Source organism: Achromobacter denitrificans NBRC 15125 (assembly GCF_001571365.1).
In the GTDB taxonomy this organism is placed as follows: domain Bacteria; phylum Pseudomonadota; class Gammaproteobacteria; order Burkholderiales; family Burkholderiaceae_B; genus Achromobacter; species Achromobacter denitrificans.
Genome location: NZ_BCTQ01000039.1, coordinates 1 through 55378 on the forward strand (window position 1 = coordinate 1; position 55378 = coordinate 55378).

The 55378-nt window shown below is 69.4% G+C and carries 56 protein-coding genes (1 of these 56 cut by a window edge); 31 read left to right on the forward strand and 25 right to left on the reverse strand.

Annotated features, from left to right (window positions below; genetic code table 11):
- Nucleotides 1-1388 (reverse strand): allophanate hydrolase (gene atzF, locus ADE01S_RS25060; RefSeq protein WP_062684459.1); only part of this gene is annotated, 1388 nt, incomplete at its 3' end.
- Nucleotides 1389-1748: 360 nt separating this feature from the next.
- Here atzF and urtA point away from each other — a divergent pair.
- The 10 genes from urtA to ADE01S_RS25110 all read left to right on the forward strand — a co-directional run bounded on the left by urtA (nucleotide 1749) and on the right by ADE01S_RS25110 (nucleotide 12866).
- Complete coding sequence (urtA, locus tag ADE01S_RS25065; protein WP_062684460.1) at nucleotides 1749-3002, forward strand: urea ABC transporter substrate-binding protein; 1254 nt, start codon at nucleotides 1749-1751, stop codon at nucleotides 3000-3002.
- Between the two features lie 12 nt (nucleotides 3003-3014).
- Nucleotides 3015-4646: an urea ABC transporter permease subunit UrtB gene (urtB, locus tag ADE01S_RS25070; RefSeq protein WP_062684461.1), complete on the forward strand. Its 1632-nt coding sequence runs from the start codon at nucleotides 3015-3017 to the stop codon at nucleotides 4644-4646.
- Entirely contained in the window at nucleotides 4643-5770 is a 1128-nt protein-coding gene (urtC, locus tag ADE01S_RS25075) for an urea ABC transporter permease subunit UrtC (protein ID WP_062684462.1), read from the forward strand. Before urtB ends, urtC begins: the two co-directional genes overlap by 4 nt.
- On the forward strand, nucleotides 5767-6606 hold the full coding sequence (urtD, locus tag ADE01S_RS25080; RefSeq protein ID WP_062684463.1) for an urea ABC transporter ATP-binding protein UrtD: 840 nt from the start codon (nucleotides 5767-5769) through the stop codon (nucleotides 6604-6606). Before urtC ends, urtD begins: the two co-directional genes overlap by 4 nt.
- Before the next feature lies 1 nt (nucleotide 6607).
- On the forward strand, nucleotides 6608-7306 hold the full coding sequence (gene urtE / locus ADE01S_RS25085) for an urea ABC transporter ATP-binding subunit UrtE (RefSeq protein ID WP_062684464.1): 699 nt from the start codon (nucleotides 6608-6610) through the stop codon (nucleotides 7304-7306).
- 36 nt (nucleotides 7307-7342) lie between these two features.
- Nucleotides 7343-7756 (forward strand): DUF2946 family protein, encoded by a 414-nt coding sequence (locus tag ADE01S_RS25090; RefSeq protein ID WP_062684465.1) that lies wholly within the window; start codon nucleotides 7343-7345, stop codon nucleotides 7754-7756.
- A 161-nt stretch (nucleotides 7757-7917) separates the two neighbouring features.
- Complete coding sequence (locus ADE01S_RS25095; RefSeq protein ID WP_062684466.1) at nucleotides 7918-10119, forward strand: TonB-dependent receptor; 2202 nt, start codon at nucleotides 7918-7920, stop codon at nucleotides 10117-10119.
- A gap of 23 nt (nucleotides 10120-10142) precedes the next feature.
- Nucleotides 10143-11675, forward strand: a complete 1533-nt coding sequence (locus ADE01S_RS25100) for a PepSY domain-containing protein (RefSeq protein ID WP_062684467.1) — start codon at nucleotides 10143-10145, stop codon at nucleotides 11673-11675.
- 65 nt (nucleotides 11676-11740) lie between these two features.
- The gene (arsC, locus tag ADE01S_RS25105) at nucleotides 11741-12169 is read left to right on the forward strand and encodes an arsenate reductase (glutaredoxin) (protein ID WP_062684468.1); all 429 of its coding nucleotides are present in this window, start codon (nucleotides 11741-11743) and stop codon (nucleotides 12167-12169) included.
- Between the two features lie 91 nt (nucleotides 12170-12260).
- Entirely contained in the window at nucleotides 12261-12866 is a 606-nt protein-coding gene (locus ADE01S_RS25110; RefSeq protein WP_062684469.1) for a phosphatase PAP2 family protein, read from the forward strand.
- 3 nt (nucleotides 12867-12869) lie between these two features.
- Here ADE01S_RS25110 and ADE01S_RS25115 read toward each other — a convergent pair whose 3' ends face one another.
- The 3 genes from ADE01S_RS25115 to ogt form a co-directional block, all read right to left on the reverse strand.
- Nucleotides 12870-13850 (reverse strand): Bug family tripartite tricarboxylate transporter substrate binding protein, encoded by a 981-nt coding sequence (locus tag ADE01S_RS25115; protein WP_062684470.1) that lies wholly within the window; start codon nucleotides 13848-13850, stop codon nucleotides 12870-12872.
- A gap of 89 nt (nucleotides 13851-13939) precedes the next feature.
- Nucleotides 13940-15025: a tartrate dehydrogenase gene (locus ADE01S_RS25120; RefSeq protein WP_062684471.1), complete on the reverse strand. Its 1086-nt coding sequence runs from the start codon at nucleotides 15023-15025 to the stop codon at nucleotides 13940-13942.
- A gap of 83 nt (nucleotides 15026-15108) precedes the next feature.
- Nucleotides 15109-15657, reverse strand: a complete 549-nt coding sequence (gene ogt, locus ADE01S_RS25125; protein ID WP_082775894.1) for a methylated-DNA--[protein]-cysteine S-methyltransferase — start codon at nucleotides 15655-15657, stop codon at nucleotides 15109-15111.
- 142 nt (nucleotides 15658-15799) lie between these two features.
- Between ogt and ADE01S_RS25130 the strand changes: the two genes are divergently transcribed.
- Entirely contained in the window at nucleotides 15800-17245 is a 1446-nt protein-coding gene (locus ADE01S_RS25130) for an AlkA N-terminal domain-containing protein (protein ID WP_062684472.1), read from the forward strand.
- 13 nt (nucleotides 17246-17258) lie between these two features.
- Here ADE01S_RS25130 and ADE01S_RS25135 read toward each other — a convergent pair whose 3' ends face one another.
- The 9 genes from ADE01S_RS25135 to ADE01S_RS25175 form a co-directional block, all read right to left on the reverse strand.
- Complete coding sequence (locus ADE01S_RS25135) at nucleotides 17259-18164, reverse strand: LysR family transcriptional regulator (protein WP_075873460.1); 906 nt, start codon at nucleotides 18162-18164, stop codon at nucleotides 17259-17261.
- Nucleotides 18165-18563: 399 nt separating this feature from the next.
- Nucleotides 18564-19046, reverse strand: coding sequence for a YajQ family cyclic di-GMP-binding protein (locus tag ADE01S_RS25140; protein WP_062684473.1), 483 nt, complete (start codon nucleotides 19044-19046; stop codon nucleotides 18564-18566).
- Between the two features lie 69 nt (nucleotides 19047-19115).
- Complete coding sequence (locus ADE01S_RS25145) at nucleotides 19116-19904, reverse strand: heme ABC transporter ATP-binding protein (RefSeq protein ID WP_062684474.1); 789 nt, start codon at nucleotides 19902-19904, stop codon at nucleotides 19116-19118.
- Nucleotides 19901-20887, reverse strand: coding sequence for a FecCD family ABC transporter permease (locus ADE01S_RS25150; RefSeq protein WP_370511524.1), 987 nt, complete (start codon nucleotides 20885-20887; stop codon nucleotides 19901-19903). The genes ADE01S_RS25145 and ADE01S_RS25150 overlap by 4 nt, the downstream gene beginning before the upstream one ends.
- A gap of 4 nt (nucleotides 20888-20891) precedes the next feature.
- Nucleotides 20892-21725, reverse strand: a complete 834-nt coding sequence (locus ADE01S_RS25155; protein ID WP_062684476.1) for a heme/hemin ABC transporter substrate-binding protein — start codon at nucleotides 21723-21725, stop codon at nucleotides 20892-20894.
- 10 nt (nucleotides 21726-21735) lie between these two features.
- Complete coding sequence (locus ADE01S_RS25160; protein WP_062684477.1) at nucleotides 21736-22782, reverse strand: hemin-degrading factor; 1047 nt, start codon at nucleotides 22780-22782, stop codon at nucleotides 21736-21738.
- A gap of 63 nt (nucleotides 22783-22845) precedes the next feature.
- The gene (locus ADE01S_RS25165) at nucleotides 22846-25464 is read right to left on the reverse strand and encodes a TonB-dependent receptor (protein WP_062684478.1); all 2619 of its coding nucleotides are present in this window, start codon (nucleotides 25462-25464) and stop codon (nucleotides 22846-22848) included.
- Nucleotides 25465-25584: 120 nt separating this feature from the next.
- Nucleotides 25585-26598 carry a FecR domain-containing protein gene (locus tag ADE01S_RS25170; protein WP_062684479.1) on the reverse strand — a complete coding sequence of 338 codons (1014 nt, stop codon included), beginning with the start codon at nucleotides 26596-26598 and terminating at the stop codon, nucleotides 25585-25587.
- A complete protein-coding gene (locus ADE01S_RS25175) occupies nucleotides 26577-27086 on the reverse strand; it encodes a sigma-70 family RNA polymerase sigma factor (RefSeq protein ID WP_062684480.1) in 510 nt (169 codons plus the stop codon). Before ADE01S_RS25175 ends, ADE01S_RS25170 begins: the two co-directional genes overlap by 22 nt.
- Before the next feature lie 154 nt (nucleotides 27087-27240).
- Between ADE01S_RS25175 and ADE01S_RS25180 the strand changes: the two genes are divergently transcribed.
- The 4 genes from ADE01S_RS25180 (at nucleotide 27241) to ADE01S_RS25195 (ending at nucleotide 30038) form a co-directional block, all read left to right on the forward strand.
- Entirely contained in the window at nucleotides 27241-27708 is a 468-nt protein-coding gene (locus ADE01S_RS25180; RefSeq protein ID WP_062684481.1) for a CopD family protein, read from the forward strand.
- Between the two features lie 142 nt (nucleotides 27709-27850).
- Nucleotides 27851-28711 carry a hypothetical protein gene (locus ADE01S_RS25185; RefSeq protein ID WP_062684482.1) on the forward strand — a complete coding sequence of 287 codons (861 nt, stop codon included), beginning with the start codon at nucleotides 27851-27853 and terminating at the stop codon, nucleotides 28709-28711.
- A gap of 153 nt (nucleotides 28712-28864) precedes the next feature.
- Complete coding sequence (locus ADE01S_RS25190) at nucleotides 28865-29557, forward strand: helix-turn-helix transcriptional regulator (RefSeq protein ID WP_062684512.1); 693 nt, start codon at nucleotides 28865-28867, stop codon at nucleotides 29555-29557.
- A gap of 67 nt (nucleotides 29558-29624) precedes the next feature.
- Nucleotides 29625-30038 (forward strand): VOC family protein, encoded by a 414-nt coding sequence (locus ADE01S_RS25195; RefSeq protein ID WP_062684483.1) that lies wholly within the window; start codon nucleotides 29625-29627, stop codon nucleotides 30036-30038.
- 77 nt (nucleotides 30039-30115) lie between these two features.
- Here the strand turns inward: ADE01S_RS25195 and kynU are convergent, their stop codons facing one another.
- Nucleotides 30116-31366, reverse strand: a complete 1251-nt coding sequence (gene kynU / locus ADE01S_RS25200) for a kynureninase (protein WP_062684484.1) — start codon at nucleotides 31364-31366, stop codon at nucleotides 30116-30118.
- 136 nt (nucleotides 31367-31502) lie between these two features.
- Between kynU and ADE01S_RS25205 the strand changes: the two genes are divergently transcribed.
- Nucleotides 31503-31976: an Lrp/AsnC family transcriptional regulator gene (locus ADE01S_RS25205; protein ID WP_062684485.1), complete on the forward strand. Its 474-nt coding sequence runs from the start codon at nucleotides 31503-31505 to the stop codon at nucleotides 31974-31976.
- A 6-nt stretch (nucleotides 31977-31982) separates the two neighbouring features.
- Here the strand turns inward: ADE01S_RS25205 and trhA are convergent, their stop codons facing one another.
- Both trhA and ADE01S_RS25215 read right to left on the reverse strand, forming a co-directional pair.
- Nucleotides 31983-32612 carry a PAQR family membrane homeostasis protein TrhA gene (trhA, locus tag ADE01S_RS25210; protein ID WP_062684486.1) on the reverse strand — a complete coding sequence of 210 codons (630 nt, stop codon included), beginning with the start codon at nucleotides 32610-32612 and terminating at the stop codon, nucleotides 31983-31985.
- A gap of 109 nt (nucleotides 32613-32721) precedes the next feature.
- Nucleotides 32722-33810, reverse strand: coding sequence for a P1 family peptidase (locus ADE01S_RS25215; protein WP_172600281.1), 1089 nt, complete (start codon nucleotides 33808-33810; stop codon nucleotides 32722-32724).
- 194 nt (nucleotides 33811-34004) lie between these two features.
- Here ADE01S_RS25215 and ADE01S_RS25220 point away from each other — a divergent pair, with 194 nt between their 5' ends.
- The 3 genes from ADE01S_RS25220 (at nucleotide 34005) to ADE01S_RS25230 (ending at nucleotide 36304) form a co-directional block, all read left to right on the forward strand.
- Entirely contained in the window at nucleotides 34005-34787 is a 783-nt protein-coding gene (locus ADE01S_RS25220; protein ID WP_062684488.1) for an amino acid ABC transporter substrate-binding protein, read from the forward strand.
- 84 nt (nucleotides 34788-34871) lie between these two features.
- Nucleotides 34872-35552: an amino acid ABC transporter permease gene (locus ADE01S_RS25225; RefSeq protein ID WP_062684513.1), complete on the forward strand. Its 681-nt coding sequence runs from the start codon at nucleotides 34872-34874 to the stop codon at nucleotides 35550-35552.
- Nucleotides 35549-36304 carry an amino acid ABC transporter ATP-binding protein gene (locus ADE01S_RS25230; protein ID WP_062684489.1) on the forward strand — a complete coding sequence of 252 codons (756 nt, stop codon included), beginning with the start codon at nucleotides 35549-35551 and terminating at the stop codon, nucleotides 36302-36304. Before ADE01S_RS25225 ends, ADE01S_RS25230 begins: the two co-directional genes overlap by 4 nt.
- 26 nt (nucleotides 36305-36330) lie before the next feature.
- On the opposite strand, the gene ADE01S_RS25235 is transcribed toward ADE01S_RS25230, so the two are convergent.
- From ADE01S_RS25235 to ADE01S_RS25265, 7 genes are all read right to left on the reverse strand, one after another.
- Entirely contained in the window at nucleotides 36331-36864 is a 534-nt protein-coding gene (locus ADE01S_RS25235; protein WP_062684490.1) for a hypothetical protein, read from the reverse strand.
- Between the two features lie 96 nt (nucleotides 36865-36960).
- Complete coding sequence (locus tag ADE01S_RS25240) at nucleotides 36961-39120, reverse strand: TonB-dependent receptor (protein ID WP_062684491.1); 2160 nt, start codon at nucleotides 39118-39120, stop codon at nucleotides 36961-36963.
- A 50-nt stretch (nucleotides 39121-39170) separates the two neighbouring features.
- Nucleotides 39171-39821: a hypothetical protein gene (locus ADE01S_RS25245; protein ID WP_062684492.1), complete on the reverse strand. Its 651-nt coding sequence runs from the start codon at nucleotides 39819-39821 to the stop codon at nucleotides 39171-39173.
- The gene (locus ADE01S_RS25250) at nucleotides 39818-40414 is read right to left on the reverse strand and encodes a hypothetical protein (RefSeq protein WP_062684493.1); all 597 of its coding nucleotides are present in this window, start codon (nucleotides 40412-40414) and stop codon (nucleotides 39818-39820) included. The genes ADE01S_RS25245 and ADE01S_RS25250 overlap by 4 nt, the downstream gene beginning before the upstream one ends.
- Before the next feature lie 12 nt (nucleotides 40415-40426).
- Nucleotides 40427-41164 (reverse strand): ABC transporter ATP-binding protein, encoded by a 738-nt coding sequence (locus ADE01S_RS25255; RefSeq protein WP_062684494.1) that lies wholly within the window; start codon nucleotides 41162-41164, stop codon nucleotides 40427-40429.
- Nucleotides 41157-42236: a FecCD family ABC transporter permease gene (locus ADE01S_RS25260; protein ID WP_165695657.1), complete on the reverse strand. Its 1080-nt coding sequence runs from the start codon at nucleotides 42234-42236 to the stop codon at nucleotides 41157-41159. The genes ADE01S_RS25255 and ADE01S_RS25260 overlap by 8 nt, the downstream gene beginning before the upstream one ends.
- On the reverse strand, nucleotides 42220-43290 hold the full coding sequence (locus tag ADE01S_RS25265) for an ABC transporter substrate-binding protein (RefSeq protein WP_062684495.1): 1071 nt from the start codon (nucleotides 43288-43290) through the stop codon (nucleotides 42220-42222). The genes ADE01S_RS25260 and ADE01S_RS25265 overlap by 17 nt, the downstream gene beginning before the upstream one ends.
- 112 nt (nucleotides 43291-43402) lie before the next feature.
- On the opposite strand from ADE01S_RS25265, the gene ADE01S_RS25270 reads away from it, so the two are divergent.
- Entirely contained in the window at nucleotides 43403-44098 is a 696-nt protein-coding gene (locus ADE01S_RS25270) for a Crp/Fnr family transcriptional regulator (RefSeq protein ID WP_062684496.1), read from the forward strand.
- A gap of 28 nt (nucleotides 44099-44126) precedes the next feature.
- On the opposite strand, the gene ADE01S_RS25275 is transcribed toward ADE01S_RS25270, so the two are convergent.
- Nucleotides 44127-44807, reverse strand: a complete 681-nt coding sequence (locus ADE01S_RS25275; RefSeq protein WP_062684497.1) for a M23 family metallopeptidase — start codon at nucleotides 44805-44807, stop codon at nucleotides 44127-44129.
- 213 nt (nucleotides 44808-45020) lie between these two features.
- On the opposite strand from ADE01S_RS25275, the gene ADE01S_RS25280 reads away from it, so the two are divergent.
- The 11 genes from ADE01S_RS25280 to ADE01S_RS25330 all read left to right on the forward strand — a co-directional run bounded on the left by ADE01S_RS25280 (nucleotide 45021) and on the right by ADE01S_RS25330 (nucleotide 54270).
- Nucleotides 45021-45455 (forward strand): DUF2946 family protein, encoded by a 435-nt coding sequence (locus ADE01S_RS25280; protein WP_062684498.1) that lies wholly within the window; start codon nucleotides 45021-45023, stop codon nucleotides 45453-45455.
- A 61-nt stretch (nucleotides 45456-45516) separates the two neighbouring features.
- Nucleotides 45517-46137 carry an SCO family protein gene (locus ADE01S_RS25285; RefSeq protein ID WP_062684499.1) on the forward strand — a complete coding sequence of 207 codons (621 nt, stop codon included), beginning with the start codon at nucleotides 45517-45519 and terminating at the stop codon, nucleotides 46135-46137.
- A gap of 25 nt (nucleotides 46138-46162) precedes the next feature.
- Complete coding sequence (locus tag ADE01S_RS25290; protein WP_062684500.1) at nucleotides 46163-46654, forward strand: copper chaperone PCu(A)C; 492 nt, start codon at nucleotides 46163-46165, stop codon at nucleotides 46652-46654.
- A 251-nt stretch (nucleotides 46655-46905) separates the two neighbouring features.
- Nucleotides 46906-47262, forward strand: coding sequence for a DUF4148 domain-containing protein (locus ADE01S_RS25295; protein WP_062684501.1), 357 nt, complete (start codon nucleotides 46906-46908; stop codon nucleotides 47260-47262).
- Nucleotides 47263-47507: 245 nt separating this feature from the next.
- Entirely contained in the window at nucleotides 47508-48722 is a 1215-nt protein-coding gene (locus ADE01S_RS25300; protein ID WP_062684502.1) for a HAMP domain-containing histidine kinase, read from the forward strand.
- Between the two features lie 5 nt (nucleotides 48723-48727).
- Complete coding sequence (locus tag ADE01S_RS25305; RefSeq protein WP_006221322.1) at nucleotides 48728-49279, forward strand: response regulator transcription factor; 552 nt, start codon at nucleotides 48728-48730, stop codon at nucleotides 49277-49279.
- Between the two features lie 258 nt (nucleotides 49280-49537).
- A complete protein-coding gene (cyoA, locus tag ADE01S_RS25310) occupies nucleotides 49538-50446 on the forward strand; it encodes a ubiquinol oxidase subunit II (RefSeq protein WP_062684503.1) in 909 nt (302 codons plus the stop codon).
- A gap of 2 nt (nucleotides 50447-50448) precedes the next feature.
- Nucleotides 50449-52425, forward strand: a complete 1977-nt coding sequence (cyoB, locus tag ADE01S_RS25315; RefSeq protein WP_062684504.1) for a cytochrome o ubiquinol oxidase subunit I — start codon at nucleotides 50449-50451, stop codon at nucleotides 52423-52425.
- 3 nt (nucleotides 52426-52428) lie between these two features.
- Entirely contained in the window at nucleotides 52429-53043 is a 615-nt protein-coding gene (cyoC, locus tag ADE01S_RS25320; protein ID WP_042794897.1) for a cytochrome o ubiquinol oxidase subunit III, read from the forward strand.
- Nucleotides 53043-53393: a cytochrome o ubiquinol oxidase subunit IV gene (gene cyoD, locus ADE01S_RS25325; RefSeq protein ID WP_042794898.1), complete on the forward strand. Its 351-nt coding sequence runs from the start codon at nucleotides 53043-53045 to the stop codon at nucleotides 53391-53393. Before cyoC ends, cyoD begins: the two co-directional genes overlap by 1 nt.
- Nucleotides 53394-53622: 229 nt before the next feature.
- Nucleotides 53623-54270 carry a nitrogen fixation protein NifQ gene (locus ADE01S_RS25330; protein WP_062684505.1) on the forward strand — a complete coding sequence of 216 codons (648 nt, stop codon included), beginning with the start codon at nucleotides 53623-53625 and terminating at the stop codon, nucleotides 54268-54270.
- Here ADE01S_RS25330 and ADE01S_RS25335 read toward each other — a convergent pair.
- A protein-coding gene (locus ADE01S_RS25335; RefSeq protein WP_062684506.1) for a TonB-dependent receptor family protein crosses the window boundary here: on the reverse strand, nucleotides 54264-55378 show its 3' portion. 979 nt of this gene lie beyond the right edge of the window; only the last 1115 of its 2094 coding nucleotides appear in the window; the start codon falls outside the window, past its right edge — the gene reads right to left on this strand; the stop codon is at nucleotides 54264-54266. The two genes, ADE01S_RS25330 and ADE01S_RS25335, sit on opposite strands and share 7 nt — an antisense overlap.

Consider the following 55378-nt stretch of genomic DNA (forward strand, 5'->3'; position numbering starts at 1 on the left):
GTCGCGCCCAGCGGCAGGCCTCGGCTCGCCTGCCACTGGCGGCCGAAGCGCGCCAGCGCGGCGTCCTGCCAGGCCGGGCCGATCAGGGTGATGCCGGCGGGCAGGCCGTCGGCGCGCATGCCTGCCGGCACGGCCAGCGCCGACAGGTCGGCAAGGTTGGCGAAGTTGGTATAGACGCCCAGCCGCGAATTCAAGGCAACCGGATCCGCCTGGAGTTCGGCGATGGTGTAGATCGACGGCGAGGTCGGCACGACCAGCGCGTCGTAGCCCTCCAGCGCCCGATGGATGCGCCGCGACAGCTCGGCGCGCCGGTACTCCGCCTTGAATGCGTCGAGCGCGCTGTAGCGGCCGGCCTGCTCGACGATGCCGCGCACCACCAGATGGATCGCGTCGGGCTTCTCGCGCAGCAAGCCTTCCACCGCGGCGTAGCGCTCGGCCACCCACGGCCCCTGATAGAGCAAGGCGGCCAGTTCGGCGAAAGGCGCGAAGTCCAGCGATTCCACGCTGGCGCCGTCTTCCCGCAAGGCGCGCACCGCGTCGTCGAAGGCGGCCGCCGCCTGCGCGTCGCCGAAGAATTCCAGTTGCGCCGGGATGGCCAGCCTGGGAGCCGCGGGCCACGGCCGCGCGACGTCGGCCGGCTGCTCGCGCGAATAGGGATCGGCGTCGTCATAGCCGCCGGCGATCCGCGCCACCAGCGCCGCGTCGTCCACCGTCAGCGCGAATACCGACACGCAATCCAGCGTGCGGCACGCCGGCACCACGCCGGCGGTGCTGAGCCAGCCGCGGGTGGGCTTCAGGCCCACGATATTGTTGAAGCCCGCCGGCACGCGGCCCGAGCCCGCGGTGTCCGTGCCCAGCGAGAACGCCGCCAGGCCGCGCGCCACCACCGAGGCCGAGCCGGAGCTGGAGCCGCCGCTGACGTACTCCGGCCGGAACGCGTTGGGCACCGCGCCATGCGGAGAACGCGTGCCGACCAGGCCGGTCGCGAACTGATCCAGGTTGGTCTTGCCTACCAGGATGGCGCCCGCCGCGCGCAGGCGGCGCACGACGGTGGCGTCCTCGCCGGGCAGATAGGCGAATTCGGGGCAGGCGGCCGTGGTGGGCCAGCCGGCTGCGTCGATGTTGTCCTTGACCGCGAAGGGCACGCCATACAGCGGCAGGCGCGCCAGGTCGCCCCGCGCCGCGTCCCGCAGCCCTTGCAGATCGTCGAGCTGGCGCGCGAGCATGGCCTCGTCCACGCGGCTGATCCAGGCATTGTCGGCCGCGCCGCCCGGCGCGGCCCACGCGGCCAACAGCGCTTCGGGCCTGGCCCCCTCGTCGCGGTAGGCAGCTTGCCATCGCGCGATCGTCCACCCCTCGGGGCCCTTCTGCGTTGCTAAGGCATTCATGCGGGAATCCTTTCTTGTATACAAGTACGGATTCCCAAGCAATCGGCGTGCCATGTCGGCCCCGCGCCCGCCTCTCCCTCTCAAGCCCTCGCTTCGCGCCGCGCGCCTGTCGCGCGCCGGCAGCCTGCCCGCACCGCGAGCGGGCAGCCCTTGCACCCATCTTGTGCGCGCGGCACCAGCTTGAACCCGCTCGCCGCGCGCGCGCCGCCGCGTTGCCGGCGCGCGATTTCCTCCCCCTTATTGGAAGGTCGCGATGCCGATCGCGGTTGGCACGGGTTTTGCTTTGGAGTTCTGCGTTGTCGGGTGTTGTTCAGATCGTTCCTGCCGGCGCGTCCGGCGCATTCCCATCCAGGAGTCATCATGAAACGCAGACTAGCCCTCAAGCAATTGACCGCCGTGAGCCTGTTGGCCATGACGGGGTGGATGCCCCAGGTGCACGCCGCCGGCGACACCATCAAGGTCGGCATCCTGCATTCGCTGTCGGGCACCATGGCCATCTCGGAGACCTCGCTCAAGGACGTCGCGCTGATGGCCATCGACGAGATCAACGCCAACGGCGGCGTGCTGGGCAGGAAGCTCGAACCCGTGGTGGTGGACCCCGCCTCCAACTGGCCGCTGTTCGCCGAGAAATCGCGCCAGTTGCTGGCCCAGGACAAGGTGGCCGTGGTCTTCGGCTGCTGGACCTCGGTATCGCGCAAGTCCGTCCTGCCCGTGTTCAAGGAGTTGAACGGCCTGCTCTTCTACCCCGTGCAGTACGAAGGCGAAGAACTGGAGAAGAACGTGTTCTACACGGGCGCGGCGCCCAACCAGCAGGCCATTCCCGCCGTGGAATACCTGATGAGCGAAGACGGCGGCGGCGCGAAGCGCTTCGTGCTGCTGGGCACCGATTACGTCTATCCGCGCACCACCAACAAGATCCTGCGCGCCTTCCTGCATTCCAAGGGCGTGAAGGACAGCGACATCGACGAGGTCTACACGCCGTTCGGCCACGCCGACTACCAGACCATCGTGGCCAACATCAAGAAGTTCGCCACGGGCGGCAAGACCGCCGTCATCTCCACCATCAACGGCGACTCCAACGTGCCCTTCTACAAGGAGCTGGGCAATGCCGGCCTGAAGGCGACCGACGTGCCCGTGGTGGCCTTCTCGGTGGGCGAAGAGGAGCTGCGCGGCGTGGACACCAAACCGCTGGTGGGCCACCTGGCCGCGTGGAACTACTTCGAATCGATCAAGAACCCGGTGAACGAGGACTTCATCAAGAAGTGGAAGGCCTATGCCCGCGCCAAGAACCTGCCCAACGCGGGCACGGTCGTGACGAACGATCCGATGGAGGCCACCTACATCGGCATCCACATGTGGAAGCAAGCGGTGGAACAGGCCAAGAGCACCGACGTGGACAAGGTGATCGCCAGCATGGGCGGGCAGAAGTTCAACGCGCCCGACGGCTACACCATCGAAATGGACAAGACCAACCACCACCTGCACAAGCCGGTCTACATCGGCGAGATCCGGGCGGACGGCCAGTTCAACGTGGTGTGGAAGAGCAAGGGGCCGATCCGCGCCCAGCCCTGGAGTCCGTACATCCCGGGCAACGAAAGCAAGCAAGGCCTGTAGGCGGGAGCAGCCATGCGCATCGCGGCAATCGCACACTCCCTGCGTCGTATCCTTCTCGCGTGGCTGCTGTCCATGCCGCTGCTGGCCGCCCAGGCGCCGGCGGCCGGCGTGGATCCGGCGCTGCTTGCGCCGCTGGCCGGCGACGATACGGACGCCAAGCTGCGGGCGATTGCCGCGCTGGGCCAACTGCCCGATCCCGGCGCGGCGGCGGTGCTGCAGGCGCTGGGCGACGACCGGCTCTACGCGGCGGCCGACGGCCGCGTGCTGATCGGCGAAGGCGGCGCGCGCGCCACCGATCCCGCGACCGGCGCCGCCGCCGAGCTGCCCGCGGGCGCGGGCACCATCGGCATCAACAACCGCCTGCGCCGCGCCATCGAGGCCGCGCTGGCCGGTTCGCGCCTGTTCTCCGAGCGCCCCAACGAACGCCTGGACGCGGCCCGGCGGCTGCAGCAGACGGGCGACCCCGCCCGCCTGCCGATGCTGGAAAAAGCGCTGGCGGCCGAAAAGAACGAGGCCGTGCGCGACGCGTTGCTCATCGCGCAGGCCAACCTGGAATTGAAAAGCGCCGACCCCGCCAAGCGGCGCCACGCGGTCGAACTGCTGGGCGGCACCCGCAACGCCGCCTTCCGCCCCACCCTGGCCGCGTTGACGCAGGAGCGCGATGGCGTCCACGCCGAACCGGACGCCGCCGTGCGCGAGGCGGCGGCGCACGCGCTCACGCAGATCGACCGCCACCTGGCGACGATCGAATGGGCCGGCAATCTGTTCTACGGCATCAGCCTGGGCAGCGTCCTGCTGCTCGCGGCCCTGGGCCTGGCCATCACCTTCGGCCTGATGGGCGTCATCAACATGGCGCACGGCGAACTGCTGATGATCGGCGCCTACGTGACCTACGTGACGCAGTCGCTGTTCCGCGCCTGGCTGCCGGGCTGGACGGACTGGTACGTGCTGGCCGCGCTGCCGCTGGCCTTCGTGGTGACGGCGCTGGTGGGCATGGCGCTGGAGCGCACCGTCATCCGCTGGCTCTACGGCCGGCCGCTGGAAACGCTGCTGGCCACCTGGGGCATCAGCCTGATCCTGATGCAGGGCGTGCGCACGCTGTTCGGCGCGCAGAACGTGGAGGTAGGCAATCCCAGCTGGATGTCGGGCGGCATCGCCGTGCTCGACGGCCTGGTGCTGACCTACAACCGCCTCGTGATCATCGGCTTCGCGCTCTTCGTCGTGTTCCTCGTGTGGGTGCTGCTGAACCACACGCGCCTGGGCCTGTTCGTGCGCGCCATCACGCAGAACCGCCGCATGGCCGACTGCGTGGGCGTGCCTACCGGCCGCGTGGACATGCTGGCCTTCGGGCTGGGCTCCGGCATCGCGGGGCTGGCGGGCGTGGCGCTGTCCCAGCTGGGCAACGTGGGGCCCGATCTCGGGCGCGCCTACATCGTCGATTCGTTCATGGTGGTCGTGCTGGGCGGCGTGGGCCAGCTGGCCGGCACCGTCATCGCCGCGCTGGGCCTGGGCGGCGTCAACAAATTCCTGGAACCCTACGCCGGAGCCGTCATGGCCAAGATCACCATCCTGGCGCTCATCGTGCTGTTCGTCCAAAAGCGGCCGCAAGGCCTGTTCGCCCCGCGGGGCCGGAGCGCCGAATGAGACAGACCGCGCCGATCGATCTGACCCTGCTGGCCCGCCGCCCGCTGTTCCGGGGCCGCGTATGGGCGGCGCTGGGCGCCGCGGTGGCGGTGCTGGCCCTGCTGCCGCTGCTCAACCTGGCATTCCCGCCCGGCCACGCGTTGCACGTCTCCGCCTATGCGGTGGCCCTGCTGGGGAAATTCATGTGCTACGCGATGGCCGCGCTGGCGCTGGATCTCGTCTGGGGCTATGCCGGCATTCTTTCGCTGGGCCACGGCCTGTTCTTCGCGCTGGGCGGCTATGCCCATGGCATGTACCTGATGCGAGCCATCGGCCGCGACGGCGTCTACCAGAGCGACCTGCCCGACTTCATGGTGTTCCTGGACTGGAAGTCCTACCCCTGGTACTGGTCCTTCACGGAACACTTCTGGTACGCCATGCTGCTGGTCGTGCTGGTGCCGGGCGCGCTGGCCTTCGTGTTCGGCTACTTCGCCTTCCGTTCGCGCATCAAGGGCGTCTATTTCTCGATCATCACGCAGGCCCTGACCTTCGCCGCGATGCTGCTGTTCTTCCGTAACGACACCGGCTTCGGCGGCAACAACGGCTTCACCGATTTCAAGCGCATCCTGGGCTTCGACATCACCGCGCCCGGCACCCGCGCCGCCCTGTACTGGATCACGCTGGCGGCGCTGGCGGGCGCGCTGGTGCTGGCCCGCGCGGTCACGCAGAGCAAGCTGGGCCGGGTCCTGACCGCCGTGCGCGACGCCGAGAGCCGGCTGCGCTTCATCGGCTACGACCCGCTGGGCTTCAAGCTCTTCGTCTGGACGCTGTCGGCCGTGCTGTGCGGCATCGCCGGCGCGCTCTACGTGCCGCAGGTGGGCATCATCAACCCCAGCGAGATGTCCACGGAGACGTCGATCGAAATGGTGATCTGGGTCGCCACGGGCGGGCGCGGCACCTTGATCGGCCCCATCATCGGCGCGGGCACCGTCAACGGGCTCAAGACCTGGTTCACCAGCGTGCTGCCCGAATTCTGGCTGTACGCGCTGGGCCTCATCTTCGTGCTGGTGACGCTGTTCCTGCCCACCGGCATCGTCGGCCTGGCCCGCCGCCTCGCCGCGCGATTCCAGGAGGGCAAGGCATGACCAGCACGCACACCGAATCCGCCATGCTGGACGGCGGCCCCAGCGGCGACGCCGCCTATGGCCGGGTCAGCCCCGGCGGGCTGGACACCAGCCACGGCGCGATCCTCTATCTCGAAGGCATCACGGTCAGCTTCGACGGCTTCAAGGCCCTGAACGACCTGACGCTGGACATCGGCGTGGGCGAGCTGCGCTGCATCATCGGCCCCAACGGCGCGGGCAAGACCACCATGATGGACGTGATCACGGGCAAGACGCGGCCGAGCGCCGGCACCGCCTACTTCGGGCAAAGCATAGACCTCGCCACGCTGAACGAAGCGCAGATCGCGCATGCCGGCATCGGCAGGAAGTTCCAGCGCCCCACCGTGTTCGAGCAGCACACCGTGTTCGAGAACCTGGAGCTGGCGATGAAGACCGACAAGCGCGTGCGGCCCACGCTGTTCTCGCGCCTGAGCGGCGAGCAGGCCGACCGGATCGGCGAAACGCTGGACCTGATCCGGCTGCGGCCGGAGGCGGCGCTGCCCGCGGGGCTGCTGTCGCACGGCCAGAAGCAATGGCTGGAGATCGGCATGCTGCTGATGCAGGAACCGCGGCTGCTGCTGCTGGACGAGCCGGTGGCCGGCATGACCGACGCCGAGACCGAGCGCACCGGCGAACTGCTGAACGAACTGCGCGGCCGCCATTCGCTGATGGTGGTGGAGCACGACATGGACTTCGTCAACCAGATCGCCGGAGACGGCAAGGTCACGGTGCTGCACGAGGGCTCGGTGCTGGCCGAGGGGCCCATGAGCAAGGTCCAGGCCGATCCGCGCGTCATCGAAGTCTATCTGGGGCGCTGAGATGCTGGACGTGCACGCGATCGACCAATACTACGGCGGCAGCCATACCCTGCGCGGCGTATCGCTGTCGCTGCGCCAGGGCGAATGCCTCGCGCTGCTGGGCCGCAACGGCGTGGGCAAGACCACGCTGCTCAAGTGTCTGATGGGCGTGCTGCCCGTTGCCCGCGGCCGGATCGCCCTGGGCGGCGAAGACATCACGCGGCTGGCCCCCCATCAGCGGGCCGCCCGCGGCATGGCCTACGTGCCGCAGGGCCGCGACATCTTCGCCCGCCTGACCGTGCAGGAGAACATCCTGATGGGCATGGCGTCCAAGCCCGCGGCCCGGGCGCGACGCATCAAGGAAGACGTGTTCGAACTGTTCCCCGTGCTCGCGGACATGCTGTCGCGCCGCGGCGGCGACCTGTCCGGGGGCCAACAGCAGCAGCTGGCGATCGCGCGGGCGCTGGTGGCCGAGCCCCGGCTCATCATCCTGGACGAGCCCACCGAGGGCATCCAGCCGTCCATCATCAAGGACATCGCCCGCGTCATCCACATGCTGCGGCAGCGCGGCGACATCGCCATCCTGCTCTGCGAACAGTATTTCGATTTCGCCCGGGAACTGGCGGACCAGTTCGTGGTGCTGTCGCGGGGCGAGGTGGTGGCCCGCGGCGGCCGCGCCGACATCGACGGGGAGGACGTGCGCCGCCACCTGTCGGTATAGACGGACGGGGGATCTGCTCCGATATAATCGGGCGCCATGTGCTCCGCTGCCTTCCTGACCCGCCCCGCCCTGTGGATCGCGCTCGTCGCGATTCTGTGGGCGTCGTTGGCGCCGTCGCTGGCCCATGCGCTGAGCCTGGCTCCGGCCGGCCACAATGCCCACCGCATCAGCGTGGACTTCTGCACCAGCGAAGGCGCGGGGCAGGCCTCCCTGACCCTGGAGGTGCCGGGCAGCGGCAATGAGGGCGCCCAGGCGGACGATCACGGCGACAGCCACCACTGCCCGCTCTGCCGCAACCCCAACGCCGACGTGGGCATCCTGCCCGCGTCCATTCCCGTCGTGCCCTCCCCCGTCGGGCGCGCCATCACGTATCCGCCGCTGTTCTTCCTGGCGGCGCATCCCCTTCATGCCTGGAGCGCGGCCCAGCCGCGCGCGCCGCCCGCGGCCTGATCCGGCGCCTCTGCGCGTCCGTCCGCCTTTCCGCCGCAGCTTGCGTCCGCGCCCCCGTGCGCGGCCGCCGGCGTGCCGTCATTCAGGTCCGGATGGCCCATCGCCCCCGCCCGCCCTCGGGAGGGGAGCCGGGCGTCCGGGCCGGACCACCGGTTCCAGACATGAAAAAAACCACCCCCTATCCCCTGCTGCTGGCCGCGCTCGCCACCGGCGCCGCCCAGGCGCAGCCCCTGGCCCCCGCCGTGCAGACCCTGGCGCCCACCACCGTGCACGGCGCCGCCCACGAAGACCCCGCCCCCAACGGCCCCATCAACCTGGACACGCGCGACAGCACCGGCAGCCGCCTGGGCCTGACCCTGCGCGAAACGCCCGCCAGCGTCACCGTGATCTCGCGCGAACAGATCGAGGCGCGCGGCTCGCTCAACACGCAGGAGATCGCCCGCGGCATTCCGGGCGTGGACAATGCCTCGCCGCCGGGCAACGCCGGCGCGGTCAGCTACCGCGGCTTCTCCGGCGGCCAGGTGTCGCAGCTCTTCAACGGCATTTCCGTGCAATACGACTCCATCGCCGCGCGGCCGGTGGACAGCTGGATCTACGACCGGGTCGAAGCGATAGGCGGACCCTCCACCTTCCTGTTCGGCGCGGGCGCGGTCGGCGGCGCCATCAACTACGTCACCAAGCTGCCCGAGCGCGACACCTTCTACGACGGCCAACTGCGGCTGGGCTCGTTCGACAGCCGCCAGCTGTCGGTAGGCCTGAACCAGCAACTGGCGGGCGAGCCGGGCGGCCGCGGCCACTATCTGCGCCTGGACGCCAATACCGGATCCAGCCACGGCTGGGTCGACGGCAACCATTCCCGCGCCAGCCAGATCGCCGCCTCGCTGCTGTCCGACCTGGGCGCCGACGTGACCCAGACTTTCGCCTTCGAATACCAGCGCGAACAGGTGGACCGCCCCTACTGGGGCACGCCGTTGAAAACGGACGCCAACGGCGTCGTGCAAGGCACGGGCCGCATCCTGGACGGCACCCGGTTCAAGAACTACAACGTCAACGACGGCCTGTACGAGCAGTCCGTGCTGTGGGCCCGTTCCCTGACGGAATGGCGCGCCGGCCCCCAGCTGACGTTCAAGAACACGCTGTACTACTACCGCGCCGAACGCGACTACCGCAACCTCGAAAGCTACCGCCTGAACGCCGGCAACAGCCTGGTGCTGCGTTCCGGCGCCCTGCTGCAGCGCCATGAGCAAAGCCTGATCGGCAATCGGGTGGAAGGCCTCTACCGGTCCACCCTGGCCGGCCTGCCCAGCGACTGGTCCTTCGGCGTCGACATCAGCCAGAACAAGATCACGCGCTATCCCACCAGCCTGCCCGCCCAGGTGGACGCGGTGGACCCCTACGACTTCTCGCCCGGCGACTTCTACGATATCCCCGGCATGAAGCGCGGCCACGTCGCCGACCGCGACAACCGCATCCGCACGCTGGCGCTGACGATGGAAAACCGCAGCACCATCCTGCCCGGCGTGGCCATCGTGTCGGCGCTGCGCAAGGATTTCATCGACCTGGACCTGACCAACCGCCGCGCCGTCACCGCGGCCTCGCCCGCCAGCGCGCAACGCAGCTACTCGCCGTTGACCGGGCGACTGGGCGTGAACTGGGAACTGAGCCCCGAGGCCTCGCTGTACGCCCAATACGCCACCGCGGCGGATCCTCCCTCGGGCATCCTGGCCACCGCCTCCTTCGCCGACGTGCTGAACAACGACAAGCTCACCACCGGCAGGCAGGCCGAGGTGGGTGGCAAGTTCAATTTCTGGGATGGCCGCGGCTCGGCCACGGTGGCGGTCTACGAGATCAAGCGCAAGAACATGGCCACCTCGGACCCGGACAATCCCGGCGTCAGCGTGCCCGTGGGCGCGCAGTCGGCGCGCGGCATCGAGCTGGCCGGCGGGCTGCAGCTGACGTCGCAGCTCTCCCTGCAGGGCAACGTCGCCTTCGTCGACCCTCAGTACGACGACTTCTCGCAATCGGTGGGCGGCGTGGCGGTCTCGCGCAACGGCAACGTGCCCACCAACACCCCGCGCCGGCTCGCCAACCTGTGGCTGGACTACGCGTTCCTGCCCGACTGGACCGCCAGCATGGCGGCGCGCTACGTGGGCCGCATGTACGCGGACGCCGCCAACACCGTCTGGACGCCGTCCTACACCGTGTTCGACGCGGCCCTGTCACATCGGATCAACCGCAATCTCAGCCTGACGGCGCGCGTGCGCAACCTGACCGACAAGGTCTACGCCGCGAACGCCACGCCGACCATGTATTACCTGGGCGCCCCGCGCTCGGTCGAGCTCACCTTGCAGGCCCGCTTCTGATCGGTTCGCCAGGACAGACCGCCATGAACACGACCCTTGCTTCCTCGTCCCGGCGTTCCGCCGGACCGCCGCTGGCGGCGCGCGCCAAGCGGTGGCTGTACCTGATCCACCGCTGGGCGGGCATCGTGCTGTGCCTGTTCTTCGCCATGTGGTTCATCTCCGGCGTGGTGATGATGTACGTGGGCTATCCCAAGCTCACGCCCCAGGAACGGCTGGCGCACCTGCCGCCGCTGGACCCGGCGGCCATCGCGGTGACGCCGGCGCAGGCGCTGGCCGCGGCGGGCGCGAAAGACGCCGCCGGACTGAGCCTGGTCGCCGCCCGCGGCGGCGCGCCGGTCTATCTGGTGCCCGGCGAGGCGCGGCGGGCGCCCCGGGTGGTGGACGCCGCGAGCGGCGCCCTCCTGCCCGCCGCCGATGCCGCGACCGCGCTGGCGACCGCCCAAGCCTGGTCCGGCGGACAGTATGGCGCGCGCTATCAGGGCGAGGTGGACGAGGACGTCTTCACCCATTCGCGCGCGCTCGGCCCCGACCGGCCGCTGCACCGCGTGGACCTGGACGACCCCGCGGGCACGCGGCTCTACATCTCGTCCGCCACGGGCATGGTGGTGTTGGACGCCACGCGCCTGGAGCGCGGCTGGAACTACGCGGGCGCCTGGATCCACTGGCTGTATCCGTTTCGCGGCAATGCGCTGGATGGCTGGTGGCACGACATCGTGGTGTGGCTGTCGGTGGCCGGCGTGGTGCTGGCGCTGACGGGCACCGTGATCGGGATCCTGCGCTGGCGCTTCTCGCGTCCCTACGCCAGCGGCAGCCGCTCGCCCTATCGCGAGAACATGATGCGCTGGCATCATCTCAGCGGCCTGCTGTTCGCCGCCATCACCATCACCTGGATCTTCAGCGGGCTGATGTCGATGAACCCGTGGAAGCTGTTCAGCAGCGGCGCGCCGCCGCTGGCCCAGGCGGCCTATGCCGGCGCGCCGGGCAAGGCGCCGCTGGCCGCGCCCGGGGAGCTGATCGCGGCCCTGCCCGGCGCGCCCCGCGAACTGCGCTGGGCGCGCGCGGACGGCCAGGACGTGGTGCTGGCGCGCGCCGCCGCGGGCGCCCCCCGGGTGCTGTCGGCCCACGACGCGCGGCCCCATGCCTACGACCCGGCGGCGCTGCGCGAAGCCGCGGCGCGGCTGGTGCCCGGCGCCCGGCTCGCCAGCGCCGAGACGCTGGACCGCTACGACTTTTATTACTACGCCCGCGACGAACACGCGATGCTCGGGCACGTCGAAAAGCCGCTGCCGGCGTGGCGGCTGGTCTACGACGATCCGCAAGCCACCTGGGTCTACCTGGACCCGGCGACGGGGCAGATCCTGGCGCGGCAGGATCGCGGCACGCGCGCCAGCCGCTGGCTGTTCGCCTTCCTGCACAGCTGGGACTGGACCGGCCTGCTGGCCCGCCGCCCGCTCTGGGACGCCCTGCTGATCTTCCTGAGCCTGGGCGGCGCGGCGCTCAGCCTCACCGGCGTGGTCGTAGGCTGGCGGCGCCTGGGGAAAAAGCTGCGCGCCTGAAGCCCGCGCGCGGATGCACTATGCTCATTGCCTTGCCAGTCGATTCACCGGAAAGAGGAGCCCCCATGTCCGACGTAACCATCTATCACAACCCCAAATGCGGCACCTCCCGCAATACCCTGGCGATGATCCGCAACGCGGGCATCGAACCCGACGTGGTGCTGTACCTGGAAACGCCGCCGTCGCGCGCCACGCTGAAGGCCCTGTTCAAGCAGGCCGGCATCAGCGTGCGCGACGCCTTGCGCGAGAAGGGCACGCCCTATCAGGAACTGGGCCTGGGCGACGCCACGCTCTCCGACGACGCGCTGCTCGACGCCATCGAACAGCATCCCATCCTGCTGAACCGCCCCTTCGTCTCGACGCCGCTGGGCGCGCGCCTGTGCCGCCCCTCGGAACTGGTTCTGGACATCCTGCCGTCCCGGCAGCAAGGCGCCTTCAGCAAGGAAGACGGCGAAGCCGTGATCGACGCGCAGGGCAAACGCATCCAGAAGTAAAAGCACGGGATTCGGCGCATTTTGTAAGCGGACTGACGGGAATCCTCATTACCATCGCGGCTATTCGTTTGTTACGTTGCGATGACGCGTCATGAATTTCCTGGAAAGCCTCAACCAGTCCCTGTTTCTCCTGATCAACGCCGATCCCGCCACCCCCGCGTGGCGCATCCATGCCGCCATGCTGGTGGCCAACAAGCTGATCCTGCTGGTCCCGGGCGCGCTGGCCGCCGCCTGGCTGTGGGGCGGCGAGGCGCGGCGGAGCCTGGCGCTGAAGGTGCTGGCCAGCATCGGCCTGGGGCTGTTCGCCAGCTATCTGTGCGGCGCGCTGTGGCCGAGCCCCCGTCCCTTCGCCATCGGACTGGGGCATGCGTTCTTTCCGCATGCCGCGACCTCGTCGTTCCCCAGCAACCACACCATCATCATCGCCACCCTGGGCTTCGCCCTGATCTTCGACCGGCGCCTGGCCGGCCTGGGCTGGGCCGCGCTGGCGCTGGCCGTGCTGGTCGGCGCCTCGCGCGTCTACCTGGGCGTGCACTACCCGCTGGACATCGCGGGCGGCCTGGCGCTGGCGCCGCTGGCCGCCGGCGCCGCCATCCCGCTGTGGAACCGCGCGGGCGCGCCGCTCACCGCGGCCGCCCAGGGCCTGTACCGGAAGGTCCTCGCCCTGCCCATCGCGCGCGGCTGGATCCGCGCCTAGGGTTCAATTGATGGCGACGTTGGCGTCCTTGACCAGCTTGGCGTAGTTCGCGGTATCCGCGCCGATCCGGGCCTGCATTTCGGCCGGGCTGTCGCCGATCGGCACCGCGCCGATCTCCGCCATCCGGCGCGAGAAATCCGGCGAACGGATGATCTTCACCATCTCGGCGTTCAGCCGCTGCACCACGTCCTTGGGCACGGCGGCCGGCGCCAGCACGCCGAACCAGGTGCCCATGTCGAACGGCTTCAGGCCCGCCTCTTCCATCGTGGGCACGTCAGGCAGCGCCGCCGAGCGTTTGTTGGTGGTCACGGCCAGCGCGCGCAGCTTGCCGCTCTGGATGTGCGCGAGCACCGGCGTGACCGTATCGAACGACATGTCGATCTGGCCGCCCAGCAGGTCGGTGGTCAAGGGGCCGCTGCCCTTGTAGGGGACGTGCAGCAGCTTCACGTGGCCTTCCTTCTCGAACTGCGCGCCGATCAGGTGCTGACCCGTGCCCATGCCGTTCGACCCGTAGGTGAGCTTGCCGGGCGAGGCGCGCGCCATCGTCAGCAGGCCTTGCACGTCCTTGGCGTCGAGCTTGGGATTCACCACCAGCACGTTGGGCACCAGCGCCACCGTCGTGACGGGCGCGAAGTCCTTCTGGAAGTCGTAGTGCAGGCTCTTGTAGACGCTGGTGGCGATCGTATGATGGACCGCCCCCATCAGCAGGGTATAGCCGTCGGGCGCCGCCTTGGCGACGTAGTCCGCCCCCAGCGTGGAACCGGCGCCGGGCTTGTTTTCCACCACCACCGGCTGGCCCAGGCTCTTGGCCAGTTCCTGCCCCAGCGCGCGGGCCAGCACGTCGGTGGTGCCGCCCGCCGGGAACGGCACGACCAGGTTGATCGGACGGGCGGGATAGGATTGCGCCGCGGCCCCGCCCGCGAAGGACAGGCCCAACAGGCAGGCGAACGCGAGGGCGCGCGCGGAAACGGCTTTCTGATGCATGGTTGTCTCCTGATACGAATGGACTTCGCTTCTTGTTTTCGCCGCCGGGCGGCGCGGGAGAGGGTCTGCGCCCTCGTCCCGCGATGCCGCTAGGCGGCCTTGGCCTGCGCCAGCGCGGCCAGCTTCTCGCACACCGCCGCCGTGACCTGCTCGGTGGTGGCGCTGCCGCCCAGGTCGCCGGTATGCAGCGAGGGATCGGCGGTCACGCTTTCGATGGCCTGCATGAGCCGGGCGGCGGCCTGCGTTTCACCCAGGTGCTCCAGCAACATCACCACCGACCAGAACGTCCCCACCGGGTTCGCCAGCCCCTTGCCCATGATGTCGAAGGCGGAGCCGTGGATCGGTTCGAACATGGACGGATAGCGGCGCTCGGGATCGATGTTGCCGGTGGGCGCGATGCCCAGGCTGCCCGCCAGCGCCGCGGCCAGGTCGCTCAGGATGTCGGCATGCAGATTGGTGGCGACGATGGTGTCGAGCGACGCCGGGCGATTGACCATGCGCGCCGTCGCCGCGTCCACGAGTTCCTTGTCCCAGGTCACGTCGGGGAATTCCCGGCTGACCTGCAGCGCGATTTCATCCCACATCACCATGGCGTGGCGCTGGGCGTTGGACTTGGTGATCACCGTCAGCAGCTTGCGCGGACGCGACTGCGCCAGCTTGAACGCGAAACGCAGGATCCGCTCGACGCCGGCGCGCGTCATGATGGACACGTCCGTCGCGGCCTCGATGGGATGGCCCTGGTGCACCCGGCCGCCCACGCCCGAATACTCGCCCTCGGAGTTCTCGCGCACGATGACCCAGTTCAGCTGCTCGGGCGCGCAGCGCTTGAGCGGCGCGTCGATGCCGGGCAGGATGCGCGTGGGGCGCACGTTGGCGTACTGGTCGAAGCCCTGGCAGATCTTCAGCCTCAGGCCCCAGAGCGTGATGTGGTCGGCGATGTGCGGATCGCCGGCGGAACCGAACAGGATGGCGTCCTTGTCGCGCAGCGCGTCCAGCCCGTCGGCCGGCATCATCGCGCCATGCTTGCGGTAGTAGTCGCCGCCCCAGTCGAAATCCTCGAACTCGAACCGCAGGCCGCCCTGCCGGGCCAGTTCCTGCATGATCCGGCGACCGGCCGGGATCACTTCCTTGCCGATGCCGTCGCCGGGGATGGTTGCGATGCGATAGGTCTTCATGTGCAGACGATTCCTTGCTGGTGGGTCTGCAGGCACTGTACCGATCGCCGGCGCGCGCGGCGGCGCTGGAACTCAAAACATCTTTAACCTGGAGTTGAAGGTGGGCCCCCGGCCGGGGCATGGCGGGCCTCGTGCTCCAGCAGCCAGCGCTTGCGGTGCAGCCCGCCGCCGTAGCCCGTCAGGGAGGCGTTGGCGCCGATCACCCGGTGGCAGGGAATCACGATGCCCGCCGGATTGGCGCCATTGGCCAGGCCCACGGCGCGCACGGCGGACGGCCGCTCGATCCGGTGGGCCAGCGTTCCGTAGGTGACGGTCTGCCCGCCCGCGATGCCGCGCAGCGCCTGCCAGACCTGGCGCTGGAATTCGGTGCCGCCGAGCGCCACGGGAAAACCGTCGATGGCGGCGAGCTCGCCGTCGAAATAGGCCTCCAGCGCCCGGCGCGCCCGCGAGGGCTGACCGGCCGTGTCCAGCCGCACGGCGTTCTTGCCGTACTGGCGGCGCAGCAGGGTGTGCATCCGCGCTTCGTAGTCTTCCCAGTCGACCGCGCGCAGCCGCTGCTGAGCGTCGGTCAGGACGAGCATCTGGCCCAGCGGCGTGGCCACGCGTTCCAGGGCAAGGATGAGGGCCGGCATGATCCGCCTCCTGATGAGTTCGACCGCGCCATTATGAAGCCGCCGCAGCGGCGGCACTGGCGGTTTCCGGACACGAGTGACAAACACAACCCTGTCCGAAAACCGCTAGATCGCGGGCCGGCCGCGGCGTTAGCATCCTCCCATGGACCTGAACCACGACGCCTGCTACAGCGCCATCCAAGTGCGCGACGCCCGCTACGACGGGCGCTTCTTCACCGCCGTCAAGACCACCGGCATCTATTGCCGGCCGGTCTGCCCGGCGCGCACGCCGCTGTCGCGCAACGTGACGTTCTACGCCACCGCCGCGGCCGCGCAGGAGGCCGGTTATCACCCCTGCCTGCGCTGCCGGCCCGAGACCGCGCCCGAACTGGGGCCGGGGCACGAACTGCCCGCCGGCGTGGCGCGGGCGCTGCAGCTGATCGAGCTGGGCGCGCTGGACGAGGAAGGCGTGGACGCGCTGGCCCGGCGCCTGGGCGTGGGCGAGCGCCAGCTGCGGCGGCAGTTCCGCCAGCACCTGGGCGCCTCGCCGGTCGCCGTCGCCCAGACCCGGCGCGTGCTGCTCGCCAAGCAACTCATCCACGAAACCCGCCTGCCGATGGCCGAAGTCGCCTTCGCGTCGGGCTTCGGCAGCATCCGCCGCTTCAACGAGATCTTCCACCACTTGTTCGGCCGCGCGCCGGGCGAGCTGCGCCGCTCCGAAAAACCCGAGCTGCCGGCCGGCAGCGACGGCGAGATCAAGCTCCTGCTGCGCTACCGGCCGCCCTACGACTGGGAGTCCATGCTGGCGTTCCTGCGGCTGCGGGCCATCCCCGGCGTGGAACGGGTAACCGACGACACCTATGCGCGCGCCATCTCGCTCGACGGCCACCAGGGCACGGTGACGCTGCGGCCCGGCACGGGCAACGCGCTGCAGGCCATCGTGCGCTTTCCCCGGTTGCAGGCGCTGCCCGCCATCATCGCCCGACTGCGGCGCGTTTTCGACCTGGCCAGCGATCCCGTCGCCATCGCCGCGCAGTTCTCGCGGGATCCGGTCATGACGGCATTGATCCAGGCCCGGCCCGGGCTGCGCGTGCCGGGCGCCTGGGACGGATTCGAGTTGGCCTTGCGGGCCGTGCTGGGCCAGCAGATCACGGTGGCCGCGGCCGTCCGCCTCGCCGGCAAGCTGGTGGCGGCGCACGGCGCGCCCCTGGCCCGCCCCGACGGCGAGTTGACCCATGTGTTTCCCGAGCCCGAGGTCGTCGCGGCCGCCGAACTGGCGTCGCTGGGCATGCCGCGCAGCCGGGCGGCCACGCTGTCCGCCGTGGCCGCCGCGGCGGTCGCCGACAAGCACCTGTTCGATGCCGGCGGCGACCTGGCCGAATCCGTGCTGCGCCTGCGCGCCATCCGGGGCGTGGGGGAATGGACGGCGCAATACATCGCCCTGCGCCAGCTGCGCGAGCCGGACGCCTTTCCCAGCGCCGACATCGGCCTGATCCGCGCGATGGAGCGCCTGGAATCCCGCGCCTACACCCCCGCGCAGCTGCTGGCCCGCGCCGAGGCGTGGCGTCCGTGGCGCGCCTACGCGGCACAGCACCTCTGGACCGCGTGAGCCGGCTTGCGGCTCACCATTGGCTTTCGTCGCCCTTCTGGAAATACGCCACCAGGAAATCCACGAACACCCGCACCTTGGTGGACAGGTGGTGCCGCTCGGGGAATACCGCGTAGATGTCCGCCTGCGGCAAGGCGTAGTCCTCCAGCACGCGGACCAGGCGTCCGCTGCGCAGGTAGCGGGCCAGGTCCCATTCGGCGCGCTGCAGGATGCCCAGGCCGGCCAGCCCCCAGGTCAGCGTAACCTCGCCATCGTTGCTGCTCAGGCCGCCGCGCACCTTCACGGTTTCGCTGCGGCGCCCCCTGGTGAAGCGCCACAGGCCGTACGCGGCCTCGTTCTGGCGCAACACGATGCACTGGTGCCGCGCGAGGTCCTGGGGCGTGGCCGGCACGCCATGGCTCTTGAGATAGCCGGGCGAGGCGCAGACCAGCCGGCGGTTGGGCGCGATCTTGCGGGCGATGAGGCGCGTATCGGGCAGGTCGCCGAAACGCACCGCCACGTCGAACGCGTCCTGCACGAAATCGGCCGGGCTGTCGGTCAGCTGCAACTGCAGCGAGACCTCGGGATATTTCTGCGCGAATTCGGCGATCGCCGGCGCGATGTAGCTGCGGCCGAAGCCCAGCGGCGCGTTGACCTTCAGCAGGCCGCGCGGCTGGGCCTGGCGGCTGGCGATCAGTTCGTCCAGGTCTTCGATTTCGCCCAGGATGCGGCGGGCGTTTTCCAGGTACATCTCGCCCTCGGCCGTCAGGCTCAGGCGCCGCGTGCTGCGGTTCACCAGGCGCACGCCGAGCCGCGCCTCGATCTGCGCCAGGCGCTTGCTGACCGCCGCGGGCGTGACGCCCAACTCGCGCGCCGCGGCGGACATGCCGCCGGCGCGCGCCAGTTCGACGATCAGTTGAAGCTCGCTCGAATGACCCAATGTGTACCCCCACGCTGCGCAAGCTTCGCTTGCTTGCTGCCCCCCGAGGGGGCTGCCTCGCCTTGGGGCGGCCCGGCGGCGAGGCGGCTGTTCTTGCACGGGGTTTTAAGCCCCCACGCTGCGCAGGCTACGCCTGCTTGCTGCCCCCCGAGGGGGCTGCCTCGCCTTGGGGCGGCCCGGCGGCGAGGCGGCTGTTCTTGCGCGGATTTTAAGCCCCACGCTACGCAGGCTGCGCCCGCTTGCTGCCCCCCGAGGGGGCTGCCTCGCCTTGGGGCGGCCCGGCGGTGGTTATTGCCCCCACGCTGCGCAGGCTACGCCCGCTTGCTGCCCCCCGAAGGGGGCTGCCTCGCCTTGGGGCGGCCCGGCGGCGAGGCGGCTGTTCTTGCTCGGGTTTAGTCGCTAGTCGCGGAAATTCTCGAACTGGAGGGGCAGGTCGACGTCGGTCTTCTTCAGCAGCGCGATGGCCGTTTGCAGGTCGTCGCGCTTCTTGCCGCTGATGCGCAGCTTGTCGCCGTTGATCTGCGATTCCACCTTGAGCTTGGCGTTCTTGATGGCGGCGATGAGCTTCTTGGCCACGGGCTGCTCGATGCCCTGCTTGATGGTGACCTTCTGGCGCGCGCCGCCCAGGTTTTCCAAGGGATCGGCGACGTCCAGGCAGCGCACGTCGATGCCGCGGGCCGAGAGCCGGCCGCGCAGGATGTCCAGCATCTGCTTGAGCTGGAAGGCGCTGGAGGCAACCTGCGTCACGACGTAGCCTTCCAGTTCGAACTTGGCGTCGGCACCCTTGAAATCGAAACGGGTGGACAGTTCGCGGTTGGCCTGGTCGACGGCGTTGGTGAGTTCGTGTTTGTCGACTTCGGAGACGACGTCAAAAGTAGGCATGACACGGAGTCCTGTGCAAAGATGGGTGAAAGAAGCGTTTTCCCCATTTTACCGGCGCCGCGCCGCGCGTCACGCCATGACCACCAACAGGCGTCCGGCCTGCAGCGGATGCGCGATGATCTGCGCGTCGATCCCGTAGGCCAGGTACAGGTTGCCGGGCGTCAGCACCTCGGCAGGCGTGCCCGCCGCGATCGCCCGCCCCCCGCACAGCAGCAGCAGGCGGTCGCACCAGCGCGCGGCCAGGTTCATGTCGTGCAGGATCACCAGTACGCCGGTATCTCCCCCGTGCGCCAGTTCCGCAGCCACCCGCAGCAGGTCGCCCTGGTGCTTCGGATCCAGGCTGGCCGTGGGCTCGTCCAGCAGCAGGTAGCGCGGCTCGCCGGGGACGCGCGCCGCATTGCACTGCACCAGCACGCGGGCGAACTGCACGCGCTGCTGTTCGCCTCCGGACAATTCGGGATAGCGCCGGGCGCGCAGATGCGTCACGTCGGCCCGGCCCAGCGCCTCGTCCACCAGCGCGTCCACGGCGGCCGGAGACAGTTCCGGGAACGGATAGGCGCCCATCGCCACCACTTCGCGCACGTCCAGGTCGAAAGTCAGCCCGGGTTTCTGCGGCAGCACGGCTCGCCGGCGGGCCTGCTCGCGGTGCGGCAGCCGCGCCAGGTCGCCGTCGTCCAGCCGCAGGCGCCCCGCGTCGGGGGCCAGTTCGGCCGACAGCGCGCCCAGCAGCGTGGACTTGCCCGCGCCATTGGCGCCCAGCAGGCCCACGACCTCGCCGGGCCGCAGCGCCAGCGACACCTGGTCCAGGATGCGGTTGCCGCCGCGCGCCAGCGTCAAATTCTCGGCCGCCAGCATCATCCGTGCCTCCGGCCGCGCGCCAGCAACCATAAAAAGAACGGTCCGCCCACCAGGCTGGTGACCAGCCCGATCGGCAGTTCCGCGGGCACCACGGCAACGCGGGAGAGCCAGTCGGCCAGCGCCAGGGCGAGCGCCCCGCCCAGCACGCAGGCGGGGAGCAGCCAGCGATGGTTGGCGCCGAGCGTCATGCGCACCAGGTGCGGCACCACCAGGCCCACGAACGCGATGCCGCCGGTGGCGGCCACCAGCGGGCCGACGATCAGGGCGCAGGCCAGCACCAGCCGGGCGCGCACCCGCTTGAGCGCGTAGCCCAGGTGCTGGGCTTCACGCTCGCCCAGCAGCAAGGCGTTCATCACGCGCCACTGGCCCATGAGCCACAGCGACATCAGCAGCACCCACGGCCCCAGGAAGGCCAGCAGCGTCCAGTTCGCGCCCGCCAGGCTGCCCATGCTCCAGAACGTCAGGTCGCGCAGCTGGGCATCGTTGGCGACGAAGGTGAACAGCCCGATCATGGCGCCGGCCACGGCGTTGATCGCGATGCCCGCCAGCAGCAGGCCCGCCACGCCGGGCACGCGGCGGCCCAGCGCATAGGCACAGAAAGTCGCGAGCAGGCTGCCCGCGAACGCCGCGGGCGCCAGGATCCAGAAGCCGCCCGAGGTCAGGACGATGGCGCCGACCGCGCCCAGCGCGCCGCCGGCCGAAATGCCGATCAGGCCCGGCTCGGCCAGCGGATTGCGGAACAGGGCCTGCATCGACGCGCCGGAGATGGCCAGCGCGGCGCCGGCGACCAGCGCGAACAGCACGCGCGGCAGGCGGATATCGACCAGCACGTTGCGCCACAGTTCGCTGCCGGGGGCCGGGGTGCCCCACAACAGGGACGGCAGCTCGCGCAGCGGGATCCGGACCGCGCCGCTGCTGCTGGCGGCCAGCGTCACCACGACCAGCGCCAGGCCCAGCAGCAGCAGGGCCAGCGGCGGCTTCACGCGGCTAGCGCGCCATCGCACCGGCGGCCTCCCGCTTGAGCTCGGTCAGCGCCAGCGGCAACCGCGGCCCCATGCCCAGCAGCAGCAGGTCGTCCATGACGATCACGCGCTGGCGGGCGGCGGCGGGCGTGGACGCGAGCCCCGGCGTGGCCAGCAGCCTGGCCGCCCCGCCGGTGGCTTCGAGCGAGGTCTTCGTGACCACGATCAGGTCCGGCGCCAGCGCGCTGACCGCCTCGGCGGAGACCGGCTTGTAGCCCTGCTGGTCCTTCAGCACGTTCACCAGGCCCGCCATCGCCATCACTTCGTTGGCCGCGGTGCCGCTGCCGGCGCCCAGCAACGCGCCGGTGCGGTTGATCAGCAGGATGGCGCGCGCATGGGTCACCGGGGTCGCTTCGACCGCCTTGAGCTCGCGCGCGATACGCTCCACCATGCGTTCGCCTTCCGGGGCCACCTCCAGCGCCTCGGCGACGTTGCGGATGCGCGCCTTGAGCGAATCGACCGAAGGCGAATCCGGCACCGTCACCACCCGCACGCCGACCTCGCCCAGGCGCTTGAGCGCCTCCGGCGGGCCGGCCTGTTCGGATGCCAGCACCAGGTCGGGCTTGAGCGCCAGCACGCCCTCCACGGGCACCGCGCGGTAGTACCCGACGCGCGGCAGCCTGGTCGCCGCCTCGGGGTAGAGGCTGGAGAGGTCGTCGCCGACCAGGCGTTCGCCCTGCCCCAGCTGGTAGACGATTTCGGTCACGCTGCCGCCCAGCGTCACCACCCGTTCGGGCGGCGCCGCGTGCGCGGCGACGACCGCCATCCATCCGATCGCCACTGCCAACCATGTCTTCATCGCGTCGTCCTCAGGCGGCCAGCGGCACGCTGCACAGGCTGGCCATCAGTTCGCGCCATTGCGTGAGCTCGGGCTTGCCCGGCTTGCGTTCGCCGAAGAACTGCGCGATCAGGTCGCCGGTGGCGGAGTACAGCTCCAGCGAGGTGACCCAGCCGTCGGACGTGGGCTTGTTCACCACCCAGGCCGAGGCGATGGCGGTGGTGTCCAGATGCAGGTTGAACTTGGGATCCAGCACGTTGTACCAGGGCCCGGTGCGGCGCAGTTGCCGCACCGGGCCGGTATGGATCTGGATCATGCCGCGGTTGCCCACGAAGCACATGATGGACAGGCCGGATTGCGCCGCCGACTCCAGCATGCGCTCGACGGCTTCCGCGGGCACGGGCTGGGCCAGGTCCTCGCCGGCGGCGGCCAGCGCGGCCAGGCGCGACACCTTGAACTTGCGCAGCAGCGGGAAGAACTCGTGCGTGTCCTGCATGGCCAGCCAGGCCTCGCGCCACTGCGCGCTATCCTCGACGCGGTCGGCGTCGGCGGCCGGGGCATAGGGCGCGGTCTCGGGCCAGGCGGCCTCGCCCGCGAACTTCGCGACCAGCGCGTCGTAGGCGGCCGCGTCGGTCGCGTCGGTGCGGTAGACCTTGTGCACGGCCACGCCCGCGCCGTCGAAGAACTGCAGGCTGTGGCGGCCGTCCTGCTCGACCGCCCAGGCCGACTTCCATGCGGTGAAGAACACGCGCAGGTCGATGTCCGGTCCCAGCACCAGGCCCACCGGACCCTCGGCCTGGATGTCTTCATACACGCCGTGGCGCTCGTGCACACACCAGTCGTTGCGCGTCAGCGCCATGACCTCGCCCAGCGTGCCCAGCTCGCGGAAGATCTCCTGGGGCTTGCCGTGCAGGGCGGTGGCCTTCAGGCCGCCGCAGCCCGCGGCCACCCATTCCGCTTCGGACACGCCCAGGGCCTGGGCGAGATTGCGGGCGCGCAGCCCCGGCTGCGAGGCCGCCAGGGCCTCGTTGCGATCGCGCAGCGCTTGCGCGCGGGACGTGAAATCGGTGTTGCTCATAGTGGGCCCTCCGGCCGTTGTAACGGGTTGCGAAAGCCGCCGCCGGCCGGCGGCGGCTCGGGTTCAATACTGGTATGTCAATGAGACGCGGACGCTGCGCCCCGGTTCCGTGTACCAATCGACCGGACGCGGAAGCGCGGTCGCGCCGGCGGTCGGCACATTGATGGCCTCCCAGTACTTCTTGTCGAACAGGTTGAAAACGCCTGCCTGCACCTGCAGCCCCTTCACGGCCGCCGGACGCCAATAGCCCATCAGGTCCACCACGCCGTAGCCGGGCGCCTGGAAATCGGGATTGCGCGCCTCGGGCGTGGCGTCGGGGTACTCGACCTTGTTGCGTTGCAACGCGGTGGTCAGCAGCGCATCCACGCCCCACGCGTCGCGGCTGTAGCCCAGCCCCAGCACCGCCTTCAGCGGCGCCACGGAATTCAGGTACTGGCCGGTGCCTTCGTCCTTGCCCACGGCCCACGCCAGCGAGCCCCAGGTGCGCCAGCCCGGCGAGAACTTCCAGTGCGCGCTGGCCTCCGCGCCGTAGATGCGCACCTTGGCGCGGTTCACGTTGCCGGTCACGCCCAAAGGATACTGGCCCGCCCAGCCCGGCTGCCACTGCGGCGAACTCGGATTCAGCGGCACGTCGCCATCGATGAAATTCTGGTAACGGTTGTCGAAGAACGATAGCGCGCCGCCGAGCGCGTCGGATCCCAGCTTGGCGCCCAGTTCCCAGCCCTTGCTGGTCTCGGGCTTGAGATAGGGATTGCCCACGCGCAGGTAGGTGCCCGGCCCGCCGTAGTTGGTGTAGAGCTGCGTCGGGCTCGGGGCCTTGAAGCCGTAGGCGTACTGCGCGTAGAAACTCAGTTCGTCGCGCGCCTTCCACGTCGCCAGCAGCTTGGGCGAGAAGCGGCTGCCGCCATTGGACGGCGGCAGCGCGCCCGCATTCGGGTTGCTGTCGTAACTGGCGGTGGACTGCGGCTTCTGTTCGTAATGATCGTAGCGCAGGGCCGGCATGACCGTGTAGCGGCCGTCGGCGAAGCTGAATTCGTCCTGCACCCACAAGGCCCATTGGTTGCCCTTGGATTGCGGCACATCGGCCTGGTTGGTGTGCAGCATGTCGCAGGCGCGCGGGCCGAACGGCGCGGGCAGGCCCGGGCGGATCGTGGGGCAGTTGTCGTAGCCGCTGGAGTTCTGCTCGGTCTTGTTGCCGTACCACTCGCCGCCGACCGTCCACAGCTGCGACACGCTCGCGCCGGCCAGGCGCTTGGTGAATTCGGTGTTCATGCCGAACAGCGACTGCTGGATGGAGTTGCTGCGGCCGTAGGGACCGCTGGGGAAGCCGTAGCGGAAGGGATCGCCGGGGATGATGCGCGCGCGGGAATCCACGCTGCGCACGCCGCTCTGCGAGCTGTCCAGCCGCAGGCGCTGCCAATAGACCACGGCCGTGGCGGTATCGATGAGGCCGCCCTCGCCGGGCGCCTTGTAGGAATAGTCGAACGACACGCGCTCGCGTTCGGTTTCCTTGCGCGTGCCGTTCTCGCCGTAGAGGTAGCTGGTGCCGGCGCCCTGCTCGAACATGCTGTCGATGTCGGCGTTGCGCTTGAAGTACTCGCCGGTCAGGCCGAAGCGGTGTCCGCCTTCGACGCGCTGCTGCAGCTTCAGCAGGAAGCTGCGCTGGTCGTAATCCTCGGGGCTGGGCTCGCTGCGCGTGGGGCCGTAGCCGCCCACGTCGCCGCGGTTGTCCAGCGCGTGGCCGTTGCGCACCCCGGCCTGCACCAGCCAGAACGTATTGCCGTGGATCTGGCCCGCCAGCGCCGCGTTGGCGCCCCAGCTGCTGTCGGCCGAGTCGTAGTCCGTCTTGGCCAGCGCGCCGAAGGTTTTGTCGCCGCCGAGCAGGTCGGACGGCTCCAGCGTGTACAGGTCGGCAATGCCGGAAATCGCGCCGGAGCCGCCGCCGCTGGCGTCCGCCCCGCGCACGATGTCCAGCCGCGACAGGCTGTTGAAATCGACCGCTTCCAGCCCACCCTTCACGCCGCGCGCGCCGTCGTCCAGCCACGGCAGGCGGATGCCGTCCACGCGCGTCAGCACGCGGTCCTGGTCCAGGCCGCGGATGTTGATGCTGTTGTTCTGCCGGTTGAAGCTCACGCCGGGTTCGGCGCGCTTGCCCAGGTCGCTCCAGTTGCGGATCTGCAGATCGTCCAGGCGCTTGCGGTCGGTGCTGGTCTCCCAGGCCGGCGCGCTCGGCGCGCCCTCGCCTTCCACCTTGACCGGCGCCAGCTGCGTCACGCCGGCCGGCGCCTGCGCCTCCAGCACGAAGACCCGGGCGCTGCGCTCCCGCACGCCCAGGCCGCTGCCGGCCAGCAAGCGCGAGAATCCCTCATCCACGGAATAGACTCCATCGAGCCCGCCGGTGCGGCGCTGCCCCACCAAAGCCGCGTCGAACAGCACGGTCACGCCGGCGCTGTCGGCGAAGCGCGGCAGCGCTTCGGCCAGAGGCCCGGCCGCAATGCGGTAGCTGCGCGCCTGCGCCTGTTCCGAAGCCTGCGCCCAGGCGCCCGACGCCGGCAGCATCGCGCCGGCGAACGCGCTCAGGGCCAGCGCCGCATGCATGGCGGCGGCGAGTCGGGTCAGCCGGCATCGCGCGCCTCGGGCTGGTCGGGAGCCGCACGCGCGGCCGGCGGGAAGGTAAGCCATGGTCGTCCTTTCGATCCAAAAGGTGTCGGCATTCGTTTGCCTATACAGACCATGACCCTCGTGACCTCCAGATCGGACAGCTGTCCGCAAAATAATTTTCAATATCGCCGTCAGGCGGCCTCAGGCATCCACGGGCGCGCGCGGCCCGATCGTCACCCAGTACGGCGTGCGGTAGCGCACCTGCACCGGTAGCGTCGCCGGCAGGGCGGCCAGCACCGCGTCGGTGTCGCGCAGCTGGAACGCGCCCGAGATCCGCAGGCGCGCAACCTCGGGGTCGCAGCGCAGGATGCCCGGACGGTAGCGGTCGAGTTCGGCGGCGAAGGCGTCCAGGCGCATGCCGCTGGCGTACAGCACGCCGCGCAGCCAGTCGGCCGCGTGGGGATCGGCGGGGGACGGCGGCGATACGCCCGCTTCCGTCAGGCCGCCCTGCTCGCCCGCGGCCAGCTCGACGGCGGCGCCAGGATGCGCGCCGCTGCTGACCCGGACGCGGCCCTCCTGCACGGTGACCCGGCAGAACGCGCCTTCCTCGCGCACACAGAAGCGCGAGGCCTGCGCCTCGATATCGCCCAGGCGCGTGCGCACCACGAAAGGCCGGGGCCGGGCCGCCGTGTCGGCCACCGCATGCACGGCGATCTCGCCGGAACGCAGCCGCAAGAGGCGCGCGCTGGCGCTGTACATCACGTCCACGGCGCTGCCCGTATTCAGGTGCAGCGTGGAGCCGTCGGCCAGCGCCACGTCGCGCTGTTCGCCCGCGGCGCTGCGGTAATCGGCGCTCCAGTCCAGGGAATCCGAGCGCCACGCGGCCCAGGCGGCCGGGCCGGCGACCACCAGCGCCGCGAGCGTCTTCAGCGCGGCGCGGCGGTTCTTGAGCGCGGGGCGGTTCAGGGTGGCCATGCCCAGCGCGGACGGGATCAGGCCGAAACGCGCATTCACGCGTTGCGCCCGCTGCCAGGCGTGCTCGTGCTCGGCCTTGCTCGCGCGCCACAGGTCGCAGGCCCGACGGTCGGCGTCGGTGGCCCGGCCCGAGGCCAGGCGCATCAGCCAGCGCGCCGCTTCGCGCGCCACGCCGCGGTCCACCGCCGGCAGTTCTCCAGCCGTCTCGGCCGGCGCGCTCAGATCGCCGCCATGATGCATTGCTCGAATCCCTTGGCGATGTAGCGGTGCACGGAACGCAGCGACACGTTGAGCCGGGCCGCGATCTCGCCGTGGCTCAGGCCCTCCAGTTGCGCCATCAGGAAAGCCTGGCGGGCCGGCAGCGACAGGCCGGCCAGCATCTCGTCGATCTCCTGCAGCGCCTCCAGGATGATGAGGCGCTGCTCAACCGACGGGGCCAGCGGCTCGGGCATCAGCGCCAGCGCTTCCAGGTAGGCCTGCTCCACCGAGCGGCGCCGGTGATGGTTCATGAGCAGGCGCTTGGCGATGGTGGTGAGATAGGCGCGCGGCTCGCGCAGCGCATCGAGCTCATGGCGGTGCCGCAGCACGCGGACGAAGGTGTCCTGCGCCAGGTCGGCCGCGTCGAAGGTGTTTCCCAGCTTGGCGCGCAACCAGCCATGCAGCCATCCGTGATGCGCGCGGTACAGAAGATGGACGGTGTCGCTCGTGGCGAGCACGGGATTGGGCACGTCAGGCTCCCTGGACTCTTAATTACAAATAGCAATCAATCTCATTCTAAATGGAAAACCATGATCCAGGTCAAGTCCGCGCGCGCGGCATGACGGCGATATGATGGGGACGGATTCAGCCCGGCCCCCGCCCTCTTTCTCACACGGATTCCGCATGCTCTACAACGCGCTCAAGTTCGCCCACGTCATGGCCGTGATCCTCTGGGTCGGCGGCATGCTGTTCGCCCACTGTTTCCTGCGCCCCGCCGCGGCCGCGCTGGAACCGCCGGTCCGCCTGCGGCTCATGGCCTCGGTGCTGGGCCCCTTCCTGAACACCGTGCTGGCGGCCATCGTGCTCATCCTGCTGTCGGGCATGGCGATGATCGGCCAGGAAGCGGCCCAGGCGGCGCAGACGGGCGGCGCCTTCTTCATGCCGCCCAGCTGGACCGCCATGGCCGCCGGCGGCCTGCTCATGATGGCCATCTACGCCTACATCCGGTTCGCCCTCTATCCGCGGCTGAACGCGGCCGTCTCAGCCTCCGACTGGCCGGCGGGCGGACGCGCCATGGGCGGCATCCGCCGCTGGGTGGGCGTGAACCTGCTGCTGGGCATCGCCATCGTCGCCATCGTCTTTCTGGGGTAGCCGGATATCAGCCGGCCCCCGCCAGCCATCGGACATGCGACGGCTGGCATCGGGATTCTTTTGCTTGGTGCAATACGCCGTACATCCGCGGACTCCACACTGCGGATGCTTCTCGCGGGCCTCGACAACAAAAGGAATCTCCATGATCAAGCGCGTCTTCACATTGGCCGCCCTCGGCCTGTTCGCCTCCACCTTCGCCGCGCAGGCCGCGGCGCCCATCGACAACAGCGCGCTGGACCAGCCCGGTTTCCGCGAGCACAAGGCCACCTACGGCGTGGTGTACCGGCTGCCCCAGGACGTCAACGCCGTGCTGGATGCCAAGATCAACGGCACGCTCAAGGCCGACCTGGTCAAGCTGGGCCTGAAGGCCGAAGCCGACACGCCCAACATGCCGCACGTGACGGTGGTGCACATCCACAGCGCCGATCCCGCGACGCCCGACCGCATGCTGAAGGCATTGCCGAAGCCGCCGGCCCCGCTGCAGGTCACGCTCAAGAGCTTCTATCCCACCGAGGCCGCCAAGGGCGCGGGCCATCCGTGGTGGCTGGACCTGGGCGTGGTCAAGAGCGGCCAAGGCTTCGAGGACATGATGCGCTACAACACCGTGGCCACTGCCGCCCTGGCGCCCTTGCGCGACGGCCCGCTGCCGCGCGTGACCGGCCCGGTCTACGCCAAGATGAGCGATGCCGGCCGCGACCTGGTCCGCAACCAGGGCGTGAGCGGCGTGAACGTCATGCAGGACGGCAAGGAAGTGCGCGCCCACAACCCGCACACCACGCTGGTCTACAGCATGGCGCTGTACGACACGCGCCTGCAGGACGCCATGAAGCAGGAAGCCGACAAGTTCAACGCCGTGCTGCCCGAGGGCATCCCCACGACGTTCAAGGACGTGTCCATCGTCGAGATCGGCTTCGCCGGCAACGTAGTGCGCGAGATCTACCGCATCAGCCTGGAAGACGGCTCGGTGCTCGACGTCGCCACCGGCAAGAAGGTCGGCGCCTGATCCGCTCCCCGGGGCGGGGCCGCGGCAGCCTGGCGCTGCCCGGCCGACCGCCCCGCCCTCCCGATCGCGCGGCGCGCGGGCGCCCGGATGCTGCCGTTTCATGGCAGCATTTCATGGCAGCATTACGTTATCGCCATCCGCCCGCCCCGCTCCATGTCCCGCACCGAAAGACTCCTCGGCCTGCTGCAGACCCTGCGCTGCCACCGCCGCCCCGTCAGCGGGCACCGTCTCGCGGCCGACCTGGGCATCAGCATCCGCACGCTGTACCGCGACATCGCCACCCTGCAGGCGCAGGGCGCCGAGATCGACGGCGAGCCGGGCGTGGGCTACGTGCTGCGGCCCGGCTTCATGCTGCCGCCGCTGATGTTCAGCACCGAGGAAATCGAAGCGCTGGTGCTGGGCACCCGCTGGGTGGCGGATCGTTCCGATCCCCGGCTGGGGCAGGCGGCGCGCAACGCGCTGGCCAAGATCGGCGCCGTGCTGCCCGCCGACCTGCGCGACGGCCTGGACGCGATTCCGCTGCTGGTCGGCCCTAGCGCGATGCCCGTGATCGACCGCGTGGACCTGGCGCTGATCCGCCAGGCCATCCGCAACGAACAGAAAATCGACATCACCTACCGGGACGACAAGGGCGCCGATTCGGCCCGCTTGATCTGGCCTTTCGCGCTGGGCTTCTTCGACAGCGTGCGCATCGTCATGGCCTGGTGCGAGCTGCGCCAGGACTTCCGCCATTTCCGCACGGACCGCATCGCCACGCTGGAGGCCGGCGCGCGTTATCCGCGGCGCCGGCACGCCCTGCTCAAGGAGTGGCGGGCGATGCAGCGCGGCGCCGCGAAATCGGGTTGAATGCTACTGCCAAAAACTGACAGCACCCCTATCTAACATGAGCGCGTCTACTTCCCTGGAGCGCATCATGTCCGACACCAACTTCGTCATTTTCTACGTGGACAAGCCGGCCGCCAGCGCCGCGTTCTACAGCGCGCTGCTGCAGCGCCCGCCCATTGAAAGCTCGCCCACCTTCGCCCTGTTCGCGCTGGATTCCGGCCTGATGCTGGGGCTGTGGTCGCGCCATACCGTGGAGCCGGCCGCGGCCGGACGCGGCGGCGCCTCGGAACTGGCCTTCACCGTGCCCGACGCGGACGCGCTGAACCGCCGCCACGTGGACTGGAGCCTGCGCGGCCTGCCCATTCTGCAGGCGCCGACCGACATGGATTTCGGCCGCACCTTCGTGGCGCTGGACCCCGACGGCCACCGGCTGCGGGTGTTCTCGCCGGCCGCGCAAGCGCCGGTGGCGGAGCCGCGCGCCGCCAGCCTGGCCGGCGCCTGAGGGCGCCCCGGGCTGGTCGACAGCAGCAATGCATTGAGCGGCGTGCCGGCCCGCGCTGGGGATGGCTGCCGCGGCGATCAGGTCACGGCGGCCCGATGGCGGAATTCCGGCTTGTCCCAGGCCCGGCTGTCGAGCACGTCCTTCAGGATGTCGACGGCGTCCCAGACGTCGGCGTAGCCGAAGTACAGCGGCGTCAGGCCGAAGCGCAGCACTTCGGGTTCGCGGTAGTCGCCGATGACGCCGCGCGCGATCAGGGCCTGCATCACCTCGAAGCCGTTCGGGTGGCGGAAGCTGACGTGGCTGCCGCGCTGCGCGTGTTCGCGCGGCGTCACCAGCGTCAGCGGGTGGCCGGCGCAGCGCTGCTCGACCAGCGCGATGAACAGGTCGCCCAGCGCGAGCGATTTCTTGCGCACCTCGGCCATGTCGGCCGCATGGGCCACGTCCAGCCCGCATTCCACCAGCGACAGCGACACGATGGGCTGGGTGCCGCACAGGTAGCGCCGGATGCCGCCGGCGGGCTCGTAGGCGACCGCCATGTCGAAGGGCCGGGTGTGGCCCCACCAGCCGGACAAGGGCTGCCAGAAATCCTTGGTGTGGCGCGGCGCCACCCAGATGAAGGCCGGCGATCCCGGGCCGCCGTTCAGGTACTTATAAGTGCAGCCCACGGCGAAGTCCGCGTCGGCCCCGTTCAGGTCCACCGGCACCGCGCCCGCGGCGTGCGCCAGATCCCAGATGGCCAGCGCGCCGCGTTCGTGCGCCAGCGCGGTCACGGCGGCCATGTCGTGCATCTGCCCGCTGCGGTAGTTCACGTGCGACAGCAGCATCACCGCCACGGAATCATCCAGCGCGGCCTCCAGCGGCAGGTCGTCGTCGATCAGGCGCATTTCGTAGCCCTGCTGCAGCAGGTCGATCATGCCCTGGATCATGTAGAGGTCGGTGGGGAAGTTGTCGCGCTCGGACAGGATCACTCGGCGCGAGGGCTGGCGCTGCTGCTGGATGCGCAGGGCGGCGGCCAGCGCCTTGAAGATGTTCAGCGAGGTGGTGTCGGTCACGACGAGCTCGCCTTCGCGCGCGCCCAGCAGGCTGCCCAGCTTGTCGCCCAGGCGGGCGGGCAGCTCGAACCATCCGGCGGTGTTCCAGCTGCGGATCAGGCCCGAGCCCCATTCCTGGCCGATCACGGCGGCCGCGCGGGCGGCCGCGGCCTTGGGCAGCACGCCGAGGGAGTTGCCGTCCATGTACAGCACGCCCGGCGGCAGGTCGAACCGGTCTTTCAAGGGCGCCAGGGGGTCCTGGCGGTCGGCGTTCACGCAATCGTCGCGAGTTTTCATCACAGCTCCATCGGGCATATTCCTGATAAATACTATCAGCGCGGACAGGCTGATATATTGCAAATCCGGGCGCGGAATACCCTAGGTTTCCGCATTGGATTGCACAGGAACGGTTTTTTTTGAATTGGATTGCGCCATGCAGATCGATGCCATAGACCAGCGGATTCTCTACCGCCTGCAGGAGAACGGCCATCTCAGCAACCAGGAGCTGGCGGAGCAGGTGTCGCTGTCGCCCTCGGCCTGCCTGCGGCGCGTGCGCGCCCTGGAGGAAGCCGGGCTGATCCGGGGGTATCGCGCCGTGCTCGACCCCGAAAAGCTGGGCTTCGAGCTGGAAGCCATCGTCCACGTGTCGCTGGACCAGTCGCGCCCCGGCTGGCACGAGGAATTCCTGGCCGGCATCGCGCTGCACGACGAAATCACCGAGGCCAGCATCGTGACAGGCGCGTCCAACTACATCCTGGCGGTGCGCACCCGCAACCTGGCGGCGTTCTCGCAGTTCGTGGAAGACAAGCTCAGCAAGATCCCGGGCGTGCGCGATCTCTGCTCGCATATCGTCATGCGCAAAGTGAAAAGCCGCGGCGGCATGCTGCCGCTGGCCAGCTGGCGCTAGCCCCGGCTAGCCGGCGCCCAGGCGCAGGAAGCCGAACACCGTCACGAAATGGCAGGCGGTGCCGCCCATGACGAACAGGTGCCAGATGCCGTGCGCGTGCCGCCAGCGCTGGTCGTTCACGTAGAACAGCGTGCCCGCCGTATAGACCGCCGCGCCCGCCAGCAGCCAGGCCAGCCCGGCGGTGGACAGCGCGCCCGCGATCGGCGCGGCGAACATCACGCCCAGCCAGCCCATCGCCAGGTATAGGTGCAAGGCCGGGGCCGCGCCGCGCGCCCACCACAGTTCGCGGCCGATGCCGAACGCCGCCAGCAGCCAGATCGCCACGCCCATGGCGCTGCCCCAGCCGTGCTCCACCGGCCCGAACGCCAGCGGCGTGTAGGTGCCGGCGATCAGCAGGTAGATCGCGCAGTGGTCGGCTTTGGCCCACAGCGCCTTGCGGCGCCCCCGCGAGCAGTGGAACAGGACCGACGAGGCGTAGACGGCGATCATCGACGCGGCGAACACCGCGCAGCCGACGATCTGCCGCGTGTCCACGTTCAGCTCGGCCGCGCGCGAGATCAGCGCGCCGGATGCCGTCACCGCCAGCGCCAGGCCCGCCAGATGCGTCGCGCCGTTGAGTCGTTCGCCCTTGTACATGCGCCCCTCCGCCCGCCGGCCATGCGCCGGCGCTACCCATCATGGACCCGTTCTGTGACAGTGCCGGGTCAGCGGCGCGCCGGGGCGGGCGCGCCGCGTTGGACGCGGATCAGGCGATGAAATCCACCGCCGCGGGATAGCCTTCCAGCGCGCGGGCCGACAGGATGGCGCGCTGCACCGCGATCGCCATGGCCTCGGCCGCCATCACGCCCAGCAGCATCAGGTTCGCGTTCTTGCCGGAGGCGCCCGTGCCCAGCGCGAAGATGGTGTCGCCGTCGAGCATGGTGTGGATCGGGTTGATCGTGCGGGCCAGGCCGTCATGCGCCATGCCCGCGAGCTTCTGCGCCTGCGCCTTGGTGAGGCGGGCGTCGGTGGCGACCGCGCCGATGGTGGTGGCGGTGCCCTCGCGCATCGATCGGGGCAGGTCGCCGGCCAGGATGGCGGCGCGGGTGTCGAGCAGCATCTTGCCGTCGGAGGTGCGCGCGCCGGCCAGGATGCGCCCCGTGGCCGGATCCAGCACGTCGCCCACGGCGTTGACCGCCACGATGGCCCCCACGGTCACGCCCGCCACGGTGAGCGAAGCGGTGCCGATGCCGCCCTTCATGGCGCGCTTGGGCCCGTACAGCTTGCCCACCGTCGCGCCCGCCCCCGCGCCCACGTTGCCTTCCTCGGGAGCCTGGGCGGTGGCGGACTTGCAGGCCTGGTAGCCCGCGGCGGCGTCTGGCCGCACCGACGCGTCTCCCACGCCCAGGTCGAACAGGATGGCCGAGGGCACGATGGGCACGTGCGCCACGCCCACGTCGAAGCCGATCTTCTTTTCCTCCAGGTAGCGCATGACGCCGGAGGCCGCGTCCAGGCCGAAGGCGCTGCCGCCGGCCAGCATGATGGCATGCACTTTCTCCACCATGTTCACGGGATTGAGCAGGTCCGTCTCGCGGGTGCCGGGCGCCGCGCCGCGCACGTCCACCCCGCCCGTCGCGCCGGCCTCGGCGATGATGACCGTGCAGCCCGTGGGGCGGCGCGTATCGGTGTAGTGGCCCACGCGCAGGCCCGCCACGTCCGTGATGCTGCCGCCGCCCGGCATCAGCCGTGAGCCGTTGGCGCCCTGGGCCGGCATCGCCCCGGCGGCGGCCGCCGCCCCCGCGGCCGCCATCATGAAAGTCCGCCTGTTCCATCGCTGTTCCACACCGATCTCCATCAAGGTCCCGCATGATTGAACCCCGGCCGCTGCGCGCCGGGGCGTGGGTAACGCCATATGACTTGCCGCTATATTTTTACTATTCCTTATGCTTTGTGGAAAAATAGGCCCGTTGTTAGAGTGCGGCTAAGCCGGAGGGCATCGCAGGCCCGCATGCTCTCCACAGTGCTATCTGCCATCCGTGGAGCATCGCCATGAAACTCTTTCGTACGCTATTGGCCGCCGGCCTCGTCCAGGTCGCCGCGCTGTCCGCCGCCCATGCCCAAACCGGCCTGGAGCAGATCAAGTCCGCGGGGGTGTTCAAGATCGGCACCGAAGGCACCTACGCCCCCTTCACCTTCCACGACGCATCCGGGCAGCTTACCGGTTTTGACGTCGACATCGGCCGCGCCATCGCCGAACGCCTGGGCGTCAAGGCCCAATTCGTCGAAGGCAAATGGGACGGGCTGATCGCCGGCCTGGACGCCAAGCGCTACGACGCGGTGATCAACCAGGTGGGCATCACCGACGCGCGCCGCGCCAAGTACGACTTCTCCGACCCGTACATTTCCTCGGCCGCCGTGCTGATCGTCCGCGACGACAATACCAGCATCAAGTCCTTCGACGACCTGAAGGGCAAGAAATCCGCCAATACGCTGACCAGCAACTTCGGCAAGCTGGCGCAGAGCCACGGCGCGGAAGTCATCGCCGTGCAGGGCTTCAACGAAGCCATCGACCTGCTCACCTCGGGCCGCGTCGAGGCCACGGTGAACGACAACCTGTCGTTCCTCGACTTCAAGAAGCAGAAGCCCAACGCCCGCGTCAAGATCGCCGCCACCGACAAGACCGCCGAGTTCAGCAACTCGGGCGTGCTGATCCGCAAAGGCAACCCCGAACTGCAGGCCGCCATCAACAAGGCGCTGGCCGACATGAAGGCCGACGGCACCTACAAGACCATCTCGGTCAAGTACTTCGGCACGGACCTGTCGGCGCAATAAGCCGCTGGAGCCCCCATGACGCCACCTCCCTGGCTGCAAGCCTTCCTGCCCGACTGGCTGCTGGCGCAAATCGGCGAGTGGACGGTGCCGTCCTGGGTGCAGCTGATGGCGGACTCGTTCTGGCCGCTGCTGCAGGCGGGGCTGAAGTTCACGGTCCCGCTGACGCTGATGTCCTTCGTGCTGGGCCTGGCCCTGGCCTTCGTGGTCGCGCTGATCCGCCTGTTCGGCCCGGCGCCGCTGGTGGCCGTGGCGCGGTTCTACGTGTGGCTGATCCGCGGCACGCCCCTGCTGGTGCAGCTGTTCGTGATCTTCTACGGCCTGCCCAGCGCGGGCATCGTCCTGGATCCGCTGCCCGCCGCGCTGATCGGCTTCACGCTCAACGTGGGCGCCTACAACTCCGAAGTCATCCGCGGCGCCATCGAGTCCATCAGCAAGGGCCAATGGGAAGCCGCCTATTCGCTGAGCATGACGCGCGGGCAGGCGCTGCGCCGCACCGTCCTGCCGCAGGCGGCCCGCGTGGCCGTTCCGCCCCTGTCCAACTCCTTCATCGCGCTGGTGAAGGACACCTCGCTGGCCGCGGTCCTGACCGTGCCCGAGATCTTCCAGGCCGCGCAGCGCATCGCCGCGGTCACCTACGAGCCGCTGATCCTCTACACCGAGGCCGCGCTGATCTACCTGGTGTTCAGTTCCGTCCTGTCGGCCGCCCAGGTCCGCCTGGAGAAGCGCTTCGGACAGCATGCGGTGTTTTCCGAGAAGAACCGATGATCCGCCTGGAAAAAATCGAAAAGGCCTTCGGCGGCAATCCCGTGCTCAAGCAGGTGGACGTGAGCATCGCCGAAGGCAGCGTCACCGCCCTGATCGGCCCGTCCGGCAGCGGCAAGAGCACGCTGCTGCGCTGCGTGAACCTGCTGGAGGTGCCCGACCGCGGCCTGCTTGAGATCGGGCCGGAAACCGTGGCGTTCGAGTCCGGCCGCAAGCTCGCCCGCGACCAGGTCCAGCGCGTGCGCATGCAGACCGGCATGGTGTTCCAGAATTTCCAGCTGTTTCCCCACCAGACCGTGATCGGCAACGTGATGGAAGGCTTGCTGACGGTGAAGAAGTGGCCCCTGGACCGCGCCCGCGCGCGGGCCGAGGAATTGCTGCGCAAGGTCGGCATGCTGGAAAAGGCCGAGGCCTGGCCGGCCAACCTGTCGGGCGGCCAGCAGCAGCGCGTGGCCATCGCGCGCGCCCTGGCGCCCGCGCCGCGCGTGCTGCTCTGCGACGAGCCGACCTCGGCGCTCGATCCCGGCCTGGCCGCGGAAGTGGTGGACGTGCTGCGCCAGCTGGCGGCCGAAGGCATGACCATGCTGATGGCCACGCACGATCTGCGCCTGGCGGCCAGCGTGTCGCGCGAAGCCGTGTTCCTGCTGGACGGCAGCGTGGTCGAATCGGGCGAGTCGCGCGCGCTCTTCACGCAGCCCGCGGACCCGCGCACCGCCACGTTCATCTCGACCCTGACGCAGGAAGCCGCGCTCTAGGGCCTGCCCACGCCCCAGGCCTGTCCTCAGCGCGCGCTCGGGACGAACTCGAACAGCGATTCCGGCTCGGCCGCGATGACGCGGGCCGCGATCTCGCGCCGCAGGGCCGCGTGCGCGCGCTGCGCGTCCGGCGCGGTATTCCCCAGCAGGTCGAAGAATTCCGCGGGCAGCACGCCCGGGCGCAGCACGGCCTGGACGCCGCGGGCGCCGCGGCGCAGATGGAAGCTGTAGGACTTGTCGGCAGCGCGGCTGTAGCGCGCCTCGGGCAGCGCCAGGTCCACGGCATAGCTGCCGCGCGTGACGGCGCGGGTCACGAATTCGAACGCGTCCCGCACGCCGGGGCCGGGGTGTCCGCTGATCACCGACAGCTCCTGGCGCGGCACCGGGGCGCCGGCCTCCTCCAGCCGCGCAAGCGCGCCGCGCAGGCCCTGGAAGGTCAGCGCCAGCATGGCGAGCGCGCCGTGGCCGTGGTAGGCCTGGACGGCGTCGAAACAGATGGGCAGCGGCCCTTCTTCGGCCATCACGGTCAGCGTGGCGTCGTGTCGTTCGGGGGTCGTCATGGAATATCTCCTGGTGAGGCGCGACAGCAGGCCGCCGCCGTGGCGGCTCGCGGTCGCGCGAAGGGGGGGAATCGGGAAGGTTGCGCCGCGGCCGGCTCAGAACCGCGTGCGCAGCGTCAGGCTGACGCTGCGGCCGGGCTCCAGCAGCGGATTCAGGTCGGTCATGGGGTAGGCCACGTTGGACGACGTGGCCGCCGTGCGGTAGGCGCGGTCGAACAGGTTGTTCACGCCCAGCACCACCTGGGTATTGCCCAGTTGCGGCAGGCCCAGGCGATCCAGCTGCAGCTGGGCGTACAGGTTCACCACCCCGAAGCCCGCGGCCGGATACTCCGCGCGCTCCGCGTAGCGGCTCTGGCCCTTGGCCCATTGCAGTTCGCCGCTCAGCGCGTAAGCCTCGTTCGCGCCCACGTATTGCAGGCCCAGCAGGCCGCTGAGCGGCGCGATCGATTGCAGCGGCGTGTCCGTGTCGCGGTTGGTCGCGTGCAGGTAGCTGGCGTTGCCGTACAGATTGACCGCCCGGCTCAGCTGCCAGCGCCAATCCAGCTCCAGGCCCTGGATCCGCGCCTTGCCCACGTTGCGGCGCTGCGTGGCGGGCAGGCCCTGATAGGACGTGGTGACGTTCTCCAGGAAGTCGCTGTAGTCGCTGCGGAACGCCGTCAGGCCCACGGTGGCCTGCTCGAAATGCAGCCGGGTGCCGGCTTCCACGGTGACGCCGCGCTCCGGCTTCAGGCCGGGGTTCGGAATCGTGTAGCTGGTGCCGGTGTAGCCGCTGCTGAACATCTCGGACGTCCACGGCATGCGGAACGAGCTCCCCACGCTGCCCAGCAGTTCGACCACGTCGGTGGCCCGGTAGGCCAGCCCCAGGCTGCCGGTGGCGGCGGTTTCCGTCGTATTCTGCGCGGCCCGGAAGGCGGGCAGCAGATTGGGCGAAGGCAGCGGCTCCAGGCCCACGTCGGACTTGAACCAGTCGTACCGGCCGCCGGCCGTGAGGGTCCATTTCGGCGCCGGCTTCCATTCCGTCGTCAGGAACGCCCCGACGTTCGTCTGGTACTGATCCGGGCCCGTCTTCGTGTAAGGGGTGCTGGTGGTGACCACACTGCCGTTGGGCCGGCGCACCGTGATGTCGCTGCGCGACTCCGAGCCCGGACGGCGCTCGTGCATGAAGTCCAGGCCGAAGGTCGTGTTGGTGTCGGCCCACGGAATCGTCGCCGCGACGCTGCCGCCCCAGACCACGGGGCCGATCACGTTGTTGCGCGCATCGACCACCCGCGCCGGGTTGGTCTGGTTGTGCGTGGCCATCACGGTGCCGAACTCGTTCACGTAGACGCTGGCGCGCAGCGAGCTGATGACGCCGTCGAATTCGCCGGTGTAGGCCAGCCTGCCCTGCTTGACCTTGAGCGGATCGCGGCGGCTGTAGCTCAAGGGGTACTCGGGCACGGTGCCGGCCGCGCCGTCCTTCACGTAGGCCACGCGCGCGCTGGCTTCGATGCGCTGGCGGGCGTCGGGCATATAGCCCAGCACGATGCCGCCGCCGCCGCCGCGGAAATCGCTGTTCGGCACTTCGCCCGCCGCGCTGTCGTAGTTGCCGGCGCGGCGCCCGGTGGCGTAGACGCGCAGGTCGAAGCCGTCGCCCGCGCCTTCCAGCGCCACGTTGCTTTGCACGCCGTTGCCGTTGGTGCTGTACGTGACCGAGGCTTCGCCGCCGTTCAGGCCGAAGGGCTGGCTCAGGTTGCCGTGGGCCCGTCTGGTGACGAAGTTGACCAGGCCGCCCAGGCCGTCGCTGCCGAAGCGCGACGAGTTGGGCCCGCGCACCACTTCCACCTGCTCGATCTCGGTCGGGCTGATCAGCATGAACTGCAAGGTGTTGCGGCCGCGGAAGCGGTCGCCGTCGATGAACATCGGCACCCGCATGTCGTTGGTATTGAGTGCGCGCAGGAACAGCGTGCCGGCGATGCCGCCGCTGCGGCTGACGGTGGCGTTGGGCACGCGGCCGAGCAGGTCCAGCGTGCTCATCGTGTTCAGGCGGTCGATGTCCTGGCTGTCCACCACGCTGACCGGCTGCGTGACGGAATGGTCGATCGAGGCGGGCGGCGGCGTCGCCCCCATGGGTCGCAGGCGGCCGTCATCAGGCTGGCCGTCGGCGGTGACCTGGATGGACGGCAATTGAGGAACATCCGCCGCCGCGGCGGGCGCGGCGATGGCGGCGGTCAGCAGGCCGGCGCCGACCAGGGGAGCGTACGAGGAGAAACGTTGCATACGTGCACACAAGTGAGGGGGGCAAAAACGGAATCGGCGCGAGCGCGGCGTCAGGCGGGAGCCAGGTCCTGCGCGACGACCGGCGTGGAGTCTTTCAGCCAGGGAAGGAACCCGCGCAGGAAGCGGCTGGACGCCGGCATGAAATAGCTGCCGTGGTGATACATCGGATCCAGCGACGTCACGATCAGGCGCCCCGGCGTGCTGCGCCGGTCTTCGTACAGCACGGAGCCGGCGCCGGCCTTGTCGATCAGGGACCGTGCGCCCGGCGGCGGCGCGTACGTGCCGTGCTGGTGCCAGGTGGCATCGGCCAGCGTCAGGTAGCTGAACAGCGGATGCTCCGGCATGGCCACGCGCAGGCCGGAATCGGCGCCGGGCTCCTTCCACCACCAGAAATTCACCTCGGACGGAGTCCAGTTCACGCCGTCGAGCCAGCGTTCCGAATGCGTTTCGCCCATGGCGACCAGGGTCTTGCCCGCCGCCAGGAATCGCGCGAAGCGATCCCGGTGCGGCACCAGCAAGTCCGGGTTGCTGCGGCACGACACGATCAGCGCGTCGCAGCCGCGCAGCGCGGCGTCGTCCAGGTCGCGGATGTAGATCGCGCGGTCGATGCAGCGCGCGAATTCAGGCGTATGGAACGTGCGATGGTGGTAATAGGTGCCGGCGTCCAGCGCCGCGATCACGGGGTGGCGTCGCAGGTTCATGCCGCGTCTCCCTTCAGCCAGTCGAACAATTGGGGAACCAGGCGCGCGGCGCTGTCGGGGCTGCCCGCGTACATCCACAGGTCGTTGCCGGCGTGCGCCAGCAGGCGGCCGCCGCCCGGCAGGGCCAGGAGCCAATCGATGGGCTGGGCGTCCGGGCCCAGCGTGTTGAGCACCAGCGCGCCCGCCGGCGCGGGATTGCCGCCGCGCGCATAAAAGCCCGCCACGCCGCGCCGGAACGTCAGGAGCTCGGGATCCACGCCGTCGAATATCGGATGGGGAGCCGCGCGATGCACCCGCAGGCCTTCGATGCCCTTCCCCGCCCCCGGCACGAACGGCGCCAGCCAGCGCAGGAAGGGATACGCGACATGGCCGTTGAAGACCACCATGCCGCCCGACTCCAGATAGGTTTCCAGCCGCTCGCGCTGTTCCAGCAGATAGCGCTGGTCCGCGTTCGCCGGGATCAGCAGCGCGCGATAACCGGCCAAGGGCTGCTCATGCAGCCGGTACAGCGGCAGGCTCGCGGCGAGCGGCGCGGGGCCGCCGGTGAGGGCGGCGGGGCCCTCGCCGCTCCAGTGATTCAGATAGGCAATCATCGCTTTCCTGGGTCAACGAAAAACAGGGATCACGCCGCGGACCGCGCCGCCGTCGCCGGGCAGCGTGGCCACCCGCACCGGCAGGCCATAGAGGCGGCTCAGGCGCTGGTCCACGCACATGCTCCCGGTGGCGCCGGCTTCGCAGCCGTCGGCATGCATCAGCAGGGTCTGGTCCGCGATATGCAACGCGTGCTGCGGCTGATGCGTGGTGAAGACCACGGCCAGCCCCTCTTCGCGCGCCAGCCGGCGCAGCAGCGACAGCACGAGGTCCTGGTTGCGCAGGTCGAGCGCCGCGGCCGGCTCGTCCAGCACCACGATCGGGCTGGCGCTGGCCATGGCGCGCGCAATGCAGGCCAGTTGCTGCTGGCCGCCGCTGAGCGTGTGGAAGGGGCGCTCCGCCAGCGGGGCCAGCCCGACCGCCTTCAGGCAATCGCGGGCGATGCGCCAATCGCGCGGGCCCGGCGCAGCGTACCAGCGCAGGTGGCGCGCCCGGCCCATGCCGACCATGGTCAGCACGTCGTAGGCGAACAGCGTGTCGCTGCGCTGCGGCACATAGGCGGCATGCCCTTGCAGGCGCACCGTGCCCGCGGCCCGGGGATGCAAGCCCAGGATGGTGCGCAACAAGGTGGTCTTGCCGCGCCCGTTCGGCCCCAGCACCGCCAGGATGCGGCCGGCGTCCAAGCTGAGCGACAGGTCCTCCAGCAGACGGCGTCCGCCGGCCTGCACGGCCAATCGATTCAACTCAAGCATGGTGCGCTCCCTGGCGCTGGGCCCGGCGCAGCAGCCATGCGAACAGCGGCGCGCCGATCAGCGCCGTGATCACGCCCAGCGGAATCTCGGCGCTGGTCGCGCTGCGGGCCACGGTATCGACCGCCACCATGTAGGCGCCGCCGATCAGCGCGCTGGCGGGCAGCAGCAACCGATGGTCGGGCCCGACCAGCATGCGCGCGATATGCGGCACCACCAGCCCTACCCAGCCCACGGTGCCCGACACCGCGACGCTGGCCGACACCACCAGCGTCGCGCAGCCCAGCAGCAGCCAGCGCAGCGGCTCGACGGCGATGCCCATTGCGCTGGCCTGCTCGTCGCCCAGCGACAGCACGTTGATGCGAAAGCGCAGCGCGTACAGCAGCCCCATGCCCGCCACGATGGGCGGCACCGCGGCCGCCAGCTTGGCGTAGGTGGCGGTGGCGAAGCTGCCCATCAGCCAGAACACGATGGCCGGCAGGCTGTCGTTCGGATCGGCGAAATAGGTGGCCAGCGAGATCAGCGCGGAAAAGAATGCGCTGGTCACGACGCCGGCCAGCACCAGCATCAGGATGGTCGTGCGGCCGTTGGAACGGCCCAGCGCATAAACGATGGCCACCGCCAGCAGGCCGCCGGCGAACGCCAGCCCCAGCGTCGCCCACAGCGACGAGAACAGCAGGATCGCCGCGCAGCCGCCGAAGGCCGCGCCCGACGAAATGCCCAGGATCTGCGGACCCACCAGCGGATTGCGGAAGGCGCCCTGCAAGGCCGCGCCGCACATCGCCAGGCTGGACCCGGCCAGCACCGCCAGCAGCACGCGCGGCAGGCGCAGCTGCATGACCACGCGCTGCTCCGTGGCGCCGGCCGCGGGCAGCCATGCCGCCAGGCCGTCGGGCAGCAGCTTCGCGGCCAGCACGCCGGACACCTGCGACAGCGACAACGGGTAGCGGCCGACGCACAGCGCCACCAGCACGGACGCCAGCAGCGCCAGCGCCATCAGCAGCCAGGGCCAGGTTTTCTTGCTCGCCACCCTCGGCAGGCCCGGCGCGCGCGCCGATTCAGCGGAAGCGGTCATAGCCCGCGCCTCCCCGGTTCATTTCCACGCGCAGCACGGCGTCGATCTCGCTCGCGGCCGGATGATGGCCATAGAGTTCGGCATAGGCCCGGGCGAGGTCGTCGCGCAGCGGCCAGGCGAAGCGGTCCGGATGCAGCACCTGGCTCAGCCACTGCCAATACAGGGGCGACTCCTGGCTGGGCGGATCCCACAGGTAACCGCCCAGCGGCACCTTGTAGACGCGGCGGTCGCGCACGGCGGGAATGTCGGCGAACAGCGGATCGCCATACAGGGTGTCCGGCGTCAGGCCGGGCTCGAAATTGTTCAGCAGGATCACGTCCGGCGCCCAGGCCATGATCTGCTCCATGTTCACGGCCTGCCCGCTGGCGATGGACGCCGACACGTTGCGTCCGCCGGCCAGCGCGATGTCGTCGTCGAAACTGGTATTGCCGCCGGCCGCGCGCAGCTGCGGCGCGTAGCGCGACAGGTACAGCACGCCCGGCCGCTCGCCGGCCGGCAGGCCGTCGGTGACGGCGCGGATCCCGGCGCGCACCCGGTCGCGCCATTGCAGCTGCGCCTGGGCGCGGGCCTCCTGGCCCAGCGACAGGCCGATCAGGCGTATCCATTCGCGGGTGCGGTCCTCGGTGCCGTACACCAGCGCGGCGACGGGCAGCCCCGCGTTGCGCAGCGGCGCGATCAGGTCGTCGCCCATATGGCCCCACTGCCACACGAGATCGGGCTGCATCATCAACAGCGTTTCCACGTTGGGCACGAAGCCCGAACGGGTAACGTCCGTGCGCACGGCGGCGATGGCGGGAAAGATCCTCGCCAGCGGCCCGTCCCTCATCAGCTCATGGGCGTTGGGATGCATGCCCGCCAGATGCGCGACGCCGCCATCCAGCGAAATCAGCAGCGAGCCGGCGGGCATGGGCAAGGTCACCGCGCGCTGCGTCGGCGCCGGCAGGCTGACCGCGTTGCCCAGCATGTCGTTGAACGCGACGGGCGCCGCGTGAATCGCGGACGACAACAAGACTCCCGCCGCCAGCGCGACGCGGGAAGAGAAGAGAGGGGCCATGTGGGAACTGGTTTTGCCGCGGCCGCCGCCGGGAAGTCGTGGCGGCCGCAGTGGTACGATTACAAATAAGAATCAGTCGCATTAATTCTATTTGCTCAGCCGGCCAGATCAAATGACTATTGTCAATTCACTTTCCGCGCCCTTGATTTCGGCGTTGCGCGCCCATCCGTGGTTCGAGGGCGTGGACGACGGCGCCCTGGCCGCGCTCGCGGCGCGCAGCCGCTGGCTGGAGTTCGAGGCGGGCGATACGGTGTACTCGGAAGGCCAGGCGGCCACGTCGTGCCTGCTGGTATGCGCCGGATCGCTCCAGGGCCTGCGCTACACGGCGGATGGCGACGACAAGGTATTCGGCCACGTCGGCCCGGGCGGCTGGCTGTCGGTGTCCACGCTGTTCGAAGCCGCGCCGCGCCATCTGCACAGCGTGCGCGCCCGCAGCGCGGGCAACGGCTGCCTGCTCAACGGCGAAGCGTTCCGCCAGCTTTGCCTTGCCGATGCGCGCTTCACCTGCCGCGTCATGGCGCATTGCGCGAACCTGATCCGCCATCACACCGGCCAGATCGACTGGCTGACCTCCAGCTCGGCCGAGGAACGCGTGGCCGAGTACATCCTGCGCGCGGGCAAGCCGCAGGGCAGCCAGCCGGTGGCGCTGCCGCTCAGCCATTCGCAGATCGCGGTCAAGCTCGGCATGCGCGCCGAGACGCTGAGCCGGATCTTCGCCAAGTGGCGGCGCCAGGGCTACATCTCGGACCGGCGGGGAGAGCTATGCATCCTCAAGCTGGATTCGCTGAAGGAACTGGTGCACCCGTGACGCGCGGCGCCCTGCCGCCGACCCCGCGCTATTTCGGCGGCAGCGAGCCTGCCGGATCGACGGCCTGGCCGTCGTAGCGCAGCTCGAAGTACAGGCCGACCTGCTTGCTGTCGCTGTTGCCCATTTCGGCGATCTTCTGCCCCTGGCTCACGCGCTGCCCTTCCTTCACCAGCAGTTTGCTGTTGTGGGCGTAGATGCTCAGGAAGCTGGCGTTGTGCTTCACGATGACCAGATGGCCGTAGCCGCGCAGGCCGCTGCCCGAATAGGCCACCGTGCCCGGCGCCGCGGCCACCACCGGCGTGCCCGAGGCGTTGCTGATGACGATGCCGTTGGAGCCGGAGCCGTCGTAGCCGCGGGTGACCTTGCCCTGCGCGGGCCAGACCAGCGATATCGCCCCCGGCGGCGCGGTGCGCCGCCGCGCCGAGGACGTGGTCGCCGGCCTGGACGTCTGCGCGCGGCTCGTGGCCTTGCTCGGCGCGGGCGCGCGCGCCTGGCCGGCGGGCGGCTCGACCCGCAGCACTTGCCCGACCTCGATGGCATTGGCGTTGGACAACTTGTTCCAGCGGACCAGGTCGCTCACGCTGGCGCCCTGCTTGCGCGCGATCTGGGTCAGCGTATCGCCCGACTGGACGCGGTAGTAGCCGGGCTGGACCTTGGTGGTGCCGCAGGCCGTCAGCAGGACCAGCAGCGCGATCCCCAGCAGCCCCATCCAGCGGCGCAAGGGCGGGCTCGTCCGGCGCGGGCCCGCGGCCGGCGCGGCGGGAGACGGGGCGGAAACGGACAGGGCTGGAGCGTACGAGGAAAGCACTGAAACCTGGGGCACTGAGATCGGGGGTCGGGATGGAGTGCGTTCAAGGGTACCAAGATTTTCGCGGTTCCGCGCCGGATGCCGAGGCCGGACCACACGGGTAGAATGCCTGGCATGCCTGCCTTAACCAGACACGTCCGCCTCCAGCACGCCGCAAGCGCCGCTCGCGCGCGGGCCGTGCTGTGGCTGGCGCTGCTGGCGCTGACGCTGCGCGCGCTGGTGCCGGCGGGCTACATGCCCGACACCCGCGCATTGCATGACGGCCGCCTGGAAGTCACGTTCTGCTCGGCCGCCGGCGCGCTGCCGTCGTTCGTGCTGGCGCTGCCCGCGGGCGGCAAGGAACAGGCCGGCCACGACACCGCCGGCTCGGGCGCGCAGTGCCCCTTCGGCCTGCTGGCCCATGTGCTGCCGGCGCCCGCCGCCGCCCCCCCGCCGCTCGTGCTCGCCACCGTGCGGCACGCGCCGCCCAAGCCCGCCCCCGGCGCCCTGCCGTCGCAAAACGCCCACGGCCCGCCGCTGGGTTCCCGCGCCCCGCCCGCCCTCGCCTGACTCCGCCTTGCCGCGCGGCGCCCCGCCGCGCCCTGTCGATACGTCAACCGACGAGGTTTTCATGCATTCCCGTTTCCCGCGCGCCGCCGCCGGCGCGCCCTCGCACGCGCCCGATCCGCGGCGCCGCCTGCTGCTGTCTTCTCTCGCCCTGCTCGCCCTGACGGGCTGCGGCCCCGACGCCCCGAAACTCCACGGCATGGACTTGTCCGGCATGCCGGACGGCGACTTCCAGCTGCAGGACACCGACGGCAAGCCCCGCACGCTGGCCGACTACCGCGGCCAGCCGGTGATGCTGTTCTTCGGTTTCACGCAGTGCCCGGACATCTGCCCCACCGCGCTCACGCGCGCGGTTGAAATCAAGAGCCTGCTGGGCGCGGACGCGGCCAAGCTGCGCGTGCTGTTCATCACCGTCGACCCCGAACGCGACACGCCCGAGATCCTGCGCGCCTATACCCAGGCCTTCGATCCCGGGTTCGTCGGCCTGCTCGGCGACGCGCAGCAGACGCGCGCCGCGGCCCAATCGTTCAAGGTGTTCTACCAGAAGGTCCCCACGGGCTCGTCCTACACAATGGACCACACCGCGCTGACCTACGTCATCGACGCCAAGGGCAAGCTGCGCCTCGCCCTGCGCCACCAGCAGACCGCGCAGGAATGCGCGGACGACCTGCGCACCGTGCTCTGACGCCCTCATCGAAAAGGAATCCGCAATGAAAGCAATCTCGATCAAGTCCCTGGCCGCCGCCTTCGCCCTGTGCGCGTTCGCCGGCGCCGCCCCCGCCGCGTTCGCCCAGGACGCCTCCCTGACCGTGCAGGATCCCTGGGTGCGCGCCACCGTGCCCAACCAGCACGCCACCGGCGTCTTCATGCGCCTGACCTCGGCCGCGCCGGCGCGGCTCGTCGCCGTGGAGTCTCAGGCCGCCAAGCACGTGGAGATCCACGAAATGGCCATGCAGGACAACGTCATGAAGATGCGCCAGGTGCCGGGCCTGGACCTGCCCGCCGGCCAGGCGGTCGACCTGAAGCCGGGCGGCTATCACGTCATGCTGATCGACCTGGCCCGCCAGATCGCGCCGGGCGAGCACGTCGCCTTGACGCTGGTGGTCGAGGACGCGCAGCGCCAGCAGCGGCGCATCGCGGTGGATGCCGTGGCGCGACCGCTCAACGCCGGCGCCGCGCCCGCCGCCGGCCACGGCCACTGAGGCGCGGCGCAAGCCGTCCCCATGAAAGCGGACTGACATCTGTGCTGCACGGTTGAAACACCTTCCGTGCAACAGGCGGCCCGGACGCGCAACGCGGCTCCGCGCGCCGGGTCGAATGAAATAGGCCCGGCGCGCGTTCCTTTCCGCGCGCCGGGCGAGGCATCGCTCATCCCGGAAATCGTCCGAGGGCAGCATCGCGGACGACGGCGCGGCCGGTCCCGGCCGCATGCTTTGATCGTCAGGAGCATTTCATGAAAGCCTCTACCTTATTGCTATGCGCCGGCCTGGCCGCCGCCGCCGGCGCCGCGCAGGCCCAGCCCGCGCAATACTCGCGCGACCTCTACGGCGACTGGCGCGTCACCTATGCCGCCCCCGCCGCCAAGACCGCGGACCAGGTCAGCGCGGAACTGGCCCAGTCCAAGGCCAGCGGCCAATATAGTTTCGGCCAGGAAGACTATCCGCCCGCGGTCGCGGCCACCCATCCGGAAAGCCGCGCCCAGGTGGAACAGGAACTGCAGCAGGCCCAGGTCCAGGGCGAAATGGCCTCGGACGAGGAAGACTATCCCCCGCCCGCCATGGCCCACAGCGGCACGTCCGCCATCCACTGACACGGCGGCCCCTCCGCCATTGCGCATACAGGCGGTTCCGCCGGCGGCCGATATTAGGGACACCTTTACCGCCCCTCCGCCGGCGTCTCCCCCTGATTCGCCATACAATGCCACGTCATCCGCCGCCGGCGCCTCTGGAGCGCGCCGGCAGCCGGCGCCCGCCGCGCCGCGCTCCGGATGCCAGCGTTCCGCGCAGCCGGGCGCTTGACCCGCCGGCTGACAGGCCGGCACCTCTGTGTCTGGATATGCCCGGTAGTTCCGCCTTTTCCTTCCTGCGTACCCTCTGCAGCCTGCGCTGGCTCGCCATCGCGGGCCAGGCCGCCACCATCCTGCTGGCCAGCGGCGTGCTCGGCCTCGACCTGCCGCTCGAACCGCTGTGGCTGGGCGTGGGCGCGCTGATCGGCTTCAACGTCTACGCCAGCCTGCGGCTGCGCCACCGCCGCGACCTGTCCCACGCGACGGCCTTCGGCCATCTGTTCGTGGACATGGCCGTGCTCGCCTGGATGGTGGGCTGGAGCGGCGGCATCAACAACCCGTTCGGCATGATGTTCCTGATCCTGACCGCGCTGGCGGCCCTGGCGCTGCCGCGCAACTGGGCGCTGGCGGCGGCCGTGGCGGGCATTTCCGGCTATGCGGCGGCCGCGATCTTCGGCCAGCCGCTGCGCGGCGAGCTGGATACCCACAACCTGCTGCTGTGGGGCATGGGCGCCAACTTCCTGATCTCGGTCGTGGTGGTGCTGGTGTTCTCGACCCGGCTGGCCTCGGATCTGCGCGCCCGCGAGCGCGAGCTGGCCAGGCTGCGCGAGCGCTTCACCCGCAACGAAGGCATCGTCGCCCTGGCCACGCATGCGGCGGCGATGGCGCATGAACTGAACACCCCGCTGGCCACCATGACGCTGCTGGCCGACGAGATCGCCGCCGAGATCCAGGACGAAGACCTGCGCGCCGACGTCTCCACCCTGAGCCAGTTGCTGGCCCTGTGCCGGGAACGTATCCGCAATCTCGCGGTCCCAACCGCGGTGGACCTGGTCCGCGTGGTGGGACAATGGCGCCTGATCCGGCCGACCATCGACCTGCAGCGTTCGGGCACCCTGCCCGGCAGCCTGCGGGTGGACCCGGCCATCGCCCACCTGCTCCAGGCCTTGCTGAACAATGCGGCGGACGCCGGCGAAGCCGCCAACGCGCCGCGCGTGGACCTGCATCTGGAGTATGGCTATGGCGCCCTGCGCGGCGAAGTCCGGGACTACGGGCGGGGCTTCGACCCCGACCATACCCTGCTGCCGGCCACCAGCCTGTTCAACAGCGGCAAGCCGGGAGGGCTGGGCGTGGGCCTGGCGCTGTCGCACGCCACGGTCGAACAGCTGGGAGGCGAAATGACCATGACCGCCGCCGAAGAAGGAGGCACCCGCATCCGCTTTTACCTGCCGCTAGGGCAGGCCCTAGGCACCCCCGGGACTTGAATGTGATGAATCCAACCGATCTTGGCCTGTTGATCGACGACGACGAGCTGTACGTCCGCACGCTGCAGCGCAGCCTGTCTCGCCGCGGCCTGGAAACCCGAACCGCCACCGGCATCGCCGAAGCCTTGCGCGTGGCCGAGGAAATCCGCCCCGCCTTCGCCCTGGTGGACCTGCGGCTGGGCGAGGACTCCGGCCTGACCCTGATCCGTCCCCTGCGCGCCCTGCGGGCGGACATGCGGATTCTGCTGGTCACTGGCTATGCCAGCGTGGCCACGGCCGTCGAGGCCATCAAGCGCGGCGCGGACGATTACCTGCCCAAGCCGGCCACCGCGCCGATGATCCTGCGCACGCTCGGCCTGGTGAAGCCGGAATCCGTTACGATCGAAACCACCATGACGCCGTTGCACCGCCTGGAATGGGAGCACATCCACCAGGCCCTGCACGAAACCGGCGGCAACGTCTCGGCCGCCGCCCGCCTCCTGGGCATGCACCGGCGCTCCTTGCAGCGCAAGCTGGCCAAAAAACCGGGGCCGGAACGCGAAGTGCTCGTGGACTGATTTGTGCGGATGCGACATAAGGTCGCACCCCTGGCTTGTGCGGGTGCGACATATCGTCGCACCTTGGAACCCGCTCTCGGGGCCCTACTCCCCTAGGAAAACCCTAAACCTGCTCCGTCCGGAGCAGAATCTCCCCAGGGAATGCGACCATTCGTCGCAGGCTTGACCCAAATCAAACCGATAGGATGGACGTTGCTGCCTAGCAGCATTCCAGTCTGCTGCTACGCAGCATTTTCCACCTTCCATCCAAGGCTGTACGTGAAACACCCCCTCCTTGCGACCCTTACGCGCATTCTCAGCGTCGGCGCGGTCATGCTGCTTGGCGGCTGCAACATGGAAATCCTCTCCCCCAAGGGAGATATCGGCATCCAGGAAAGGACTTTGCTGTTCACGACGACCGGGCTGATGCTCATCGTCGTGATTCCAGTCATCGTCATGATTCTGGCTTTTGCCTGGAAATACCGCGCCTCCAACACTCAAGCTGACTACCAGCCCAAGTGGGCCCACTCCACGGCGATCGAAGTCGTGGTCTGGACCATCCCTTGTATCATCGTGGCCATCCTGGCCGTGATCACCTGGCGCTCGACGCATGCGCTGGATCCCTACAAGCCGCTCGTGTCCGAACACAAGCCGGTGACCATCGAGGTGGTTTCGCTGGATTGGAAGTGGCTGTTCATCTACCCCGAGTACGACATCGCCACGGTCAACGAGATCGCGTTCCCCGTCGATGTGCCGGTCAACTTCCGGATCACCTCGGCCACGGTCATGAACTCGTTCTTCATCCCCCAGCTGGGCAGCCAGATCTACTCGATGGCCGGCATGGAGACCAAGCTGCACCTGAACGCGCGCGAAGCCGGCACCTATGCGGGCATCTCGGCCAACTACAGCGGCGCCGGCTTCTCCGGCATGCGCTTCAAGGCCATCGCCATGTCGCAGGAAGGGTTCGACAACTGGATCAAGGAAGCCAAGGCCGCGCCGGCCGCGCTGACCCCCGAGGTCTACGCGGAACTGAGCAAGCGCAGCGAGCACAACCCGGTCGTCAAGTACTCCTCGGCGCCCCCCGCCATGTTTGATTTCATTCTTGGCAGCACCATGACCAAGATGGCCGGCGTGGACTCCGCCACGTGCACCCCCACGTCGAACAATCTGATCGCAGGAATTAACTAACAATGCTCGGGAAACTCACCCTCGAGGCCATTCCGTACCATGAACCCATCGTCATGGTTACGCTGGCCGCCGTGTGCCTGGGAGGCCTAGCGGTCTTCGGCGCCATCACCTACTTCGGTAAGTGGAAGTACCTCTGGACGGAGTGGCTGACCACGGTCGACCACAAGCGTATCGGCGTGATGTACATCATCGTCGCCCTGATCATGCTGCTGCGCGGATTCGCCGACGCCATCATGATGCGTACCCAGCTGGCGGTCGCCTCCGCCGACTCTGCCGGCTTCCTGCCGCCGCACCACTACGACCAGATCTTCACCGCCCACGGCGTCATCATGATTTTCTTCATGGCGATGCCCTTCATCACCGGGCTGATGAACCTCGTCGTGCCGTTGCAGATCGGCGCCCGCGACGTGGCCTACCCGTTCCTGAACTCGCTGAGCTTCTGGCTGTTCGGCGCCGGCGTCGCGCTGATGATGATCTCGCTGTTCGTGGGCGAATTCGCCGCGACCGGCTGGCTCGCCTATCCGCCGCTCTCCGGGCTGGACTACAGCCCGAGCGTGGGGGTGGATTACTACATCTGGGCGCTCCAGATATCCGGGCTGGGCACCACGCTTAGCGGCATCAACTTCATCGTGACCATCCTGCGCATGCGCGCGCCGGGCATGGGCCTGATGAAGATGCCGATCTTCACCTGGACCTCGCTGGTCACCAACGTCCTGATCGTCGCCGCCTTCCCCGTGCTGGCCGCAACGCTCGCGCTACTGACGATGGACCGCTACCTGGGCACGCACTTCTTCACGAACGACATGGGCGGCAACGTCATGATGTACGTGAACCTGATCTGGATCTGGGGCCACCCCGAGGTCTACATCCTGGTGCTGCCGGCGTTCGGCGTGTATTCCGAAATCGTCGCCACCTACGCCCGCAAGACCCTGTTCGGCTACAAGTCCATGGTTTACGCCACGGCCGCCATCGGCGTGCTGTCGTTCCTGGTCTGGCTGCACCACTTCTTCACCATGGGCGCGGGAGCCAACGTCAATGCCTTCTTCGGCATAGCGACAATGATCATCTCGATCCCGACGGGCGCGAAGATCTTCAACTGGCTGTTCACCATCTACCGCGGCCGCCTGCGCATCACCACGCCGGTGCTGTGGACGCTGGGCTTCATGATCGTGTTCGTCATCGGCGGCATGACCGGCGTGATGCTGGCCATCCCCGGCGTGTCCTTCGTGCTGCACAACAGCCTGTTCCTGATCGCCCACTTCCACAACACCATCATCGGTGGCGTGGTGTTCGGTTGCATCGCCGGCATGACCTACTGGTTCCCGAAGGCGTTCGGCTTCAAGCTGAACGAGCGCCTGGGTCGCTATTCGTTCTACTGCTGGTTCGTCGGTTTCTTCCTGGCCTTCATGCCCCTGTACATCCTGGGCTTCAAGGGCATGACCCGCCGCCTGAACCACTACGACAACCCCGAATGGCAGCCGTACCTGCTGGTCGCCCTGGCCGGCGCCGCGCTGATCATGCTGGGCATCTGGTTCCTGCTGCAGCAAGTGTTCGTGTCGGTTCGCCAGCGCAAGCAGAACCAGGACATCACCGGCGATCCCTGGGACGGCCGCACGCTCGAATGGTCGATCTCCTCGCCCGCTCCTTTCTACAACTTCGCCCACGTGCCGCACGTCGACTCGCTGGACCAGTTCTGGGAAGACAAGCAGAACGGCAAGGCTTACAAGCGCCCGGCCAAGTACGAAGACATCCACATGCCGAAGAACACCGCCGCCGGCGTATTCATCGGCGCCTTTGGCCTGGTCATGTGCTTTGCCCTGATCTGGCACATCTGGTGGCTGTCCATCGTCGGTTTCGTCGGCATGATCGGTTCGTTCATCGTCCGCGCCTATGACCGCGACGTCGACTACTGGGTCCCGGCCGCGGAAGTCGAACGCATCGAAAACGCTCACTTTGACAAAATGCAGAAGGCCGCCTGAGCCATGATTCAAGCCGTAGCCACTCACCCCCACGCGGGTCACGACGATCACGCGCATCACGACGATGGATCCAAGACCGTATTCGGTTTCTGGGTCTATCTGATGAGCGACTTGCTGATCTTCTCGGTGCTGTTCGCCACGTTCGCGGTGTTGTTCAACGCCACCGCGGGCGGCCCGACGGGCAAGGAACTGTTCGATCTGAAGTTCGTGCTGGTCGAAACGCTGTTGCTGCTGTTCTCCAGCTTCACCTTCGGCATGGCCAACCTGAACGTGCACGCCAACAACAAGAGCCGCGCCATGGGCTGGTTGATGGTGACGTTCCTGTTCGGCGCGGGCTTCATCGCGATGGAAGTCTATGAATTCCATCACCTGATCTCGATCGGCGCCGGCCCGGGCCGCAGCGCGTACCTGTCGGCGTTCTTCACGCTGATCGGCACGCACGGCCTGCACGTCACGTTCGGCCTGATCTGGATCATCGTCCTGCTGGACATGATCCGCCGCCATGGCCTGGACTCGATCAACAAGCGTCGCCTGGCGTGCCTGAGCCTGTTCTGGCACTTCCTGGACATCGTCTGGATCTGCGTCTTCACCTTCGTCTATCTCATGGGAGCCATCTGATGTCGCACTCCGCTGCGGCCGCACACGGCCACGACGATCACGCCGCCGACCACGGCAGCCTGAAGTCCTACATCATCGGTTTCGTGCTCTCGCTGCTTCTCACCTTCGGCTCCTTCGGCCTGGTGATGAACGGCGGGCTGTCCCACACCATCACCATCATTGGTGTGGTGGCGCTGTGCGTGATCCAGCTGCTGGTGCAGCTGGTGTACTTCCTGCACATGGGCGCATCGAAGTCGGCCCGCGACAACCTCGCCACGTTCCTGTTCACCGTGATGATCATCGCCATCATCGTCGGCGGTTCGGCATGGGTGCTGTACAACATGAACGTCAACATGGGTCACGCCATGTAATGACGGCCTGCCCCTGAGGCAAGCAAACAGGCGCCCTCGGGCGCCTGTTTTTTTTCGTCCGCCCGGCGCGCCAGTTCGCCGGCGGCCACGCCGGCACAGGGCTGCGCCCGCGCGCCCTGCCCGCCGGTTTGCGCCAGGCCAACAGGAGGCGGGAGTTTTCGTTATATATTTAACTACACAACGAATGCATTAACACCTGAACTTTCCAGGCGCCCGCCCCCATCCCGCCATGTCCGCCCTTCCGAACGCCCGTTCCGACACCTCATCCGATTGCGCCGCCACCGCCCAGCGGCTGGCCCGCGCGCTGCTGCGCTATGCGCCGCCCGGACATCCCGACGCGGGCTTTTTCGCCACCGTGCTGGGCAAGAGCCTCGCGCACGGCGACCTGGGGCGCAGCGGCCTGCCGCCAGAGGCGCTGCGCGGCCTGCTGGCGCAGCTCTTTCCGGGCGCGCCGGCCGCCCACGACCTGGCCCTGGCGGCGCTGCGCGAACAAGGCGCGGCCTACGCCGCGCGCGAGCCGGACGACGCCCAGGCGGAATTCACGGGGATGCTGCGCGCGCTGCTGGAGGCCTGGCGCGCGCCGGAGACGGACACCACCCCATGGGTGACCGGCGTGCTGGCGCAGGCCTGTCTGCGGCCCGACCACTTGTGGCGCGATTTGGGGCTGTCCGGCCGCGAAGACGTGACCGCCCTGCTGGCGCGCCACTATCCCGGCCTGGTGGCGCGCAATGTGCGCAACCTGCGCTGGAAGCAATTCCTGGCTTACTCCGCCCACGAGCATGCCGGCCTGCCGCCGGCGGCCGCGCCGGGCTGTCCGGACTGCGAGGACTACGGTTTCTGCTACCCGTCCGCGGCCGCGGACGGCCCGCCTCAGTAGCGGTAGGTCGCGCCGATGCCGCCGCCCACGCTGCGGCCCGCGGCCGGCTCGTAATAGCGGCCGTTGACCTCGTTGACGATCACCGAGCCGGCGTAGCGGCGATCGAACAGATTGTCCACGCGGGCATAGGCGTTCAACTCCCAGGCGCCCAGCTTCTTCACGTAGCCCGCGCTCAGCGCCGCCACGACATAACCGGGCGCGTCGCCGTCGTTGGCGTCGTTGACGTAGACCTTGCTCAGCAAACGCCCTTCCACCGAGGCCTGCCATCCTTCGGGCGGCGCCCAGGCCAGCGACGCATACGCCGCCTGGCGCGCGATGCCGGGAATGCGGTTGCCGGCGCGGATGTCGCCCGGCCCGTCGTCGACATAGCGCGCGTTCAGCCAGGTATAGGCAAGCTGCGCGCGCCCGTTCCGGGCGAACTCGCCCGACCAGCCCAGCTCGATGCCGTCGCGCCGCGTGCGGCCGGCGTTCTGGTAACTGGTCCGGCCGCCGGCGCTGCCCGCCGATACGATCTCGTCGTCGGTCGACGCGTGGAACACCGCCGCCGTCAGCAGCCCGCCCGCGACGCGCGCCTTCACGCCCGCCTCCAGGTTGGTGCTCAAGGCCGGCGCCAAGCCGAAATTCAAGCCGGGCTGGCCGCCGGGCCGGTACGAGAGTTCGTTGAGCGTCGGCGTCTCGAAGCCGCGCCCGTACGAGGCGTAGAGGCTCAGGCCGGGATCCGGGGCATAGCGCAGGGCCGCCACCGGCAGCGCCTTGCGGTAGCGCGCAGTGCCGCTGTCGTCGGCGTTGCCCGGCGCCACGTAGCGGTCGTCGGAATCGAAATTCACCGTGCTGTAGCGCAGGCCCGCGTCCAGCGTCCACCTTTCCGAGACCTGCCAGGACGCCTGCAGGTAGGGATCGGCGTTGTAGACGGTATTGGTTTCGTCGCGCCTGAGCGCGCCGCGCACGCCCAGCTGCCGGCCGGCGCCCGAGCCGGTGTAGTTCTCGTAGCCCTTGCGGGTTTCGCGCAGGGAATCGTAGGAAAAGCCGCCCACCAGGGTCAGGGGCCGGCCCGCGGCGGTCGTCTCGGTGGTCCAGCGCAGGTCCGCCCCGCCGTACTGGCGTTTCA

Coding starts and splice junctions, on each gene's coding strand:
- urtA (WP_062684460.1), top strand. CDS start 1,749: ATGAAACGCAGACTAGCCCTCAAGCAATTGACCGCCGTGAGCCTGTTG.
- urtB (WP_062684461.1), top strand. CDS start 3,015: ATGCGCATCGCGGCAATCGCACACTCCCTGCGTCGTATCCTTCTCGCG.
- urtC (WP_062684462.1), top strand. CDS start 4,643: ATGAGACAGACCGCGCCGATCGATCTGACCCTGCTGGCCCGCCGCCCG.
- urtD (WP_062684463.1), top strand. CDS start 5,767: ATGACCAGCACGCACACCGAATCCGCCATGCTGGACGGCGGCCCCAGC.
- urtE (WP_062684464.1), top strand. CDS start 6,608: ATGCTGGACGTGCACGCGATCGACCAATACTACGGCGGCAGCCATACC.
- ADE01S_RS25090 (WP_062684465.1), top strand. CDS start 7,343: ATGTGCTCCGCTGCCTTCCTGACCCGCCCCGCCCTGTGGATCGCGCTC.
- ADE01S_RS25095 (WP_062684466.1), top strand. CDS start 7,918: ATGAAAAAAACCACCCCCTATCCCCTGCTGCTGGCCGCGCTCGCCACC.
- ADE01S_RS25100 (WP_062684467.1), top strand. CDS start 10,143: ATGAACACGACCCTTGCTTCCTCGTCCCGGCGTTCCGCCGGACCGCCG.
- arsC (WP_062684468.1), top strand. CDS start 11,741: ATGTCCGACGTAACCATCTATCACAACCCCAAATGCGGCACCTCCCGC.
- ADE01S_RS25110 (WP_062684469.1), top strand. CDS start 12,261: ATGAATTTCCTGGAAAGCCTCAACCAGTCCCTGTTTCTCCTGATCAAC.
- ADE01S_RS25115 (WP_062684470.1), bottom strand. CDS start 13,850: ATGCATCAGAAAGCCGTTTCCGCGCGCGCCCTCGCGTTCGCCTGCCTG.
- ADE01S_RS25120 (WP_062684471.1), bottom strand. CDS start 15,025: ATGAAGACCTATCGCATCGCAACCATCCCCGGCGACGGCATCGGCAAG.
- ogt (WP_082775894.1), bottom strand. CDS start 15,657: ATGCCGGCCCTCATCCTTGCCCTGGAACGCGTGGCCACGCCGCTGGGC.
- ADE01S_RS25130 (WP_062684472.1), top strand. CDS start 15,800: ATGGACCTGAACCACGACGCCTGCTACAGCGCCATCCAAGTGCGCGAC.
- ADE01S_RS25140 (WP_062684473.1), bottom strand. CDS start 19,046: ATGCCTACTTTTGACGTCGTCTCCGAAGTCGACAAACACGAACTCACC.
- ADE01S_RS25145 (WP_062684474.1), bottom strand. CDS start 19,904: ATGATGCTGGCGGCCGAGAATTTGACGCTGGCGCGCGGCGGCAACCGC.
- ADE01S_RS25155 (WP_062684476.1), bottom strand. CDS start 21,725: ATGAAGACATGGTTGGCAGTGGCGATCGGATGGATGGCGGTCGTCGCC.
- ADE01S_RS25160 (WP_062684477.1), bottom strand. CDS start 22,782: ATGAGCAACACCGATTTCACGTCCCGCGCGCAAGCGCTGCGCGATCGC.
- ADE01S_RS25165 (WP_062684478.1), bottom strand. CDS start 25,464: ATGGCTTACCTTCCCGCCGGCCGCGCGTGCGGCTCCCGACCAGCCCGA.
- ADE01S_RS25170 (WP_062684479.1), bottom strand. CDS start 26,598: ATGCATCATGGCGGCGATCTGAGCGCGCCGGCCGAGACGGCTGGAGAA.
- ADE01S_RS25180 (WP_062684481.1), top strand. CDS start 27,241: ATGCTCTACAACGCGCTCAAGTTCGCCCACGTCATGGCCGTGATCCTC.
- ADE01S_RS25185 (WP_062684482.1), top strand. CDS start 27,851: ATGATCAAGCGCGTCTTCACATTGGCCGCCCTCGGCCTGTTCGCCTCC.
- ADE01S_RS25190 (WP_062684512.1), top strand. CDS start 28,865: ATGTCCCGCACCGAAAGACTCCTCGGCCTGCTGCAGACCCTGCGCTGC.
- ADE01S_RS25195 (WP_062684483.1), top strand. CDS start 29,625: ATGTCCGACACCAACTTCGTCATTTTCTACGTGGACAAGCCGGCCGCC.
- kynU (WP_062684484.1), bottom strand. CDS start 31,366: ATGAAAACTCGCGACGATTGCGTGAACGCCGACCGCCAGGACCCCCTG.
- ADE01S_RS25205 (WP_062684485.1), top strand. CDS start 31,503: ATGCAGATCGATGCCATAGACCAGCGGATTCTCTACCGCCTGCAGGAG.
- trhA (WP_062684486.1), bottom strand. CDS start 32,612: ATGTACAAGGGCGAACGACTCAACGGCGCGACGCATCTGGCGGGCCTG.
- ADE01S_RS25215 (WP_172600281.1), bottom strand. CDS start 33,810: ATGGAGATCGGTGTGGAACAGCGATGGAACAGGCGGACTTTCATGATG.
- ADE01S_RS25220 (WP_062684488.1), top strand. CDS start 34,005: ATGAAACTCTTTCGTACGCTATTGGCCGCCGGCCTCGTCCAGGTCGCC.
- ADE01S_RS25230 (WP_062684489.1), top strand. CDS start 35,549: ATGATCCGCCTGGAAAAAATCGAAAAGGCCTTCGGCGGCAATCCCGTG.
- ADE01S_RS25235 (WP_062684490.1), bottom strand. CDS start 36,864: ATGACGACCCCCGAACGACACGACGCCACGCTGACCGTGATGGCCGAA.
- ADE01S_RS25240 (WP_062684491.1), bottom strand. CDS start 39,120: ATGCAACGTTTCTCCTCGTACGCTCCCCTGGTCGGCGCCGGCCTGCTG.
- ADE01S_RS25245 (WP_062684492.1), bottom strand. CDS start 39,821: ATGAACCTGCGACGCCACCCCGTGATCGCGGCGCTGGACGCCGGCACC.
- ADE01S_RS25250 (WP_062684493.1), bottom strand. CDS start 40,414: ATGATTGCCTATCTGAATCACTGGAGCGGCGAGGGCCCCGCCGCCCTC.
- ADE01S_RS25255 (WP_062684494.1), bottom strand. CDS start 41,164: ATGCTTGAGTTGAATCGATTGGCCGTGCAGGCCGGCGGACGCCGTCTG.
- ADE01S_RS25260 (WP_165695657.1), bottom strand. CDS start 42,236: ATGACCGCTTCCGCTGAATCGGCGCGCGCGCCGGGCCTGCCGAGGGTG.
- ADE01S_RS25265 (WP_062684495.1), bottom strand. CDS start 43,290: ATGGCCCCTCTCTTCTCTTCCCGCGTCGCGCTGGCGGCGGGAGTCTTG.
- ADE01S_RS25270 (WP_062684496.1), top strand. CDS start 43,403: ATGACTATTGTCAATTCACTTTCCGCGCCCTTGATTTCGGCGTTGCGC.
- ADE01S_RS25275 (WP_062684497.1), bottom strand. CDS start 44,807: ATGGGGCTGCTGGGGATCGCGCTGCTGGTCCTGCTGACGGCCTGCGGC.
- ADE01S_RS25280 (WP_062684498.1), top strand. CDS start 45,021: ATGCCTGCCTTAACCAGACACGTCCGCCTCCAGCACGCCGCAAGCGCC.
- ADE01S_RS25285 (WP_062684499.1), top strand. CDS start 45,517: ATGCATTCCCGTTTCCCGCGCGCCGCCGCCGGCGCGCCCTCGCACGCG.
- ADE01S_RS25290 (WP_062684500.1), top strand. CDS start 46,163: ATGAAAGCAATCTCGATCAAGTCCCTGGCCGCCGCCTTCGCCCTGTGC.
- ADE01S_RS25295 (WP_062684501.1), top strand. CDS start 46,906: ATGAAAGCCTCTACCTTATTGCTATGCGCCGGCCTGGCCGCCGCCGCC.
- ADE01S_RS25300 (WP_062684502.1), top strand. CDS start 47,508: ATGCCCGGTAGTTCCGCCTTTTCCTTCCTGCGTACCCTCTGCAGCCTG.
- ADE01S_RS25305 (WP_006221322.1), top strand. CDS start 48,728: ATGAATCCAACCGATCTTGGCCTGTTGATCGACGACGACGAGCTGTAC.
- cyoB (WP_062684504.1), top strand. CDS start 50,449: ATGCTCGGGAAACTCACCCTCGAGGCCATTCCGTACCATGAACCCATC.
- cyoC (WP_042794897.1), top strand. CDS start 52,429: ATGATTCAAGCCGTAGCCACTCACCCCCACGCGGGTCACGACGATCAC.
- cyoD (WP_042794898.1), top strand. CDS start 53,043: ATGTCGCACTCCGCTGCGGCCGCACACGGCCACGACGATCACGCCGCC.
- ADE01S_RS25330 (WP_062684505.1), top strand. CDS start 53,623: ATGTCCGCCCTTCCGAACGCCCGTTCCGACACCTCATCCGATTGCGCC.